At 45.7% G+C, this 47,813-nt stretch carries 53 protein-coding genes (1 of these 53 only partly in view); 20 read left to right on the top strand and 33 right to left on the bottom strand.

Annotated elements, in window-relative coordinates:
• The first annotated feature begins 282 nt into the window (after positions 1-282).
• The 5 genes from DVG78_RS23235 (at position 283) to DVG78_RS23215 (ending at position 6,797) form a co-directional block, all read left to right on the top strand.
• Positions 283-1,110, top strand: a complete 828-nt coding sequence (locus DVG78_RS23235) for a sugar phosphate isomerase/epimerase family protein (RefSeq protein WP_229598300.1) — start codon at positions 283-285, stop codon at positions 1,108-1,110.
• A 32-nt stretch (positions 1,111-1,142) separates the two neighbouring features.
• Positions 1,143-2,264 (top strand): Gfo/Idh/MocA family protein, encoded by a 1,122-nt coding sequence (locus DVG78_RS23230; RefSeq protein ID WP_114463419.1) that lies wholly within the window; start codon positions 1,143-1,145, stop codon positions 2,262-2,264.
• Between the two features lie 28 nt (positions 2,265-2,292).
• Positions 2,293-6,075, top strand: coding sequence for a PVC-type heme-binding CxxCH protein (locus DVG78_RS23225; RefSeq protein WP_114463432.1), 3,783 nt, complete (start codon positions 2,293-2,295; stop codon positions 6,073-6,075).
• Between the two features lie 114 nt (positions 6,076-6,189).
• Entirely contained in the window at positions 6,190-6,402 is a 213-nt protein-coding gene (locus tag DVG78_RS23220; protein WP_114463418.1) for a DUF2281 domain-containing protein, read from the top strand.
• A complete protein-coding gene (locus DVG78_RS23215; protein WP_114463417.1) occupies positions 6,402-6,797 on the top strand; it encodes a type II toxin-antitoxin system VapC family toxin in 396 nt (131 codons plus the stop codon). The genes DVG78_RS23220 and DVG78_RS23215 overlap by 1 nt, the downstream gene beginning before the upstream one ends.
• Before the next feature lie 12 nt (positions 6,798-6,809).
• Here DVG78_RS23215 and DVG78_RS23210 read toward each other — a convergent pair whose 3' ends face one another.
• The 8 genes from DVG78_RS23210 to DVG78_RS23175 form a co-directional block, all read right to left on the bottom strand.
• Entirely contained in the window at positions 6,810-7,901 is a 1,092-nt protein-coding gene (locus DVG78_RS23210; RefSeq protein ID WP_114463416.1) for an acyltransferase family protein, read from the bottom strand.
• A gap of 45 nt (positions 7,902-7,946) precedes the next feature.
• The gene (locus DVG78_RS23205) at positions 7,947-9,131 is read right to left on the bottom strand and encodes a cytochrome-c peroxidase (RefSeq protein WP_114463415.1); all 1,185 of its coding nucleotides are present in this window, start codon (positions 9,129-9,131) and stop codon (positions 7,947-7,949) included.
• Positions 9,132-9,195: 64 nt separating this feature from the next.
• Positions 9,196-10,113 (bottom strand): TolB family protein, encoded by a 918-nt coding sequence (locus tag DVG78_RS23200; protein ID WP_114463414.1) that lies wholly within the window; start codon positions 10,111-10,113, stop codon positions 9,196-9,198.
• Positions 10,114-10,318: 205 nt separating this feature from the next.
• The gene (locus tag DVG78_RS23195) at positions 10,319-10,861 is read right to left on the bottom strand and encodes a dihydrofolate reductase family protein (protein WP_114463413.1); all 543 of its coding nucleotides are present in this window, start codon (positions 10,859-10,861) and stop codon (positions 10,319-10,321) included.
• Positions 10,862-10,881: 20 nt separating this feature from the next.
• The gene (locus tag DVG78_RS23190; RefSeq protein ID WP_114463412.1) at positions 10,882-11,208 is read right to left on the bottom strand and encodes an MmcQ/YjbR family DNA-binding protein; all 327 of its coding nucleotides are present in this window, start codon (positions 11,206-11,208) and stop codon (positions 10,882-10,884) included.
• A gap of 66 nt (positions 11,209-11,274) precedes the next feature.
• The gene (locus tag DVG78_RS23185) at positions 11,275-11,784 is read right to left on the bottom strand and encodes a YdeI/OmpD-associated family protein (RefSeq protein ID WP_114463411.1); all 510 of its coding nucleotides are present in this window, start codon (positions 11,782-11,784) and stop codon (positions 11,275-11,277) included.
• Positions 11,785-11,846: 62 nt separating this feature from the next.
• Positions 11,847-12,275, bottom strand: coding sequence for an SRPBCC family protein (locus DVG78_RS23180; RefSeq protein ID WP_114463410.1), 429 nt, complete (start codon positions 12,273-12,275; stop codon positions 11,847-11,849).
• A 54-nt stretch (positions 12,276-12,329) separates the two neighbouring features.
• Positions 12,330-13,025, bottom strand: coding sequence for a helix-turn-helix transcriptional regulator (locus DVG78_RS23175; RefSeq protein WP_114463409.1), 696 nt, complete (start codon positions 13,023-13,025; stop codon positions 12,330-12,332).
• A gap of 286 nt (positions 13,026-13,311) precedes the next feature.
• Between DVG78_RS23175 and DVG78_RS23170 the strand changes: the two genes are divergently transcribed.
• The 8 genes from DVG78_RS23170 to DVG78_RS23135 all read left to right on the top strand — a co-directional run bounded on the left by DVG78_RS23170 (position 13,312) and on the right by DVG78_RS23135 (position 21,357).
• Positions 13,312-13,665: a YciI family protein gene (locus DVG78_RS23170; protein WP_114463408.1), complete on the top strand. Its 354-nt coding sequence runs from the start codon at positions 13,312-13,314 to the stop codon at positions 13,663-13,665.
• 8 nt (positions 13,666-13,673) lie between these two features.
• A complete protein-coding gene (locus DVG78_RS23165; protein WP_114463407.1) occupies positions 13,674-14,921 on the top strand; it encodes an RNA polymerase sigma factor in 1,248 nt (415 codons plus the stop codon).
• Between the two features lie 334 nt (positions 14,922-15,255).
• On the top strand, positions 15,256-16,263 hold the full coding sequence (locus DVG78_RS23160) for a c-type cytochrome (RefSeq protein WP_114463406.1): 1,008 nt from the start codon (positions 15,256-15,258) through the stop codon (positions 16,261-16,263).
• A 35-nt stretch (positions 16,264-16,298) separates the two neighbouring features.
• Entirely contained in the window at positions 16,299-17,534 is a 1,236-nt protein-coding gene (locus tag DVG78_RS23155; protein WP_114463405.1) for a hypothetical protein, read from the top strand.
• A 24-nt stretch (positions 17,535-17,558) separates the two neighbouring features.
• A complete protein-coding gene (locus tag DVG78_RS23150; RefSeq protein WP_147277159.1) occupies positions 17,559-18,500 on the top strand; it encodes a hypothetical protein in 942 nt (313 codons plus the stop codon).
• A gap of 67 nt (positions 18,501-18,567) precedes the next feature.
• Positions 18,568-19,722, top strand: coding sequence for an FAD-dependent monooxygenase (locus DVG78_RS23145; protein ID WP_158550080.1), 1,155 nt, complete (start codon positions 18,568-18,570; stop codon positions 19,720-19,722).
• Positions 19,723-19,783: 61 nt separating this feature from the next.
• On the top strand, positions 19,784-20,359 hold the full coding sequence (locus DVG78_RS23140) for a hypothetical protein (protein ID WP_229598299.1): 576 nt from the start codon (positions 19,784-19,786) through the stop codon (positions 20,357-20,359).
• Complete coding sequence (locus DVG78_RS23135) at positions 20,356-21,357, top strand: alpha/beta fold hydrolase (RefSeq protein ID WP_114463402.1); 1,002 nt, start codon at positions 20,356-20,358, stop codon at positions 21,355-21,357. The genes DVG78_RS23140 and DVG78_RS23135 overlap by 4 nt, the downstream gene beginning before the upstream one ends.
• A gap of 53 nt (positions 21,358-21,410) precedes the next feature.
• Here DVG78_RS23135 and DVG78_RS23130 read toward each other — a convergent pair whose 3' ends face one another.
• From DVG78_RS23130 to DVG78_RS23120, 3 genes are all read right to left on the bottom strand, one after another.
• On the bottom strand, positions 21,411-22,295 hold the full coding sequence (locus DVG78_RS23130; protein ID WP_114463401.1) for a pirin family protein: 885 nt from the start codon (positions 22,293-22,295) through the stop codon (positions 21,411-21,413).
• Positions 22,295-22,918 carry an alpha/beta hydrolase gene (locus DVG78_RS23125; RefSeq protein WP_114463430.1) on the bottom strand — a complete coding sequence of 208 codons (624 nt, stop codon included), beginning with the start codon at positions 22,916-22,918 and terminating at the stop codon, positions 22,295-22,297. Before DVG78_RS23125 ends, DVG78_RS23130 begins: the two co-directional genes overlap by 1 nt.
• 68 nt (positions 22,919-22,986) lie before the next feature.
• Complete coding sequence (locus tag DVG78_RS23120; RefSeq protein WP_114463400.1) at positions 22,987-23,964, bottom strand: VOC family protein; 978 nt, start codon at positions 23,962-23,964, stop codon at positions 22,987-22,989.
• Positions 23,965-24,377: 413 nt separating this feature from the next.
• Between DVG78_RS23120 and DVG78_RS23115 the strand changes: the two genes are divergently transcribed.
• Positions 24,378-25,331: a bifunctional helix-turn-helix transcriptional regulator/GNAT family N-acetyltransferase gene (locus tag DVG78_RS23115; RefSeq protein WP_114463399.1), complete on the top strand. Its 954-nt coding sequence runs from the start codon at positions 24,378-24,380 to the stop codon at positions 25,329-25,331.
• Positions 25,332-25,361: 30 nt separating this feature from the next.
• Here the strand turns inward: DVG78_RS23115 and DVG78_RS23110 are convergent, their stop codons facing one another.
• The 7 genes from DVG78_RS23110 to DVG78_RS23075 all read right to left on the bottom strand — a co-directional run bounded on the left by DVG78_RS23110 (position 25,362) and on the right by DVG78_RS23075 (position 29,599).
• Positions 25,362-26,318 carry a VOC family protein gene (locus tag DVG78_RS23110; protein ID WP_114463429.1) on the bottom strand — a complete coding sequence of 319 codons (957 nt, stop codon included), beginning with the start codon at positions 26,316-26,318 and terminating at the stop codon, positions 25,362-25,364.
• Positions 26,319-26,404: 86 nt separating this feature from the next.
• Entirely contained in the window at positions 26,405-27,277 is an 873-nt protein-coding gene (locus DVG78_RS23105) for a helix-turn-helix domain-containing protein (RefSeq protein WP_114463398.1), read from the bottom strand.
• 51 nt (positions 27,278-27,328) lie between these two features.
• Complete coding sequence (locus DVG78_RS23100) at positions 27,329-27,631, bottom strand: Dabb family protein (RefSeq protein WP_114463428.1); 303 nt, start codon at positions 27,629-27,631, stop codon at positions 27,329-27,331.
• Between the two features lie 196 nt (positions 27,632-27,827).
• Positions 27,828-28,079 (bottom strand): hypothetical protein, encoded by a 252-nt coding sequence (locus DVG78_RS23095; protein WP_114463397.1) that lies wholly within the window; start codon positions 28,077-28,079, stop codon positions 27,828-27,830.
• 14 nt (positions 28,080-28,093) lie between these two features.
• Positions 28,094-28,276, bottom strand: a complete 183-nt coding sequence (locus DVG78_RS23090; RefSeq protein WP_114463396.1) for a hypothetical protein — start codon at positions 28,274-28,276, stop codon at positions 28,094-28,096.
• 22 nt (positions 28,277-28,298) lie between these two features.
• Positions 28,299-29,009, bottom strand: coding sequence for an OmpA family protein (locus DVG78_RS23085; RefSeq protein ID WP_114463395.1), 711 nt, complete (start codon positions 29,007-29,009; stop codon positions 28,299-28,301).
• A 437-nt stretch (positions 29,010-29,446) separates the two neighbouring features.
• Positions 29,447-29,599 carry a lmo0937 family membrane protein gene (locus DVG78_RS23075; RefSeq protein ID WP_114463393.1) on the bottom strand — a complete coding sequence of 51 codons (153 nt, stop codon included), beginning with the start codon at positions 29,597-29,599 and terminating at the stop codon, positions 29,447-29,449.
• A gap of 201 nt (positions 29,600-29,800) precedes the next feature.
• On the opposite strand from DVG78_RS23075, the gene DVG78_RS23070 reads away from it, so the two are divergent.
• Positions 29,801-30,655, top strand: a complete 855-nt coding sequence (locus tag DVG78_RS23070; protein WP_114463392.1) for a TspO-related membrane protein — start codon at positions 29,801-29,803, stop codon at positions 30,653-30,655.
• 191 nt (positions 30,656-30,846) lie between these two features.
• Here the strand turns inward: DVG78_RS23070 and DVG78_RS23065 are convergent, their stop codons facing one another.
• The 5 genes from DVG78_RS23065 to rpoN form a co-directional block, all read right to left on the bottom strand.
• Positions 30,847-32,280: a hybrid sensor histidine kinase/response regulator gene (locus DVG78_RS23065; protein ID WP_114463391.1), complete on the bottom strand. Its 1,434-nt coding sequence runs from the start codon at positions 32,278-32,280 to the stop codon at positions 30,847-30,849.
• Positions 32,280-32,750 (bottom strand): response regulator, encoded by a 471-nt coding sequence (locus DVG78_RS23060; RefSeq protein ID WP_114463390.1) that lies wholly within the window; start codon positions 32,748-32,750, stop codon positions 32,280-32,282. Before DVG78_RS23060 ends, DVG78_RS23065 begins: the two co-directional genes overlap by 1 nt.
• A gap of 46 nt (positions 32,751-32,796) precedes the next feature.
• A complete protein-coding gene (locus DVG78_RS23055) occupies positions 32,797-34,398 on the bottom strand; it encodes a sensor histidine kinase (protein ID WP_114463389.1) in 1,602 nt (533 codons plus the stop codon).
• Entirely contained in the window at positions 34,398-35,873 is a 1,476-nt protein-coding gene (locus DVG78_RS23050) for a sigma-54-dependent transcriptional regulator (RefSeq protein ID WP_114463388.1), read from the bottom strand. The genes DVG78_RS23055 and DVG78_RS23050 overlap by 1 nt, the downstream gene beginning before the upstream one ends.
• A gap of 150 nt (positions 35,874-36,023) precedes the next feature.
• Positions 36,024-37,445 (bottom strand): RNA polymerase factor sigma-54, encoded by a 1,422-nt coding sequence (gene rpoN / locus DVG78_RS23045; protein WP_229598298.1) that lies wholly within the window; start codon positions 37,443-37,445, stop codon positions 36,024-36,026.
• Between the two features lie 319 nt (positions 37,446-37,764).
• Between rpoN and DVG78_RS23040 the strand changes: the two genes are divergently transcribed.
• Both DVG78_RS23040 and DVG78_RS23035 read left to right on the top strand, forming a co-directional pair.
• The gene (locus DVG78_RS23040) at positions 37,765-39,102 is read left to right on the top strand and encodes a sensor histidine kinase (RefSeq protein WP_229598297.1); all 1,338 of its coding nucleotides are present in this window, start codon (positions 37,765-37,767) and stop codon (positions 39,100-39,102) included.
• Between the two features lie 29 nt (positions 39,103-39,131).
• On the top strand, positions 39,132-39,578 hold the full coding sequence (locus DVG78_RS23035; RefSeq protein ID WP_114463386.1) for a response regulator: 447 nt from the start codon (positions 39,132-39,134) through the stop codon (positions 39,576-39,578).
• Here the strand turns inward: DVG78_RS23035 and DVG78_RS23030 are convergent.
• The 3 genes from DVG78_RS23030 to DVG78_RS23020 all read right to left on the bottom strand — a co-directional run bounded on the left by DVG78_RS23030 (position 39,571) and on the right by DVG78_RS23020 (position 40,807).
• Complete coding sequence (locus DVG78_RS23030) at positions 39,571-40,062, bottom strand: hypothetical protein (RefSeq protein WP_114463385.1); 492 nt, start codon at positions 40,060-40,062, stop codon at positions 39,571-39,573. The two genes, DVG78_RS23035 and DVG78_RS23030, sit on opposite strands and share 8 nt — an antisense overlap.
• The gene (locus tag DVG78_RS23025) at positions 40,052-40,417 is read right to left on the bottom strand and encodes a phage holin family protein (RefSeq protein WP_114463384.1); all 366 of its coding nucleotides are present in this window, start codon (positions 40,415-40,417) and stop codon (positions 40,052-40,054) included. The genes DVG78_RS23030 and DVG78_RS23025 overlap by 11 nt, the downstream gene beginning before the upstream one ends.
• A gap of 78 nt (positions 40,418-40,495) precedes the next feature.
• Positions 40,496-40,807 carry a YtxH domain-containing protein gene (locus DVG78_RS23020; RefSeq protein WP_114067864.1) on the bottom strand — a complete coding sequence of 104 codons (312 nt, stop codon included), beginning with the start codon at positions 40,805-40,807 and terminating at the stop codon, positions 40,496-40,498.
• Between the two features lie 257 nt (positions 40,808-41,064).
• On the opposite strand from DVG78_RS23020, the gene DVG78_RS23015 reads away from it, so the two are divergent.
• Positions 41,065-41,430 carry a response regulator gene (locus tag DVG78_RS23015; protein WP_114067865.1) on the top strand — a complete coding sequence of 122 codons (366 nt, stop codon included), beginning with the start codon at positions 41,065-41,067 and terminating at the stop codon, positions 41,428-41,430.
• Positions 41,431-41,704: 274 nt separating this feature from the next.
• Here DVG78_RS23015 and DVG78_RS23010 read toward each other — a convergent pair whose 3' ends face one another.
• Both DVG78_RS23010 and DVG78_RS23005 read right to left on the bottom strand, forming a co-directional pair.
• Positions 41,705-41,977, bottom strand: a complete 273-nt coding sequence (locus DVG78_RS23010; protein WP_114463383.1) for a YtxH domain-containing protein — start codon at positions 41,975-41,977, stop codon at positions 41,705-41,707.
• Positions 41,978-42,007: 30 nt separating this feature from the next.
• Positions 42,008-42,277, bottom strand: a complete 270-nt coding sequence (locus DVG78_RS23005) for a hypothetical protein (RefSeq protein WP_114463382.1) — start codon at positions 42,275-42,277, stop codon at positions 42,008-42,010.
• A gap of 189 nt (positions 42,278-42,466) precedes the next feature.
• Between DVG78_RS23005 and DVG78_RS23000 the strand changes: the two genes are divergently transcribed.
• Together DVG78_RS23000 and DVG78_RS22995 are read left to right on the top strand one after the other, a co-directional pair.
• Entirely contained in the window at positions 42,467-42,961 is a 495-nt protein-coding gene (locus DVG78_RS23000) for a ferritin-like domain-containing protein (protein WP_114463381.1), read from the top strand.
• A 60-nt stretch (positions 42,962-43,021) separates the two neighbouring features.
• Positions 43,022-43,591 (top strand): RNA polymerase sigma factor, encoded by a 570-nt coding sequence (locus tag DVG78_RS22995; protein ID WP_114463380.1) that lies wholly within the window; start codon positions 43,022-43,024, stop codon positions 43,589-43,591.
• Between the two features lie 14 nt (positions 43,592-43,605).
• Here DVG78_RS22995 and DVG78_RS22990 read toward each other — a convergent pair whose 3' ends face one another.
• The 5 genes from DVG78_RS22990 to DVG78_RS22970 form a co-directional block, all read right to left on the bottom strand.
• Entirely contained in the window at positions 43,606-44,400 is a 795-nt protein-coding gene (locus DVG78_RS22990) for a transglutaminase-like domain-containing protein (RefSeq protein WP_114463379.1), read from the bottom strand.
• Positions 44,401-44,475: 75 nt separating this feature from the next.
• Positions 44,476-44,868: a hypothetical protein gene (locus tag DVG78_RS22985; protein ID WP_114463378.1), complete on the bottom strand. Its 393-nt coding sequence runs from the start codon at positions 44,866-44,868 to the stop codon at positions 44,476-44,478.
• A gap of 101 nt (positions 44,869-44,969) precedes the next feature.
• Complete coding sequence (locus DVG78_RS22980) at positions 44,970-45,428, bottom strand: hypothetical protein (RefSeq protein WP_114463377.1); 459 nt, start codon at positions 45,426-45,428, stop codon at positions 44,970-44,972.
• A gap of 36 nt (positions 45,429-45,464) precedes the next feature.
• Entirely contained in the window at positions 45,465-47,279 is a 1,815-nt protein-coding gene (locus tag DVG78_RS22975; RefSeq protein ID WP_114463376.1) for an alpha-amylase family glycosyl hydrolase, read from the bottom strand.
• 128 nt (positions 47,280-47,407) lie between these two features.
• A protein-coding gene (locus DVG78_RS22970; protein ID WP_114463426.1) for an AI-2E family transporter crosses the window boundary here: on the bottom strand, positions 47,408-47,813 show its final stretch. Its footprint extends 788 nt past the window's final position; only the last 406 of its 1,194 coding nucleotides appear in the window; the start codon falls outside the window, past its right edge; the stop codon is at positions 47,408-47,410.

Here is a 47,813-nt window from a genome sequence, read left to right as displayed (position 1 = left end):
CGAAGGCACTCCAAAGACTATGAAAGAACAGTCAGTTCTGCCGAAGCATGGATATTATGGGCTAATTGCCAAATAATTATTAATCGATTCTGATAATAACAATACTTAATTTTTAAACATGCTCTAACTTAATTTTAACAATAATTATATTCATTCATTTATTTTTGGTCAAAATTCAGTCAAAACAAGCAAAAGGAAGGGAAGTTTTTAGCATTATTTTACTATTATTTTGTACTTGAAATTTTTTGCCCCTGTCCATTCCTTTTCCGTATGAAATTCAGCATGAATCTGCTCCTATGGGGCACCCAAATTGACGAAAGCCTTTTCCCGACGCTTGACCTGATTCAGGAGATTGGGTTTGAAGGCGTAGAAGTTCCGATTTTCAACCCCAACCCCGACGCTTGGCATGGCTGGCGCAAAAAACTCGATGAACTCGGCCTTCATCGCGAATGTGACACCTTTTGCGGTCCCAACGAAAACCTCATCAGCGCCGATGCTTCCATCCGCGCCAATGCCCTTACCAACCTCAAAAGAACCGTCGACTGCGGAGCCGTTTTGGGCGCTACGAAGCTCATGGGGCCGTATCACTCGGCATTGGGTGTTTTTACGGGCCAACCCGCCACGGCCGACGAATGGAAATGGGGCGTTGAAGGTATTCACCAACTGGCCGAATACGCCCAAAATCAAGGCATTTTGCTCGGATTGGAGTACTTAAACCGGTTTGAGTTATACCTCACAAGCTGCGGCGACGAACTCATTCATTTTGTAGACGACGTCAATCATCCCAACTGCAAAATCATGTTTGATACCTTTCACGCCAATATTGAGGAAAAAAACATCGGCGACTGTATCCGTAACATGGGCGACCGCATTGCGTTTATTCAACTTTCCGAAAACGACCGCAGTACCCCGGGCAAAGGCAATGTTGACTGGGCGGGAGCGTTTCAGGCCATCAAAGACATCAATTACGACGGTTGGCTAAGCATTGAAGCTTTTAGTCAGAAGCTTCCCGCAGCTAATATTTGGCGAAAAATGTTTGACTCCGAAGAGCAACTAATGCGCGACGGACTGGCATTTATCCGCAATTCATGCAACCGCATAGGCATATAGAACACATTTTCTGATAAAAATCAAACCATATCATGTCTAAAAAAATCAACATCGCCATCGTAGGACTCGGTTTTGGAGCCGAATTTATCCCCATCTATCAGCGTCACCCAAACGCCAATATGTACGCCATTTGTCAGCGGAATGTTGAGAAACTCAACGCCATCGGTGACGCTTTCAACATTGAGGTACGCTACTCCAATTACGATGAATTATTAAAAGACCCCAATATTGACGCCGTTCACATCAACTCTCCCATCCCCAACCACGCCGAGCAAACCTTAAAGGCATTGCGCGCGGGAAAACACGTGGCCTGTACCGTTCCGATGGCTACCTCGGTAGAAGATTGCATGGAAATTGTAAAAACCTGCAAAGAAACGGGCAAAAAATACATGATGATGGAAACAGTAGTGTACGCCCGTGAGTTTTTGTTTGTGAAAGAGTTGTATGAAAAAGGCGAACTTGGCAAAGTGCAGTTTTTGAAAGCATCTCACCAGCAAGACATGGACGGCTGGCCTGACTACTGGCCCGGCTTGCCTCCTATGCACTACGCCACGCACTGCGTAGGTCCGGTAGCGGGCTTGCTACGGTTGGAAGCAGAATATGTTTCATGTTTCGGTTCGGGCACAATTCGCGAAGAATTGGCTAAAATCCACAACTCACCGTTTGCCGTGGAATCAGCCCATATCAAGTTCAAAGACAGCGATTTGAGCGCGTATGTGTACCGTTCGTTGTTTGACGTAGCTCGCCAATACCGCGAAAGCTTTGAGGTTTACGGCTCTAAAAAATCATTTGAATGGCCGCTCATCGAAGGCGAAGAAGCTGTGATTCATACTGCCAAAAAAGAAGAGCACGAGATTCCAGAACGCGTAGCTACGCCCGATTATGCTCATTTGTTACCCGAAGAAATTCAGGCATTTACCACGAGAGGCGTGTATGACATTGACGAAAACACCCACCTTTCGTTTACCCAAGGAGCAGGGCACGGCGGCTCACACCCGCACTTGGTCCATGAATTTTTGACAGCTTTGGTCGAAGACCGTGCACCATTCCCCAACGCGGCCCAATCGGCCAACTGGACGTCGGTCGGTATTTTGGCGCACGAATCGGCCATGCAGGGTGGCAAGATTATGTATTTGCCTGATTTTAATGCGTAACTTCGAAATCATCTGAATGAACCATACAATGAAACGTCTCCTACCCATTGTTTTACTCGCGATTTTGACGTGGCAATGCGCTACGCAAAAACCCGCACAAACAGCCCAATCCAACCAACCCGTGACTCCACGACGGTTGGAAATTCTGTTTCTGGGCGACAATGGCCACCACCGCCCCATCGAGCGGGTGCCCGCCATCATGTCTGCGCTGGGAAGCAAGGGCATCAACTTTACCTATTCTGACCAATTGGAAGACCTCAATCCGACCAATCTGGCCAAGTATGACGGTGTGTTGCTTTATGCCAACTGGGATACCATCAGCAAACCTCAAGAGCGTGCATTGGTAGATTACATTGCCAGTGGCAAAGGGTTCATTCCGGTTCACTGCGCATCGTATTGTTTCCGCAATTCGGATGAATTGGTCAAAATCATGGGTGGCCAATTCTGGCGGCACACGTGGGATACCATTCGTCCGGTTTGGACCAATCCCAACCACCCCGCCATCATGGGCGTGAAGCAGTTCAAAACACTGGACGAAACGTATCTGCACAGCAAACTCCAACCCGACAATCTGGTATTGACTGAGCGCGAGATTCAGCCCGACCAGTACAAAGATAAGCCCAACGCCAAAACGGAGCCGTACACGTGGGTACGTACCCACGGCAAAGGCCGTATTTTCTACACGGCTTATGGTCACGACGACCGTACGTGGAGTCAGCCCGAGTTTATGAAAATGCTCGAAAAAGGAATTCGTTGGGCCGTGGGTGACCAAGCCGTCAAAAACCTAGATGCGCTCGACCCGCTACCTTTTACGTACAAAGAAGCCAAACTTCCCAACTACGAAAAACGCACTGGCCCACAATTGCAGCAAAATGCCGTCACGCCTGAGCAATCTATGAAACACATTCAGGTACCCGCCGATTTTACCTTGGAGTTGTTTGCAGCAGAGCCTAACGTAATGCACCCCATTGCCATGAGCTGGGACGAGCGCGGTCGTTTATATGTCTTGATTACCAAAGATTATCCCAACGAGCGTAAAGATACAGGTGGCACTGATTATATCCTGATTTGCGAAGACACTGACAAAGACGGTAAAGCTGATAAGTTTACACGTTTTGCTGAAGGATTAAGCATTCCAACGGGCATGGTATTTGCCAATGGCGGGCTCATCGTCAGCCAAGCACCTCACATGATTTTCCTGAAAGATACCAACGGTGACGACAAAGCGGACGAAAAGAAAATCCTTTTCTCTGGCTTTGGTACGGGCGACACCCACGCGGGTCCAAGTAACTTACACTATGGTTTTGACAACTGGATTTGGGGCTCAGTAGGCTATTCTGGATTCGAAGGAAAACTCAAAGACAACACCGACAGTCTGAAATTCGGACAGGCATTTTTCCGTTTCAAACCCGATGGGTCTAAAATGGAATGGATGACAAGTACATCCAACAACACGTGGGGAATGGCTTTCAACGAAGCTGGCGATGTGTTTGGCTCAACGGCCAACAACTCACACGGCTGGTACATGGCCATCCCGCACCGTTATTTTACGGGCAATACAGGCATGGGCCGCGACAACGGTAGCCGAGGTACCGATACCCACAAAGACATGAAGCCTATCACCCCACGGATTCGTCAAGTAGACGTTTTTGGGGGCTTTACCGCCGCTGCAGGACATAATTTTTATACCGCACGGGCCTTCCCTAAGAAATACTGGAACCAAATTGCCTTCGTCGCTGAGCCTACTGGTCACGTACTGCACCAAAACGAAATGGTAAAAAAAGGTACTGATTACGAAGACAAGGAAGCCTTCAACCTGATGGCTGGTGCTGATGAATGGTTTTCTCCCGTTTTTGCTGAAGTTGGACCCGACGGGGCCGTTTGGGTGGCCGACTGGTACAGCTTTATTATCCAACACAACCCTACTCCACAGGGCTTTGGCAACGGTAAAGGAAATGCTTACGACACCGATCTGCGCGATTATACCCACGGACGTATTTACCGAGTAGGCTACAAGCAGGCGCCTGCCTATACCCCGATTTCATTGAGCAAAGACCGCCCAGCAGAATTGGTGGCGGCCCTGAAAAACGCTAATATGTTTTGGCGAAATCACGCCCAACGTATGTTGGTGGAAAGAGGTAACAAAGACGTTGTACCACAACTGATTGCATTGGTCAATGACTCATCCGTTGACGAAATTGGCCTGAACCCTGCCGCAATTCATGCTCTTTGGGCGCTAGAAGGCTTGGGAGCTATGAATGATGAAAGTGTTTTGAAAGCCGTTACTTCTGCTTTAAAACACCCAAGCGCCGCTGTTCGTAAAAATGCGCTGCAAGTTTTGCCTCCAACGGCGGCAACCGCGCAGGCGCTGTTGGCCAATAATACCCTGAACGACAAAGAGCCTCTAGTGGTGCTGAATTCACTTTTGAAGTTTAGCGAAACGCCACTAACTCCCGAAGCTGAAAAGACCATTTTGGCTCGTTTCGAAAGCTCAAATGAAGCCGATGACCGTTGGCTTCCAGATGCATTCTCGATTATCCTGAATGCCCACGGCGGGAAATTAATGAAAGCCTATTTGGCCAAACGTACCGTTGGACTGAAAGCAGAGGTCGGACCGTCGCACGGCAAGGCATCAGCCCCCATGACCCATGACCACAGCGCCATGCACGGCCCCAATGCCGCCTCATCGCAAACATCAACGGCCAATCATGCACATACTGCTGCCACCAAGCCTGACTTTGCGATTACCAACATTACTACCACACCCGCTCAGCCTTTTGTTCGAGAGTATGCCGCTATCGCGATTGAAATAACCAACAAGGGAACTGCCATTCCGAAAGAAACAGTGCCCGTGGTAAAAGTTCAAATCGAAGGCTTAGGACTCAAAATCAATTTGGTAAGTTATCAATTGAAAAATGGTATCGGCGCGGGTGAAACCATTCAATTGGTTGAAAGTAACAACGGCCCTTGGGTTGGACGGATGGGATTTACGGCCGAACAAGCTGGTAAATTGCGCATCAGCGCCAGCATCGACCCCGACAACCTGATTTCTGAAGAAGATGACGTTAAGAACAACTCGTTTGCCAAAACCTTTGAAGTAAAACGCCCCGCCAAACTTTCTGACTTTGCGTTGGAGCGCGCCGCCCGGAGCTATGCTTCCTCTACGGTAAGCCCAGATTCGGTTATTGCGTTGATTGTCAAAGCCAATACGCTCGACAGCGAAGCTCGTTATGCGGTGTTGAAAGGAATCGTAAATGGTTGGAATCCACGTCGTAAAGTGACAACCAACGATGCCAACAAAATGCTGCTGGTTAGCACCAAAGAAACCATTTCGGAAGATTTGAAAGCCAAATTCACCGGAATTGTAGAGTCTTTTGGGGCAAATGCCTTGGTTCCGGTTGACCCGAACTTGCAGGTTATCAAAATCAAATCCATCAAGGAAGCGATGAAGTTTGATATCAAAGAATTTACAGTCATTGCGGGCAAACCCGTTGAGTTGGTTTTTGAAAACCCCGATGCTATGCAGCACAACTTGGTGATTATCAAGCCTAAATCAACGGATATTGTAGGAAATGCCGCCGACAAGATGATTACGCAAAAAGATGCGGCCGAGAAAAACTACGTTCCCAATCTGCCACAAGTAATCGCGTTCACGCCGTTGGTCAACCCTGACCAAACCTATCGCCTTACCTTCACGGCACCCACTGAACCAGGCAATTACCCTTACATCTGTACGTTCCCTGGCCACTGGCGCCTGATGAGCGGGGTGATGAAAGTGGTGAAAGAGGAAGTGAAGACAAGCGCTAAATAAAAAATGAAGCCTGCCCAAAACGGCAGGCTTCATTTTTTATAGATTTACTAAAATTGCGTATTACCGTTTGATGAAAAAAATGTATAATTTTGAGTAAAACAAACATACATTATTATGTTAACAGCAGTTCGGGGTATTTATGAAAACGGGCAGGTAATACTAGACGAACCACTACCTACACAACATGCCAAAGTAATTGTGACTATTATTGAAGAAATTGATGATAAGCCTCTTTTAAAAAAACGTCCATTCGGTACAATGAAAGGTACTATTTGGATGGCAGATGATTTTAATGAACCGCTTGACGACTTAAAAGAATATATGTAGTGGGTTTTTTATTAGATACTCACGTTCTTCTTTGGATGCTGGAGAATGACTCCCGCCTATCTTTGACTGCCCAAAACATACTTTCTGACATTTCAATTGATTGCTTCGCCAGCGTCATTTCTTTGTTTGAAATGGCAATTAAGAAAAAAACAGGCAAACTTTCTCTTTCCAAGGACATTGAGGAATATGCAAAAGAGCTTAAAAGGATTGGTATAGTTATGTTGCCCATAACAACAAGTCACTTAGATGCCTACGAACACATTCCCCTAATCCAAGACCATAGAGACCCTTTTGACAGATTACTCATCGCCACTGCACAGCATGAAAGACTGGCCATTATTACCGTAGATGAAAAATTCAGTCTTTATAGCAATCAAGTGACTATCATTTGGTAGACTTCAATAGCTCTACACTTTTATAATGATTCCTTTTTTATACATCACGTACAGAATCACAAACCAAATCGTGATAAACGTAAGCGCTCCTGCCAAGGAGGCGTTGTAAGGGTTGTTGAACCAAACGCTTATCAGATTTTTCTGCATCCAAACCTGCGAACCTAGGGGCCCTTCTGGTGTATTGATTTTAAAAAGCGGTAAGGTACGAGGAATAACCCCTGACAGAAAAAAGACCGTAATGGCATTGACGCCAAAGGCCACGAAAGGAGTCGTCCAGCGGCGATACCCCTGCACATCAATCAACCAATAGCAGATTGCTAAAGCGACCATGGCCCAGCCCCCTGCATAAAGCACAAAAGAACTCGTCCAGAGAGATTTATTAATGGGGAAAAACTCGTTCCAAATCAGCCCGCCAATGATGAGCGCATTGCCCGAAAGAAATAGCCACGCCATTTTTTCGGCATCGGTTCGTTGGCTTCGCAACCATTGCCCCGTCAACACACCCAACATGCCAGTGCCAATGGCGGGGAGGGTGCTGAAAATCCCCTCGGGGTCCCATACTTTTGCCGACCGCCACAAATGCGCAGTGGTCAGCAGATTGCGGTCTACCCACGCGCCCAAGTTGGTGGTAGGCTCCAAATTGGCGTATCCTATCCCCGGCACGGGCACCAACGTCATCAATAACCAGTAGGCGGTAAGCAGTATAACAGTGGTAATAATTTGCGTGTTGCGAGAGGTTTTGATAAAAATCAACGAGCAAACCAAATACACAAGGGCAATCCTCTGCAAAACGCCGGGGATACGAACGTTGGCAAAATCAAACTTTGGATACAAATTCAGGAACAGCCCCAAGCCAAATAAAATCGCACTGCGCTTGATGATTTTAGGGATAGATGGCGTGGTCTTGGCCATGGCGAAGGAAATAGACACCCCCACAATAAACAGAAAAAAAGGAAAAATGAGATCGGTGGGCGTGCATCCGTGCCAATGAGCGTGGAGTAAAGGCGCATAGACGTGCTCCCAATCGCCGGGGTTATTGACCAAAATCATGGCCGCGACGGTCATGCCACGAAATACGTCCAAAGAAAGTAAGCGGTTTTGCATAGCTTGATGACTGAGTGGGTTTACTATGCAAGTTAAGCAAAATTATCAGTTGAGATTGCCGCCGGGCTTTAAGCCACTGGGCACGCGTTGGGGCACCGAACGGTCAAATTGGTCGTCATTGAGGGTATTCAGAAATTCTACAATCAACGAAATGTCTTTGAAATCCACTTTGAGATTTTCAACAATCGGGTCGAGTTGCTCTTTTTTTACCTTCGGATTACGGATTTTATCCCCCGCCAAATCTTCGTAAAATTCGAGCACGTGTTCCAGCGTCTTGAGCGTACCGCTGTGCATATACGGTGCCGTATAGCGCAAATTTCGCAAGCTTGGCGTCCTGAATTTGTATTGATTGTCCACTCCAGCATCCGACTGTGGTAGCTTTTCGTTATCAGCCACGCCCAAAGCGTGCAATTGATAATCCGAAAGCATCGGGCCATTGTGACACTTGGCACATCCCGATTTCAGAAATGCCTGCATTCCGTCCACTTCATTGATAGAAAGCGCATTTTTATCGCCCCGCAGATATTGGTCAAAACGAGAATTTCCACCCACCAGCGTACGCTCGTAAGCGGCAATGGCTTTGGCCATATTTTCTACCGTGATGGGTGATTCCATCGGAAAAGCCGCCCGAAAAAGGGCTCGGTATTCTTTGTTTTTTCTCAATCGGTTCACAACACTGTCAAGCGCTACTTCTACGGCATACTGATGCCCACGCATTTCTTCCAAGGCTTTGATAGGCTCCAATGCTTGATTTTCAAGGCTTTTGACCCGTACATCCCAAAACATGGGCGCGTTGGAGGGATTAGTGGCGGTAGTGAGCGTAACCCCGTTAAAGGCCGCATTCAGAATGGTTTGAGAATTTCGTTTGACGAAAGGAATATCATTTGGAACATTAAACGTCCGCTTACTGCCCATACCGCGCCCATTTGCCCCAATGGAAAGTTCAAGACTTTCGGCAAACCCAAACTCAGGATGGTGACAGGTAGCACAGGCAACGTCTCTATGGCCCGATAAAATGGGATCAAAAAACAGCAGACGCCCAAGGGCAACTTTCTCGTCTGAAGGAGCATTATCGGCGGGAAAAGGCACTTCGGTGGGCAAGGCAGCCAATTTGCTTATATCGTCTTGCTCCACCATTTTCTTTTGAGTCTGTTCTTCTCCACAGCCCCACACCGTCACCGTCATCCATAAAGCCACTGCCGTCAATGGACGCAAAGCCCGTTTATTCATACATTTATACCTGATTTTGGAAGGCAAGAGTACAAAGATGCTGAATATCAGGCAATGACTTGTGTCACTCTACCTTGTAGGTTACAAAAATAATCTTTTTCCCATCTGGCGACCAGCATGGCACATTCAGCGTGCCTTGTCCACCCACAAAAGTCTCCGTTAGGTCTTTGACCTGTTTTGTTTTAAGGTTCAACAAACGCAATTTTACTTCTTTTCCCAACGGATGTGTTCCTTTTTGGTCTTCCAAATAAGACATATACACTAGCCATTTACCATCAGGGCTTGGGTGCGCAAACCAGTTATCAAATTCATCGTCGGTGAGTCGTTCTTGGTCAGTTCCGTCGGGCTTCATCCGAAAGAGTTGCATTCGGCCCGTGCGATTGGAGTTAAAATAAATAAACTTGGAATCATGCCCGTATTCGGGGCCCTCGTCCAATCCAGTGGTGCTGGTCAGCCGAATTTCATCGCCTCCCGCCGTGGGTAGTTTATAAATATCCCATTCGCCATTGCGCTGGGCCGAGTACAGTATATTTTTCCCCGAACGGCTCACGCTGTGCCAAAAAGAAGGGGCTTTTTCGGTCAATAAAAGGGGTGTTCCACCTTCGATAGGAACTTTAAAAATGCGGGAGTTATTGTTGATACCCGCCCGAACGTCGTTGTAACTAAAGAAAATACTTTTGCCGTCGTAGCTAATGCCGTGCGCGTTGTTGCAACGGTTGGCAAAGTCAGTATCAACCACCCCCAGCGACTCACCTTTTAGGGATATTTTTTCCAGCAAACCTTTACTGTTAATGATAAAATACTTCCCATCCCGCGACCAATTGGGCGATTCCAACAGGTAACCAGCGGTCAAAATTACCTGTCTTTTGCCACTCCTAACCTCCATTACCTCGACGTTACTTTTTATTTTTCCAGTAACGGGCGCTTGAGAAAAAGCGAGTTGCACACTTAAAAGGCTTATTAAAACAATGTATTTTTTCATAGAGGGCGATATTAAACAGCGTATATCCCGAACAGTAGCATAAACTTTGCCAAAAGCAAAAAAACTCAGATTTTAGCTCATCATTAACCACAAAAAATGAGAGAATTTAAGTAATCAAATCTACTTAAACTCTCTCATTTTTTATACTCTTCGGGCTTTAATTAAAGCATAGAAAGGATTTTCTCCGCAAACATCCCTTTTTCCCTTATGTGGTCTCTGCCGTATCCCATTTGCAGTCGTATTTCAAAGATACCAATCCAGTTTCATACACTTTTGAATCGGTCAGTGTCAGCCATCTTCGTTCTTTTAAACTACTAAAAAGTGGCTTTCCCGCCCCCAAAATAATGGGGTGAATCGACAGCCAAATCTCATCTACCAGACCAAGATTCATGAGAGTATTAGTGAGTTCTGCACCTCCAAAAAGCCAAATATCCTTGCCTTTTTGGTTTTTGATGGCTTTAACTCTCGCTTCAATATCTCCGCTGATGAGTGTTTTTTTGGGGCTTATATCGGCCTCGGTGAGGGTTGTGGAAAAAATATATTCTCTCATTTTGGGAAGCCAGCTCTCCTGCCCATCCCCTGCCAAGGCCATTTCGTAGGTTTTGCGGCCTACAAAAATACTATCTATCCGCGTAAAAAACTCATTTAATCCATAATCCTGATCGGTAAAGCACCAGTCGTATTCGCCATTGGGGCCTTCAATGTAGCCGTCTAAGCTTACAGCCAGGCCTAAAACAATTTTTCTCATAATTATCGGATTGTTTCTACTTACCTTTTTCGCTTTGGTTTTTCCGCAATGATATTGTTGTACGCAGTTTCGATGGCTTCGATAAAAGCACTCTTCTTGACTCGGTTGAGGTCAACGTGCGTCCAACCGTATACTCCCCATTTGTTGGGGACGGGATAAAATGACGTATCTTCGCAGTAAATCACCTGTTGTTCAGGCGTTAGTTTCAAGGTTACCCACTTGTTTTCGATGTTGAATGTCGCAAAAATTTTGCCGTTGATTTTGTAAGCAGGTTTATCAAAGTGAGGTACCTCCACTGCGTTGGGCATTGAAGATAAAATCTCATGGGCTTGTTCTAAATCAACCATAGCATAAAAAAACAATAAGCTGTCAAAAGGAATGGGGAGCAACGAAATTACTTCATAGGTCGAGATTTACTTCTCTAAGTCGCGAAAATACCGCAAGGTCTCGCCATAATTCAACCCCATCATCATGCCCTTGATCATCATCGAAATGCGCTTGGTTTTGGTTTCTATCGTCTTGGCCGATTCAATCCATTTGCTGTAATAATTTTGGTGACTGGTAGGCAAACTATTGAAATACGTCAATGCTTTGGGTTCATCTTCCAAACACGCTAGCAAGTCGTCGGACTGTGGCAACGGGTCGGTATCTATTTCAAGCTCGACCTCAATGGTTGCGCCTTCTTTTTTTCGGATGCCGCGCCGCATGTCGGCATTGACAGGAATGATAAAACCGCCCTCGCCCATGGGCAAAAGAGCCACGAGTTTGATAGAATACCCATCTAACCTACCCTTTACCCGGTACGACGTTCTAACGCCAGGATTGAGTTCTTTGGCAATATGGGATGGAATCTCAAAATAAGTCCAGCCCGTTTTTTCGCCTTTTTTATCAAATTTTAGCAGCAATGCTTTGAAAGAAACCATTCGTTTTCAGCAGTTGTCGGCGGCCAATTTAACCCTTATTCGGATTATTATCGATGCAGACTTTATTTTTCCACCAACTTTTGCATTTCTGCCAAAAGAGCCTGCCAGTTACTTTCAGAGTGGGCAAGGGCCTCATCGTCTTTCAGATTGTCCTGCGTAATTGTCAATCGTGTTCCACCCTCGGCGGCTTCCAAGATGTATTCAATGTTGGCGTAATTTTCAGGAACATCATCCGTGCCACTGAATGAACTCCAATAGTTGTACGACAGATAACGCTCAGGTTCAAAGGCCAATACCGTTCCTTTGTCTTCGTAGGCCACACCATCCCACTCGCCGGTAAAGCGGACGGGCCCACCCACTTTCCAATCGGTAATCAAAGTAGTACCAAAAAAATATTCCTTTACAACGGCAGGATTTGTAAGGGCATCCCAAACGGCAGTAGCTGGGGCATGAAGGAGTATTGATGTTTTCAGGGCTAATTTTGTGTTCATAAAAGTGCTGTTTTTTTGTTTTGGTAGCAAAGAAAACACCCTCCACTGACAACCCTATGTCAGTACCATTCGCATTTCTTGCTGTTTTATATAATCGTTGAGGTGTTGATGGTCGGCTTTACGAAAAGGTTTATACGTATTCTGTAATTTCAAGATGCGGGCCACTTTAAAGTCACGGTATTCATTTCGCAGCCAACACCACCCAATTACGTGCCACGCCATAGAATAAAAAATCATCCCAATCGGTTCGATTTCACGCAGACTTCCCTCTTGACCAGCATTTTGGTAGTGTAGCTGTAAAATGGTCTGATTCGTAATTGATGTTTGAATTTCGGCCAAGTATTCAAAATTATGATTGGGGCAAGACGCACTCGTCACCACCTTATCTTCCAGATGTTCAACGTGTTCTTTCTGCTGATGTTTAAGCACGGCCTTCACTTTATTGAGCGCCGAATGATAATGACGGCGGATAGACTTATCGGTAAAACGCTCCACAATCGACTCCACCAACACCAGCGCATTGGCTTCTTCGGTGCTAAACATAACGGGGGGCAAGAAATAGCCCTGCATAACATAATATCCCTTGTTTGACTCAAACCCAATCGGAATCCCAATTTCATCCAATGCCTTTAAATCACGGTAAACGGTACGAACACTCATACCAAAGCGCTCAGACAATACCTCGGCAGTGGTATATTTTCGAGATTGCAGCGTAATGGCAATGGCTAATAAACGATCAATGCGGTTCATGGAATAACAGAAAAATGATAAACAGAAAAACGCAAAATGTAAAACTATTGGCTCGCGGCTTCAAATCGGTTAGCGTAGCGGCAATGAACAACAGAAAAATGTAAAACGAATAACCGCAAAATGTAAAAGTATATGCCCACCGCTTACATTCAGTTGAGGCGCATGGGGGTCGAATGATTTATTTTTAAAATTAGAAAAAAAAATCTTCTTAGCTGTCCAGTTTTGATTGAGTCGTTCGTCATTCGTACAAATTCAATAAATTCGTTCACAAAAAACACAACTTACCATGAACAAGTACATGCTCGCCTTCTGGAATGCCATTCCTTCTGAAGAGTCTTTTGCCCAATTGTCGCCCGAAGCGATTCAGGTCGAAATCGAAAAATGGAATAATTGGATTGGAGGAATTGCGGCCCAAGGCAAAATGGTCGCCACTGAAGCACTGCACAATACGGGAAAAACGGTCTCTGGCTCCGCCAACATTGTTACAGACGGTCCTTTTACGGAAGGCAAGGAAATCATCGGCGGCTTTATGATTCTCACGGCCGACAGCCTAGAAGAAGCCGTAGAATTATCCAAAGGCTGCCCTATTTATGATTCGGAGGGCCGGGTAGAGGTACGTCAAATTCAGTTCTTTAATTAATCTTCAGGATGACGGAAGTCAATCGGATGGCGGAGCATCTTTTTCGGCATGAGTCGGGAAAGATGCTCGCTGTACTCACGCGGGTATTTGGTTTTTCCAACTACGACACCGCCCGCGATGTGGTTCAGGATACTTTATTGGCCGCTCTGGAACAGTGGAAACTGAACGGCATCCCCGAAAACCCAGCGGGATGGCTCTATACTTCGGCCAAAAACCGAGTGCTCGACCAGCTCCGCAGGGAGAAAAAAATGGCCGAAATAAGCCCCGACATTGCCTACGAATTCCAATCAGAACAGCAAATGCAGCAGCACATTGACCAATTGTTTCTGGAACATGAAATGGAAGACAGCCAGCTCCGGATGATGTTTGCGTGCTGCCACCCAAGTTTACCTCCCGAAGCCCAAATAACGCTTATTCTACGAACACTCTGCGGGCTAAGCATTACCGAAATCGCCAACGCTTTTTTATCCAACGACGAAAACATTACCAAACGCCTCTACCGGGCCAAAGACAAAATCCGCAGCACGCCCATTGAGTTGGAAGTGCCCTACGGCAATGAACTTCCAACGCGACTAGATACGGTTTTAAAGGCCATTTATCTGCTTTTCAACGAGGGTTATAATTCGCAGCACCCCGACTGGCTTATCAGGCAAGACCTGTGCGAAGAAGCCCTCCGACTAGGCACACTATTGAGTCAGCATCGGTATACCGCCCTCCCAAAAACCGCCGCGCTGCTATCGTTGATGTATTTTCAAGCATCAAGGTTTGATGCCCGACAGGATGAAGAAGGAAATATTATTCTGTTAGCCAATCAAGACCGCCAAAAATGGAATCGGGTGCGGATAGACGCAGGAATTGCCTTTTTAAATAGAGCCTCTCAAGGACCCGACATCAGCAGCTACCACCTCGAAGCCGCCATTGCCGCTTATCACGCCAGGGCCGAGCGTTTTGAAAGCACTAACTGGCAGGCCATTATGTATCTTTATCGGCTGTTGGAACAAATCAATCCGTGCGTAATGGTACAATTCAACAAAGCCATTGCCACGGGGTTCGCAGAAGGGCCACAACGAGGCACGGAGGCTTTACTGAACATAAAAGGGCTTGAAAACAATGCTTATTATCACACCGCACTGGGCGATTTTTTTGCGCAATTAAAAGACCCTAATAACGCAAAAACACACTATGAAACCGCCATTCAGTTGACAAAGTCAAAGGCAGAATGGCAGTTGATATGGAAGAAAATAGAGATGCTCTAATTGAGACTTTCTGAGCATAATCAAAATCTCGGCACCACCAGCACGCCAATTATTCATATACTGCTTCCTATAAAACCTACCGAAAACAAGCCCGACGTTGTACAACGACTGAACGGGCGGTTGTTCCGTTACAGCTCCTTCAAATGACGTTTCATCAGGGACGCTATTGAAAATCACCCTTCCCATTGCTCAATTTTGTATCGTCAATCGGCCAAACAAAGGCCCCTTGGCGCAATGCAGCCATAAAACATACCGCAAAAACCCTCCGTTGGAAACGCCGCCGTTTGCCGCTGCACTGCTATAATTCAGCCATTTTTTCGAACAATTTAAAGTCATGAAAACCATTTTTCGTTTCATTTTTATCGGTTTGGCCGTGGTGGTCACGGGCGTTAGTCTTGTTCTGGTTTATGTTAAATTTGGGTTACCCGATGTAGGTACCGCTCCCGAATTAAAAATCAATACTACCGCCGCCCAGATTGAACGGGGGCGCTACCTAGCCAATCACGTCAGTGTATGTATGGATTGCCACAGCACCCGCGACTGGAACTTTTTTGCAGGCCCACCCAAGGCGGGCACCGAGGGCAAGGGGGGTGAGCGCTTCGGCCCCGAGATGGGATTTCCGGGCACTATTTATTCGCGCAATATCACCCCCGCTGGCGTGGGTCACTGGACAGATGGCGAGTTGTTCCGCGCTATTACATCAGGCGTAACCCGCGATGGCAAAGCCCTGTTTCCATTGATGCCTCACCCTTCTTACGGCCGTATGGATCAGGAGGATATCAAATCCATCATTGCCTACCTCCGCTCTCTCAAGCCCATTTCAAACGAGGTGCCCGATGCAGAATTAGAATTTCCAATGAATTTTATTGTTAATACCATTCCGCAAAAACCCAATTTTCAAACTCGCCCCGACACAACCGACCAGATAGCCTATGGCCGTTACATGGTCAATGCCGCTGGCTGTGCCGATTGCCACACCAAAAGAGAAAAAGGAGAACACGTAGCAGGAATGGAATTTGCGGGAAGTGCAGAATTTGCCTTACCAGGAGGCATCGTACGTTCGGCCAACCTTACGCCCGATGCCGAAACGGGGCTAGGACGCTGGACCAAAGCCGCCTTTATAGCCCGTTTCAAAGCCCTCGACCCCGCCACCGGCTATAAACCACATCCCGTAAAATCCGGCGACCGGCAAACGATTATGCCTTGGCCAATGTACGCAGGGATGAGCGAGCACGATTTGGGGGCCATTTATACCTATTTACAAACACTTAAACCTATCCCAAACAGGGTGGTAACCTTTACCCCTACCACTTCTGAAAAGGAGACCATTGCATCAAAATAATCAACTAAGAGCAAAACAATCAATTTCTTACAGCCATGAAAAACATTACAAATACACTACTGGGCCTCGCGCTCATCACCCTCTCGGTTTCGTGTACAGAACCCGACCCCGCTCCCACCAATTTGCCAGAACCCACTGGACACGTTACGGCACAGGGCACCCCAGACGGTACGGCCATAACGGCCGCAATAGGGCCCGCAGGAGGGACTATTGAGTCGACCGACAAGCGTATCCGGGTCGAAATCCCTGCGGGTGCATTGACCTCCACTCAGACCATTACCTTACAACCCATTACCAATAAAGCTCCTAACGGCCAAGGACAGGCCTTCCGGCTTACCCCCCACGGATTGCAGTTTGCCAAACCAACCACTATTTCTTTTAAATATACCGATGAAGACCTAAATGGTACTTTTGCCGAAGCATTGGGGATTGCTTACCAAGATGATAAAGGGATTTGGAAAGTACCAAAGGGACTTACGCTCACGAAAGAAACCAAAACCGTGAGCGTCCCAACTACCCACTTCAGCGACTGGGGCTTTTTTGAATCGGTTTCGCTTGAGCCTAGCTATAAAGCTCTTGACCTCGGCGAAAAAACGACTTTGGCCGTTAAACACGTATTAAAAGATATTATTCCTCTTGTACCTCTAACCAGTGAAGATCAAGAACTCGAACTCCTTAACCCCGAATATCTACTTGATGCCCAATACATTGACAAATGGGAATTGAAAGGTGACGGTGACTTGAAAGTAACTAACAGCACCGCCGTTTATCAGGCCCCCAACTACATTCCAGGCCAAAATCCAGTCCGCGTAGAGGTTAGTATTAAGTCAAAAGAAAAGGCAATAGGGCTACTCATCAGCCGTATGTACGTAATGCCAGAAGGTGTTTCTCTTCAAATTGACGGCGGAGATTGGGTAACACTGCCCGGAGGAGCCAATATCAACAGTGCTCACAATGTGATTGAAGGACAATTGGCTGGCACTTATGTGGTGTTGGGCTGGGTCGGCAGCCCTCGCGGTCAGTTTCATTGGACACTCGGCACCAATGTAAGTTTCGTTTATTATACTGGCCTAAAGTCTTACCAAAACCGATATGGTACCGAGCCCTCCCTCAGCGGTGGCACTTTAAACGTAGATGACGCCGGCAATCAATCGTCTTACGTACTCGGGACTTTTACGCTCACACCCGCGGGCTGGTATCAGGCAGACCCTTACAATCCCATGGGTACGGCGCAAATTCGGGGGATGTTCCGCGTAAAAAAAGTGAATTAATTTCATTATCAACGACTTATAACCATGAAATACATACCTATTCTTTGCACAATCCTCTTTTTGGCGGCATTGATGGCCATGAAGCCGCTCGATGCCTTGACCGATACGGGAGTCACTCTCCAAAATGTGCGTCAGGGAGTATTGGACAATTTGGCCGAAGAAAATTACTTTTTATTTAACAGCACATCGGCCATGCGTAAAATCGCCAAAGGGATTCCCCAAAACGCGCAGGCTACGACCGTAAGAGCTTTAGGCAAATGGGTTCGTTCGTATGTTGAGTCTGATAATTTCAAACAGGAATATCGGCAATGGCTCAAACAAAAATACCCCGTTGACGAAACTTACAGCGACGCGGTTGTAGCACAACGCGAACAGGAAGTAGGTGGAATGGATGCGGCTATTAGCCAACAAATGGCGCTGATTCAGCAAACGTATGCGCAACTCGACCCGGCCATGTTGCAAATGAGCATTAAAGCACAACTTTCTCAACAGGAAGCCCAATTGGCTACTCTTGCAGGTGACGAACGCGCCGCAAAAGCCCGCGAGTTGGCGGAACTCAAAAAGATTTTGGCCGCTACAGAAGGGAAACCCGCTGAATTTAAGAAGCAGTTCATTGCTTACCACAGCAAATTGCTGAAACAGGGAAGCGACCAAAGCAAGAGTCAACAACAAAAGGATTTGGCCAACGCCCAAGAGCGCAATGTAGAATACAAAAAACAGACAGCTATTTTGGATGCCCACAGCGATTTTCGGCCGCTGTTGCGGCAACGCCTCAAAAACTTTATTGCCCTCTGCGACGATGTCGATTTCAATGCCCAACTGCGGCCTGCAGGCAGAAAACAGGAATTTATCCAGCCCGCGTACCAACGCAAACCCGCCGAATGGAAGTTTTTGTACCGTCTTGGCAAAACACCCGTGATGGAAGCCCGAGCGTTTGCTCAGGAATGGTTAACCGACTTAAAATAGAAGGAATCCATTAAAAACCACGTACTTTTTATCTTTACAATGTATGCTCAGCAAACAACCCAGTTTTATGAAAATCGCTATCATTGGGGGAGGAATTGCAGGTCTGACAACCGCGATTGCTCTCCGGCAAATTGGAATCAATGTAAGCATTTACGAAGCCAATCAGGAACTTCGCCCCGCAGGAGCAGGTATTGCCTTGGCTGCCAATGCGGTAAAAGCCTTTGAATTGCTCGGTCTCCGCGATAAAATATTGGCGCACGGAAACCCCTTCGAGCTCTTTTCTATCTTAAATAAACAGGGGAAAATCATTACCGAATCCAATCACTTTGCAGCCGTCGAGAAATACAAAGTAATAGGCAGTTTTTCCATCCATCGTTCTGATTTACAAAAGACGCTTTTAGAAGCAATCGAGGATATTCCTCTGTACTTAGGGCATCAATTTCTTACGCTCACCCAAAACAATGAAGGAGTCACCTTGGTGTTTCGTAATGGACATACTGCTACTTTCGATTATGTCTTGGCGGCCGATGGTATTCATTCTGCTGTTCGTCAGCAATTGGTACCAGACACCAAAATAAGATACGCTGGGTACACCTGTTGGCGAGGAGTAACAGACACTGCTCCGTCAGGCCTAAACCCCAAACAAGCCACCGAAACGTGGGCGTCAGAAGGAAGATTCGGCATTGTGCCGCTTCAGGGAGGGCGTATTTACTGGTTTGCCTGCGTCAATGCGCCAACAGGCGATGAACCCCGTTTCCGAAATTTTAGCAAAACTGATTTGTTGCGTCATTTTGGTCAACTGCACGCTCCGGTAGCCCAAATCATTGGCCTTACGCCCGAAAAACGGATTTTGCACAATGATATTATTGATTTAAAACCGCTTCGTCAACTGGCCTACGGCAAGGTATTATTGATAGGCGATGCCGCTCATGCCATGACCCCCAACATGGGGCAAGGTGCATGTCAGGGAATTGAAGATGCGGTGGTACTTCAACGGCTGATTAGGCAATACCCAACCGACTTGTCGGAAGTCTTTCAGAAGTTTGAAGCAGTACGTTTACCTCGAACAACAACCATTGTGAACCGCTCTTTTACACTTGGTAAAATTGCACAGGCGAGTCAGCCCGGGCTTATTGCTTTACGCAATGCACTTTTCAGGCTGATGCCTGCTAGTATGAACAATCGACAGTTAGATTTTATAATGGATATGAATGCCGCCTAAACCGGTACACTCAACCCATTGAGTTATCGGAGAAACATTGGCAAAATCAGAAAACTAAGCCATGAAAAACATTCATTTAAGCCTGTATTTGATGCTGGGGCTACTTATCCTCACACCAAAAAATACACAGGCGCAATCGCTCAGAATCAGTTATTACGGCGAAACCATTACGCATTATGGCCTCAAAACAGCGTATGAATACCCGATTTTCAGTAAAATAAAAGAGCGCAATCAATCGCGTAAAATGCTTTTGATTGCGCCAAGTGCGGCACTTTACCGCCATCCGCGTAACCATTTCGGTATCATCATAGCCCCCGAGTTGATATATAGGCGGATAGGAAAACGAGGTACGCTGCTTGAGGCAGGAATTGCCCCCGCGTACTTTCGTTATTTTTTGGAGGGTTCTACCTACCAAGTGACTGCTAACGGTGAATTGGAACGCGTACGCTATGCTGGAGGAAATGCTTTCTTGCCTACTGTGTTCGTAGGAGTTGGACGAGAGCTTTCTGTTCGCCATAGCATTCCTTTTGCATGGCACACTCGACTGAATATCAGCCAACAACACCCCTATAACACATCCGCTCTTACCCGATTCAGTCTGGAAATAGGGGCTATTTTTCCCTTCAAAAAGCAATGAAAACAATCCATAAGTTATTTACGAACCTCGCAATTATCCTAATTTTGGTTTCCTGCAAAGACCAAGATGTAGAGCCAACGGAGCAAAAAACACTTTTTCTCCGTCATAAAGGAGCCGATATGCCCGTTTGGGTACACGGAAATACCCAATCAAACAAAATTGTGCTGTATTTGCACGGTGGACCGGGCGATTGTGCGATGTGTTATCGGTATTATTTTAAAGAACTGGAAAACGACATGATGGTGGCCTATTGGGACCAACGGGTAGCGGGAGCATCGTCTGGCAAAGTAGATTCGGGAACATTACGCTATGCTCAATTCAGTGAAGATGCTTTTTATGTTGTCAAACTACTCAAACAACAGTACCCCAACGCTCAGATTTATTTGTTAGCGCATAGTTTTGGCGTTGAGCTGGCTTGGCAGTTTTTGACCACAAACAATAATCAGCAAATGATTTCTGGATTAATGGCCGTCAATGGGATGTTTTCTTATTATCGTTGGCTGTACCATGTTCGGGAATGGGCATTGCGTGAGGCAAAAAAGCAAAATAATACCGAAGCTGAACGTGAATTATTGGCTAATCCGGTAACTCCAGAAAACACTACAACCGTTAATTGGGAGCTTATTTATCGGTGGATGTACAAACTGGGCGGTAATCCAGTGTCCCTGTATGACGATAAAAAATACCTGGCAAATTACGCCTTTGCTTCACCCAACACCGCTTTAGCGCAGTTTACTCATTCCAAAGCCTACAGTTATTACGGTGAGGTCGAAAGTCGTCTTTTTGAAAAAGGAGCTTTATTGAAGAATATTCGGATTCCAGTCAAGCTGTTTTGGGGGGTAAAAGACGGGATAGTACCCGTAGAAGTAGGACGTGAAACAAAACAATTGCTGACCAATACTTCTGTATCAACGGTTGAGTTCAGTCAATCATGGCACGAACCTTTTATCACTGAAACTCAAGAATTTAATAATGCCGTGCGGAGTTTTGTGAAATAATCATTTTCAACCATCGCATCGCGGGGCCGATGCGATGGTTGAAAAAAGAAGGTTTACTCAGAATATTCCACTGGCTCCAAAAAGCCCATTTTGCCCGATTGATAATCTTGAAGCGTTTGCATGATTTCGGCTTGGGTATTCATCACAAACGGGCCATAACTTACAATCGGCTCATTGATAGGCTCTCCACCCAAAATCAATAACCGCGCCCCTTTTGTGCCAGTTGACACCGAAATCCATTCTCCTTGCTGACTGAGTTTGGCAATGCGCTTGGCAGCGGCTTTTTCGGTATTGTTCAAAACCACTTCTCCCTGCGCTACATGAATCGCCACGTTGAATCCTTCGGGCAGTTGCAGCTCAAATTGACTTTCACCCAACACAATCACCTCCGCTAAAAGTACTGGCGTATAAGTGAGCGCGGGCCCTTTGATTCCGTTCAATTCGCCCGATATAACCCTTATCTGCGTGTTTTCATTGATTGTAACCGCTGGAATTTGGGCGGAGGTAAGTTCTTGATAACGCGGCTTCTCCATTTTATGCGCTCGCGGTAAATTCACCCACAACTGCACAAAATCCAATATTCCTCCCTGACGTGAGAAGTTGGCCTCGTGTTTTTCTTCGTGAACCAAGCCCGATGCTGCCGACATCCATTGCACATCGCCCGCAAAAATAACACCTTTATTACCTGCCGAATCGCGGTGCTGAAGAGCGCCTTCAAACACTACTGTGACGGTTTCGATACCTCGGTGCGGGTGTTCATCTACTCCTTTCGGAATCCGTGACGGTTTTACCTGCATCGGGCCGTGGTGGTCGAGCATCAGAAAAGGGCTAAAATCTTGAAATCGTTGGGAAGGAATCATGCTTTGTCCCACAAATCCATCGCCCACCTGCTGCGGACGGCCTTCCCATACGTACGAAATGGTTTTGAATGTTTTCATTATGCTTGGTTTAACACCTGATTAATGTGATTGATTTCGTCCTGAAAAACACTGTGCGGGGCGTTGGGATAGATTCGTTCCGTTACGTTAGCCCCTAAATTTTTGAATACTTCGGTACTGTCCTGAACGCGGTGCAAAGGCACGTGCGAATCTACATCTGAACACCCCAAAAAGATGGGCGTTCCTTCAAAATCGCCCGAGTAACGCTCCGTCTTGATGGAATCGCCAATGACGCCACCACTTAAAATAAACACTCCCCCCAACGGCTGAGCATTCCGCGCTGCAAACTCTGCCGTCAAACACGCGCCCTGCGAGAAGCCCAACAAGTAAATCTGCCGCGAATCAAACCCTTGTCGCTTGATATCTTCCACCAATTGGCTCAACACCTGCAACCCTGCCGATAGGCCCGGTTCATTTTGATTTTCGGGTGCCAAAAAACTGTACGGATACCAAGTGTTGCCCGTAGCTTGAGGCGCTGCCAGCGCGGTGTTTTCTACGTCGAGTTCGGCGGCCAAACTCAGAATGCTTTGCGCACTCGCACCCCGTCCATGGGTCATGATGAGTACGCGTTTGGCTTGGGCAAGCGGCTGGCCCGCCCAAACGGTATTTTTTATGTTGTGCATGTTTAACCTCCCCGGCATCGGCCGTCCGACCCTACCCCTCTCCAAATTGGAGAGGGGTAAAGAGTTGTTTAGTGGTTGATATTATATTTTTGATAAACAGCTTCCAGCGAAATTGGTTGCAACAATTGCTCAATTTGCGCACGATTGCGTTCTTGCCAAGGCGGCAATTTGAGGGCTTCACCCAATTTTGCTTTTTCTTCGTCCAATAAAAAGCCAGGAGGCGTAGTGGCTACCTCAAACAGCACCCCACCCGGTTCGCGGAAATAAATGGAATGAAAATACTGACGGTCAAGTACGTGCGTTGGCATAAAACCCGCCGAAAGTACCGCTTCTCGCACTTCCAGTTGAGAATTGTCGGTCGGAGTATCAAAGGCCACGTGGTGTACGGTTCCCGCGCCGTTCATTCCCCAACGGTTGTTGCTGTCCCAAACAATATCCACAAACTGACCTGCGTGACCGCCTTTGGGAGCATAACGACGACGAGCGCCTGCTTCGGCAATAAACTCATAATTGAGTGAATTGGCCAGCAACACTTCCGTGCGTTCGTAGGTGGTTTCCCACAATTCGATATTCCAAAAACCACGAATCGAATACTCCAACGGAATATGACCGTAAGTAAAACCCGGGCGCGTATCCACGTCGTTGGCGACCAATTCCAAGCCTAATCCATCGGGGTCTTCAAAGTAGATAAACACTTCGTTGAACCGTTGCTGAGGATTTTTGTACAAAATGCCGTATTGATCAAAACGTTTGGTCCAGAAGTCGATGGCCGACGTAGGGATGGAGAAAGAAGTGGTAGCCGCCTGTCCTTTGCCGTGGCGTCCTTTTTGGCTGCCTTGTCCAAACGGAAAGAAGGTCAAAATACTGCCTGCATTGCCCGTTTCGTCGCCATAATAAAGGTGGTATACGTCGGGGGCGTCAAAATTGACGGTTTTTTTAACCAGCCTCAATCCGAGTAAACCTACGTAAAAATCCACGTTTTGTTGAGGGTCAGCGGCGATGGCCGTTACGTGGTGTATGCCTGTGATTAAATTGTTCGTTTCCATTGTCTTGGTTGTTATTGCTTAAATAGCGGTTGTTTCTTTCTGTTGGTCAACTTTTTTGTTTTATTGACTCTGCAAAGGTCATGCAATAATATAGGTTGAACAATGGCGAAAAGAAGGAATGCGTTGTCAAAATCATGGAACGCAGAGCGCGGTCACTCAGCTCTGACGAGTGATAGCCATCAGTAGGCCTGTGGCCTTTGTATATTTTAGTGGCCGGAGGCCTTGTAATAATCGTCACTCGGCAGAGTCGAGCGACTGCAAGAGTGTGCTGGCGGATTCTCAAATCTGCCAGTGAGGTTTCTCAAAACCGAATGCCCATTCATTGTCCGTTTCCTAAAAATTTATTCAGGTTATTGGTTTTTACATAACAATTATTTTTATTTACGTAATTAATTACGTAAATTATTTTATTCATGGAATTATATCGAACATTAGGCTACGTAGCCTTGGGAAGTTATATGCGCCGACTGGGTGAAATCAGCCAGCAAGCCTCCGCACAGGTGTATCAGATGTATGGAATGGATTTTGAGGTAAAGTGGTTTCCAGTATTTTTGGCTATAGCACAAAAAGAGGCCGAAACGGTCTCGAAAATCGCCGAATACATCGGGCAGTCGCACGTGGGCGTTAGTTTGATGGTCAAAGAAATGGTAAAAGCAGGCTTTTTGGAAAGTCAGAAAGGATTGATCGACAAGCGCGAAACCACCGTCCGGCTGACCGAAAAAGGGGACCAAATGCACGCCCGCATGAAAGAACTGCTGGAGGATTTGGAAGACACCATGAACGAAGTAAAAAATGAATGTGAAACCGACGTGCTACGCGCCCTGATGGAATACGAGCAGGTGATTTTGCGCAAAAGCCTGCCCGAGCGTATCAAAAGCAGATTGAAAACGCGCGAACGGAACAAGGTCAACATCATTTCTCTGGACCCTCAAAACGAAATCCACCGCGCAGGATTCAAACGCATCAACTACGAATGGATTGAGCGCTACTTCAAGGTCGAACTCCTCGACATGGAATCGCTCGAAAATCCTGACAAATTCTACATCAACAAAGGTGGGCTGGTGTTATTGGCTGAATATCAAGGAAAAATTGTAGGCACTTCGGCGCTCAAACCCATGACCGAAGACAGCATGGAGCTGTCGAAAATGGGCGTCGACAGCAACGCCAAAGGACTGGGAATCGGTGAGTTGCTGGGACAATCCATCATTGACGAAGCCCGAAAAATGGGCTTGAAACGTTTGTATTTAGAAACAAATTCGCGTTTATTGCCCGCGTTAAATCTGTACCAAAAACTGGGTTTTAAAACCGTCAAAGATTTCAGCTCGCCCTATTCCCGGGCCGATGTTGCTATGGAGTTATTTTTGTAAATCCCGCACGGTCTCCATTTTCCGTCCCGTTTACAATTGAATCTCCGGCAATCCAGATTCAATAGCAGCGCGGTTGTGTTCTTTGTCGTTTGGCAGCATGAGGTGGGTGCCCAATTCTTCGACCGTCTCATCGACGTCAAAGCCCGGACCGCTCGTGGCAACTTCAAACAATTGGTGCGAAGGCAAACGGAAATAAATGGAACGAAAATACTTACGGTCTTTGATTTCGGTCACTTCCATGCCCAACTCATCGACCAATCGGTGACGCAGCGCCTGCTGCGCTTCTTCGTTATCAATTTTCCACGCTACGTGGTGCACGGTACCGATGCCGTTTTTGCCGCGTGGGGTGTCGGCGGCGGCCCGGAGCAGTTCTAGGGCGTTTCCTGATTGACCACCTTTTACTTCCAGACGAATCCGGTCGCCGTCTTGCGCCACTTCGGTCATGTTCATTTCGGAGGCCAAAAAGTGCCTTACGGGCTCCCAATCATTCTGCGCTACCCACAATGTGACGTGGTGAATGCCCCGAATGGCCACTTCTTCGTTGACTTCATCGGTGATGAAAGGCGTACGGGTGTCGTTATCGTCGGCAATTAATTCAATTTGAAGTTCGGCAGGGTCACGAAACCACAACACCTGCTGCCCAAAACGAACTGATGAAACCACGGTAATACCAGCATTTTCTAAACGGCTTTTCCAAAAACCCAGCGCCGTCGAAGGAATCGAAAATGTGGTGGAAATAATCATCCCCGTTCCTTCCACACCTTTACGAACCCCCTGATTTTGATACGGAAATGTGGTAAAAATCGTACCGGGCGTGCCTCTCTTATCGCCGTAATACATGTGATATACGGCATTGTTATCAAAATTCACCGTTTTTTTAACCAGCCGAAGGGCTAACAATTTGGTGTAAAAATCGTAATCTGCCTGCGCTTCGTTGACGGTGGCGGTCACGTGGTGAAGTCCTTTGATGAATGGCTTAGTTTCCATGGGGGGTAAAGGTTTTTTTTTGATTGCAAAATTGACGCAAAGAATCACCTCTATCAACGTAAAAACCACGGAAGTTGTTGGCGTTTTTACGGTTCGGCGTTTTCGCGGAACTCACTAAACGCCATTCCTTCGCTTTTTTTGAAGAATTTGCTAAAATGGGCAATGTCATCATAGCCCAATTGGTAGGCAATTTCTTTGGCGTTGAGTTCCGAATAACGCGCCAATCGCTTGGCTTCCAGCGCCAGTCGGTTCTGAATAAATTCTTTGGCCGACGTGCCCGTTTCACTCTTAATGACGTCGTTGAGGTGATTGGCGGTCAGGTGTTGGCGGTCGGCGTATTCATTGACTTTATGGTATTTCCGAAAAAAAAGCTCAACATCATTTTTAAACTGTTTTACAATCTCCGCCTGACGATTGTCCCAGGTTTTGTTCAAGACTTTTTTGTCAGATTTGAAACGTTTGCATTGTAGTAAAAACAACTTTAGCCACGCGCCTACCGCTTCCCATTTTTGAGAGCGTTCCGACCGCGTCTCTTCTGCAATGCCCCTGACCAACGGCAACAATTCATTTATTTCGTCGGGGGTCAGTTCCAACGGAAGCGACTCATCACAGTTGAAAAACAGGTCCATATCGTACAACTGCGAAGGCGAAAAACTGTATTGCTGCAAAAAATCGGGTCGAAAAAGAATAACGTGCCCGCGCGGATTGGGCTCCGTCACCGTCAGGTGGTGGATTTGTTCGGGAGAGACAAAATAAACCGTATTTTCCCGCAACGTATATTCTTTAAAGTCAATCTGGTGGACTCCTTGGGCACGCTCAACCACAATGACGGTGAAGTAATCGTGCCGATGTGGCAAATCGGGGGTTTGAGAGCGTCGTTCCTCCACCTCTAGCATGCTGCGATATGCAAACGGAGTAGGAAGATGCGCCTGCCGAATATGGGTTTCAGGTTTTTGCATGGGGGGATCAAAACAAAAACGGCATGACTTACGCCATGCCGCAGGTATCCATTAAATATCGTCTGAATCGTACACAATGACCTTTTCCCACAAATGCGCGCAGTTTTCCACAAATTTATGGTGAATGGGGTGGTCTTGGTACACATCCTGCTCGGCTTTGGTTTCAAACAGCATCAGCCACGACACCGAATATGAACGGTCAATAACTCCCCGGTGCGTATCGGCTACTTTGCCGATGTGGGCAAGTTTTACACCCTCAAGCTCGGTTAAGGTTTGAAGGCCTGCTACCAATTGGTCGCGGTCGGCGGCGCTGTCGGGATTTTTCAAAAAAAAGAAAACGTGATGTACAAACATGGTTTTGGAAGGGGGTTTTATAATGAGAAGCAATTCTACCCAAAATCTAACCATCTAAAATCACCTAAAAGTTCATCGTCACGCCTATTTCAGCCCAAAATACCACAGTCTATTTTGTACAAAAAAGAGCCGGGGGACAAAATCTCCCGGCTCTCACCCATTCCTAAACCCTTTACCTTATGAAAAATCTACTACACTATTTTTTGATTGGAACCGTGTTTGGTACTTCATTGTATCCACGATTACCGCTCATGTTTTTGCTCTTTGAATAGTCGATGCTTTCCTCTTCGGAGGTGTGCGCAACATCAGACTTGATTTTACTTTCTTCTGGCGTTTTTTCTGGCACAATTGCGTCCGAAAACAGCGCATCGCTTGAGTTTTCTGTATTTCCGGATATCATTTTTGTTTTATCCGCAATTATTATGTCTTCAATCAATGTCTTTTTCATGGCTCTTGTCTTTTCTAACCGCCCGTGTATTTTTCGGCTTCTTCGGCCTTTTTCTTTATCTCTTTATACAACTTGATGTCTACTTTTTCAGGGTCTACGTCGGTTGTTTTTGGCAACGTTTCTTCCTCTTTTTTGCGGATTTCGCCCGTTTTGGGGTTCTTTTCAAAATCCTGAGGTGTGATGAGGCTCTCTGGCATATCGTTCTGTTTTTAGGACTTATTAGCCATTTTTCTTACTAATCTTATCTTGTTCTGCTTGGCGCTTGGCGTCTTTTTTCAAGGTTTGATTGGCCACAATCGCTATCTCAACCCGCTGATTCATACGGCGTCCTTCATCGGTGCCATTGGATACTTTGGGGGTTTGTTCACCAAAGCCTTGTGTCACCATTCGTAACTGCGGCACATTGTGAGCCAGCAAAAAATCTGCCAATGATTCGGCCCTTTTTTCGGATAGCACTTGGTTTTGCTTGGCATCTCCTACTCCATCCGTATGACCCGCAATCAACAACTCCGTATCTTTGTAGATAATCAGTGTTTCGGCCATTTTCTTTAGTTGTTCCTGAGGGGTATTAGAGAGGGCATAACTATCACTTTCAAACAACACAACTGAACTCACTGTAATCTTTATGCCCTCTCCGATACGCTCTACTACGGCTATTCCGCTCAAATCTCGGCTCAGGGCCGTAGCCTGTTTTTCCATGTATTTTTCAATAACAGCGCCCGCTGCCCCGCCGATTGTTGATGCCACGATGGCAAAATTGGCGGGATTTTTAGACCTGCTAATTGTCTGTTTGGATGCTCCCGAGGTATCGTTCCCCGATTTTCTAACGTTTGGTGTGGATGTACAGTCGGAAAGCCCTGCGATAAGCGAAAGGCTTATCGAAAAAATGAATAATCTATGAATCGGTATATTGATATCTATTGTTTTCATGGCCTGTTTTCTCAATTAGACAACATACCTTGCGGCTTCGTCACTCAGCTTAGTGATTATTTTAGTATGTTCAATATTTATCCTAAAAAGTCGTGCCAGACATCAATTTTTAAAAGGGGTTACATTGGTATTTTTATAACAAAATATGCTGTCCGTAGTTATTTAATCCGATGGGCATTCAGTTTAACCTTTCGAAAAAAATCATCTCGTTTTTGTTGACTAACTCTGCTACCCGAACTAGCAGAGTGCGTAGTGGGTGAATGCGATAGATACAACATGCCTACCGAAGTGGCCAAACCCACAAATCCGGTGATAGTAATTAACAAAGCAATTTCCATAACATGATGTAAATTAAAGTTTTACGATGTCATATCTACGCACTAACCACTTTTATATACAACGCTGAGTAAAGTAATTTTCGGTATTATATCTACGCACTATACAGTCCCCCGGCGAATAAAACCGATTAGTAACGAAATAACAGCCAGTACCAAAAGGATGTGAATAAGCCCCCCCGCACTGTAAGCAAAAGCTCCAATGAGCCAGCCAATAACTAGGATAACAGCGATGATATATAATAGAGAACGCATGGCTTTAAAGATTAAAAGGTTTCATTTCGTTTAGACGATTATATACCTTAAAACACTTGTGCCACAAGGCTATTCGAGCAAAAAATGTAGAAAATCGGGTTGTATATAGCCTATTATGAGTAATATCTTCCCCACTCCCGCAGTAGATAAGCGCGTGGAATAATTGTTGACTTCAGTCAATTAACCTTAACTATCACCTATATGACAACGCTTTGGAATAAATCTGCCGTAAAAACCTATCAAATTTTGAATTGGGTATTCTTCTTAGCGATGGTTTTTGTGAATTACCTGGCAAATGCCTTGCCGATTAATGACAAAACCACTGGGCAACTCTCTAATCAGTACCCCAACTTGTTTGTTCCCGCCCCCGTCACTTTTTCGATTTGGGGCTTAATTTATCTGTTGTTGTTGGTCTTTTGTATCAAACAAAGCAAATCACTCTTTAGCACACACGCCGACCCCGCCACGGCCGAAACGGTCACCGTCATTGGGCCTCGTTTTATCTTTACCTGTATCTTGAATATGGTTTGGATTTTGGTCTGGCATTATGAATACGTGGCTTTTTCGGTGTTTATAATGATATTGTTTCTGGCCCAGTTAATCAATATCAACGCCCGAATTGACTCCCTAACACCTTATTTAGCCAAAAACTCCCGTTTTTCCGTCAAAGCACCTTTTGGGCTTTATTTGGGGTGGTTATGCATTGCAACAGTCGCCAACGCGACCACCTTGTTAGTGATTTTAAACTGGAACGGCTGGGGACAAAGTGAAGTATTCTGGGCCTCCGCCATGGTGCTGGTCGGGGCGGTTATCGGCAGTTTTGCCTTGCTGAAATTAAGAAATGCCTACATCGGCTTGTCGGTTATTTGGGCGCTTATCGGAGTCATTATCGCCCGGCTCGACGCAGACGTGTACCACCGTTTTGTGGTGTGGTCTTCGGTATTCGGCATTATCGTTGTTAGCGCGGCGGTCATTGCAGAAATCACAGGCTCTTTGTTCAGAACCAAAAAAGTAAAAGTCGTAGAAACAACTCAAACCATTATTAGCTCCAATTAATGTGAATAAAATACAGTTTTTCTAACTTCTCAGATACAAAAAGAGGCTGCCAAAAAAGTATTTGGCAGCCTCTTTTTGTTGGAAATGACCGTTCAGGTCTTTCAAAAAAACGAGGGGACTCACAATCTAATTCTCCAATTGCGTTTAATACACCCTACTTTTGTTTTCAGCCTTCCAAAATCCTCCTTTTATTAACCCAAAGGAAACGTAACGGTAAAAGTTGTTCCTTTTCCTTCCTCCGACTCGACCTCAACCGAAGCCCGGTGAGATTGCAAAATGGTCAGCGTGGCCGCGAGCCCCAGTCCCAACCCGTTTGATTTGGACGTAAAATAAGGCTCAAACAGGCGGTTAATGTTTTCTGGACTTATTCCAGAGCCGTTGTCCTGTACTTTTACACAGCAGGAAGTTTTAGATATTTCCGTCGACAATGTCAACACACCTTTGTTTTCTTCCATGGCCTCAATCGCGTTGATAATCAAATTGAGTAACGCGATTTTAATTTTGGGCTCGTCCAATAGCAACAAACAGTCTTTTCTATAAACTTTATTGAGTATAATTTTTTTTAGACTCAGTCTATCTTCGGCCTCGTTGATGGTTTGATCCAATAATTCATGAATAGAAATTCGCTTCAATACGGCTTCATGCGGCTTAAAAGAATTGAGAAGCTCCGTGATAAGGGTATTGATACGTTTACCGTTTCGGCGAATAATATCCACAAATAACCGTTGGTCATCGTCCTGTAAATCAGTCTCCAGCTGGTCGAGCGATAAGTGAATATTAGTGAGCGGATTACGGACTTCATGCGCCAACGTACGCACTAAGCGCGCCGTAGATGCTGATTTTTCGGCCAATAGCCTGTCGCGCTCTACTTTTTTTCGCTCAGTAATATCCTGAATAACAAGTAGATAGTAAGCCTTTCCTTCGCTATCGTTTTGTTTGCTGGCGTGCAGCGAACAAAGCACGCGCTCACCGCTTTTGCGCACCAGCCACATCTCCAGATTTTCGACCAAGCCCTTTTCTTCCAGCGCCTGTACATACATGGAGTGCTGCGCTGGAATCGCAAACAAATCCTGCGAATGCAATTGCAGGATTTCTGCTTCCGTATACCCCAATAGGTCAAGGGCAGTATCGTTGTGATAAAAAACGAGTCCTTTGGGCCATTTGAGCAAAACGGCATCTTTCAGCTGGCCAAAAATTCCCCTGAGACGCGTTTCACTTTCGCGCAGGCGCTGCAACACCGCCGAGCGTTCAAGCGCGTAGCGGATACAGCGTTCAAGCTTTTCGGAATCCAACTCACTCTTTACGAGATAGTCCATGGCGCCCAATCGCATGGCCTCCACATCCACTCGCTTATCACCTTTGCCCGTCAGGAGCACAATCGGACAGCTTACGCCGCTCTGAATCGCCGCTTTCAAAAGGTCAATTCCAGTTTTGGCACCAAGCAAAAAATCAAAGAAGCATAAATCAAATTTGGCGTGGGTCAGTTGTTCAATTCCTGCGGAAAACGAACCCGCCCACGTAATGATAAATTTTTTGTTGCGAATATCTTTGAGATAATCTGACGTAAGGAAAAAATCATCTTCATCATCATCTACAATGAGTAGTCTAATGGTGTCGTTCTGCATCAGTCGAGGGAGTTGGGAAGTTGAACAATATCAAACCAATAATGCCCGACAGTACGGGCTACTTCTATAAATTCCCCAAAAGACACGGGCTTTGTAATGAAACAGTTGACGCCTAAATCGTAGGTTTGCAACACATCTTGCTCGGCCTTCGAAGTAGTGAGTACCACAACGGGAATAGCCCGGAGGTCAGGGTCAGATTTGATTGCCTTCAACGCCTCCCGCCCGTCCATTTTGGGCATATTGAGGTCCAACAAGATAATTCCTGGGCGGGGGCTATCGTCAGGATTAATGTATTTATTTCGGCGTTTCAGGTAGTCCAACAATTCCACACCATCACTTACAAAGCGAATTTCGTTCAGCAGATAGTTCTCCTCAAAAGCCTCCTTCGTAAACATCCGATCATCCTCATCATCGTCGGCAATCAGAATCATAACACTTTTTCGCGCTTCACGAATCTCTGTGGTGTCCATAGTACGTCAGATTAGTTATAAGCAGGGTTGTTTTTCACAGGCCAGCTCAGCGTGCCTCATGCTGTCTGTGCGGTAAATAAAAAATAAATTCGGCTCCACCACCTACTTTTCCGTGCGCCTCAATGTACCCGTGATTGGATTCTACTATTTTACGGCAAATGGCAAGTCCCAAGCCTGTACCTTCGTACTCGGAGCGGCCGTGTAAACGTTGAAAAATGGTAAAAATCCGCTCAGCATATTCTGGTTCAAAACCAATTCCGTTGTCAGAAACACTTACTCTGTAGTAGGTTTCGTGGGGGTTAAGCTGCATGACTCCCTTGATTTCCTGAATGTTGGCCTTACGCGCTTTCACTGTTACCACTGGGGCCACCGATGGCTTGGTAAACTTCAGGGCGTTCTCTATTAAATTAAGAAACAGTTGATGCATTTGTACTGGTTGTGCCTCAATAGTAGGGAGTTTGTCGATACTGATCGTGGCATTTTTGTCTTGAATTTTTACTTCCAAATCTTCAATTACGTTCTTGACGACTTCTTCAAGCGAAATAAAAGTAAGCGACTCCGTTTGCCGCGACACCCGCGAATAAGTAAGTAAATCTTCAATCAGGCCATTCATACGATAGGCTGCATTGGTCATTCTTTCCACAAAAAACTGCCCTTCGGTACCAAGTTCTTCTTTGTATTTTTTATCGAGCCGTTCGCCAAAAGCAATGATTTTACGCAGTGGTTCCTGCAAATCGTGCGAGGCTACATACGCAAATTGTTCCAAGTCTTGGTTGCTTTTTTTGAGGGCTACCAGCCGGCGTTCTAGCTCTTTTTGGTAAGTTTCAATTTCGGTGCGGTCGGCAGCTACACCTATTACGCGTTCCAATCGCCCATCTTCTCCAAAATGGCAGCGCGCCCGCAACGTGAGGTATTTGAGGTTTCCAGCGGCATCAATGATGCGGTGCTCTATTTGAAAAGTATCTCTTTTTTCGGCCAATACCGCTTTGGAATAATTTTGGACGCGGGCCAAATCTTCGGGCACAATAAAGCTTTCAAAAAAAGCCCTCGTCACGCATTTGTCTGGATAGGCCTCTGGCGCAAGCCCCATCAGTCTAAACAGCCCCTCAGACCACCGAATCCCCTTTTCATTCTTTTGCCACTCCCAGCTTCCACATTTAAAAATAACCTCAGTTTCGTTGATTTGGTACTGCTTTTTTTGCAAATCCATCTCGTGGACAAGCGCATCCGTAACATCTTCAGCCACGTTCATGATGAGGTGGTTTTTGCCTTGCTCATCGTACGTCAATACCGTTGCTCGGCTGCGAATACTGCGAATACTGCCGTTTTTATGGCGTATTTCAAACGTAAATTTAGCCGTTTCTCCTTCTTTCAGGGCCGCAAAGCGTTGGTAGGTTTCTGCCACAAAACGGTTTAAATCAGGATGTACCAACACCGAAATCAACGACCCGCCCATTTGCTGAATGTCGTCGTAAGTATAGCCCAGTATGTCTTGTACGCGATTGCTGATAAACACCATTTGCCGCAGGTTCAGGTCAATGATGTACACCAAATCGGGAGAAATCTGAAACAGCCTTTCCACTTGTTTCCCAGCCAGGTCAAGTCGAAAGGGGTTTGGGGCAGCAACGGGGACTTCGGCAAGCGGCATCAGTTACTTAAGTTTATATTTTTCATTTTATTGTAAAGCGTTTTTCGATCAATGCCCAAGGCCTGAGCCGCTTTACTCTTATTAAAATTTACCTGTTTAAGTACGTTCAAAATCATTTCATATTCGGCTTCCAACGCCGCCGATTTCAAATCAACCTTTGAAGTAGCGTATGGCTTGGGAGCGGTGGGCGCTTCGTAAGTAGGTTGAGGAGAGGGCAAATCCTGAACGGAAGAGGTGGTTACCGTACCCGAATCAAAAAACAACAGTTTTTCATAATTTAACAATTCAAATGGTAACGTCCGGGCATCTACGTAGTCACCTTCGGTGAGGAGCGTAGAGCGCTTGATGACGTTGCGCAATTCGCGTAGGTTGCCCGGCCACGGGTATTCCCGGAAAGCCCTTTCAACTTCGGGCGTAAAGCCTTTTACCTGCTTTCCAAGTTCAGTATTTGTTTTATCCAGAAAGAATTGGGCAAAAATCATCAGGTCAGACCGACGCTCACGCAGGGGCGGCACATCAATGCTAAATTCATTGAAACGGTAATATAAATCTTCGCGGAATCGGCCACGGCGGGCGGCGTCCATCAATCGCTCATTGGAAGCCACAATCAAACGCACATCTACGTCAATTTCGCGGTTGCCGCCAATGCGCCTAAGCTTTCGTTCCTGCACCACCCGCAAAAGTGACACTTGAACATCGTAGGGAAGATTTCCTACTTCATCCAAAAAAAGTGTCCCTCCGTTGGCCATTTCAAAGTGGCCGATTTTCTGGGCGAGGGCTCCCGTAAACGAGCCTTTTTCGTGCCCGAAAAGCTCACTTGCCGCCAGCTCTCGCGAGATGGCCCCGCAGTCCATCGCCACAAACGGCCCAGAGGCGCGTTTGCTTCGCTTGTGGATTTCGAGCGCAACGGCTTCTTTTCCAGAGCCGCTTTCGCCGTAAATAAGCACGCTATAATTGGTCGGAGCTACCAAATCAACCTGCTTGTAGAGATAGGTTGATTCGGGGCCTTCCCCAAAAATATAATGCGCTTGGGCACTTTTTCGGCGCGTTGCGCCGCCGGGCGTCGCAGGTGCTATTTCTTCGGCAAACTGTCCGCCCTGCTCATGGGTCTGTGAGTGATTGAGCGCTTTCCGAATCGTAAGTAAAATTTCATCTGGAAAGAGCGGTTTAGTGATATAGTCATACGCCCCCTGCTTCATGACATTAATGGCTGTTTTGATGTCAGAATAGCCCGTAATAATCAATACGGGCAGGTGAGGGAATTTTTCCTTGATGCGCGTCAAAATCGTGGCTCCGTCCATGTCGCCGAGTTTGAAATCGGTGAGGACCAACTCTGGATGAAATTCTTCCAAAATTGCCAAGCCCGTGACACCGTTGTGGGCCACCGCCACCTCAAAACCGTGTTTACTCAAAAAACGACGTAATAGTAAGCAAATGTCGGTGTCGTCGTCTATAACCAAAATTTTCTGTGCCATCTAACTTAAACGTTCAAGAGGTTGTTTCGCTTTTATTGATAAAGGCTCGCTGGTTTGAACAACGAAGGCCATTTATATAGCTGCGATTTGATTTATTTTCAACTCTATTTTTCTCATCTGCTCAACGTATACGCGGTGGGCCGATTCGGGTTATAAAACTCTCCGCAACGAAGCGGCTTGAATATCCATTTGTTCGCGGTATTTGGCCACTGTCCGGCGGGCCACGGGATAACCGCGCTCGGCCAACATTTCAGCCAATTGAAAATCATTAAAAGGATGCTGCTTGTCTTCTTTAGACACCAATTCGGCCAACACCAACTGTATCTGACGATTGGAAACTTCTTCGCCACTTTGGGTCAGAACTCCCTCCGTAAAGAGGTCTTTGAGGTGAATAACGCCAAACGGTGTTTGGGCGTATTTGCCACTGGTAACCCTCGAAATCGTCGATACATCCATGTTGATACGCTCGGCTACATCACGCAGTACCATGGGTTTCAGTAATCTCACATTGCCCGTCTTAAAATAGTCTTCCTGAAGTTTTACGATGGTTCGCATCGACTTCAGCATGGTATTTTCGCGCTGCTGAATGGCTTCAATGAGCCAATTGGCGGCGTTTAGTTTTGAATTTACGTACGTATTGGCGGCCCGAGTTCCTCCCACTTCTTTGGCGTACGACTTGTTGATTTTCAAGGGGGGAATCCGCCGGTTGTTGAGTTCTACATCAATCAAATCTCCGTCAACGGTGATGATGTAGTCAGGCACGATATTGTCTTTGATGACCAAACTATCCGTTTGGCTACCAATTACGGGTTGTGGGTTAAGCGTACCAATCAGCGCTACAATGGATTTGAGTTGGTCGGAGGTGATGTTGTTGGATTTCATCAGTTTCTCGTAATTACGAGCCGCAAAATCCTCAAAATTATTTTTAATCAACTTCGTTGAGATGGCCACTTCGGGGCCTTGTAAGCGTTCCAACTGCAACAACAAACAATCCTGCAAATCGTGCGCACCCAGCCCAGGCGGGTCCATTTTACGAAGCAACTGAATGATTTCCTGCACTTCCTCCTCTTCCACAAACATGCCGCTGGTAAACGACACATCGTCGGCAATGGCACCAGCGCTGTAGTTGAGGTAGCCGCTGTCGGTCAATGAATCCACCACAAAATCAGACAATAACCGCTGACGTTCGTTGAGCGCCAAGAGGTGAAATTGCTCTTTGAGTTCGTCGCGCCAAGTGGTGATTTCTGCCATCATGGGCGTATACTCGTTATCGTCATCCGAAAAATTATTGATTCGGGTGCGATAATCCGGGGTATCATCATCCCTAAACTCGTCCCAGTCCATATAGTCTTGGGTTCGGTCTTCGGCTTTTGTGATTAATACGCCCTCATCAGACGCATCAAATTCCTCAATCGAATCCTCTGGCCCTTCTTCCAGAATAGGATTGTCTTCGAGTTCATTTTTTATATGTTGCTCAAGTTCGAGCGTATTGAGTTGCAGAAAATTCAGCAGTTGTATTTGCGCAGGAGATATCTTCAGCGTTTGTTTCTGCGATTGAATAAGGTTTAGCATGGGAGCCGCCATGGTTGGACAACATTTTTTGGTAGTTAAGTACCAAATCGGATGCCTCAGAGATTCAATGAATTACGTAAAAGCCTTCTTTCTTTTTGTAACTTTCAACAAAATACTTCTAATCAGGCATTTATACTTAAAAACTTTTTTATTAAAACAACGTTACTAATTTTATAGTTTTCCGTCATTGCTATTTTTTACCCAAAATGGGTATTTTTTTCCACAAAAACATGTGGATAAAACACCTCAATTACATTTTCTTATGATTTTACGAAATGCTCTTTTAGGAATATTTTTAGCCATGGGGGTTAGTTTAGCCATGCTTGTTTTCTTAAGTTGGTTGGCTTATGATCGTAGTGTAGAGTCAAACAATCGTACTCAATCCGTTAATCACACCTACCGAGTTAGACTTAAAAACAAAGATATACTTGCCACAATCAATACAATCGAAACGGGCGAGCGCGGCTATTTATTGACCAAAGATGAAAAGTATCTGCAACCTTATGGCGAAGGACGAAGCAGTATGAAAGGCATTTTGAGGTCGATGGAGCTGCTAGTAAGGGACAGCCCTCGCCAACAAAAAAGGGTAGACAGTATCAAAAAAGAAATAAGCCGACGGATTACCCTGATTGAATTTAATATTGAAAGAACACGCAACGGATACGGGATTGACACGGTGAAATTGAGCGATGGCAAAAATCACATGGAAAATATCAGAAGCTTATGTAAAGAACTCGACAACGAAGAGCGGGAGCTTTTGACCTACCGGAGCATCCTACAAAAAGAAGCCGATGAGAATACTAACTTTTTTCTGCTGCTGCTCTCGGCGGTTTCACTGGCGTTTTTATTGGTATTTTTTCGACTCCTATACATTGAGCTGCGTCGCCGAATTGCTTTTCAGAAAACCCTCGAAGAAAAACTGACCGATTTGGAACGAGCCAACGCCGAATTGGAACAGTTTGCGTACGTGGCTTCGCACGATTTGCAAGAACCGCTGCGCAAGATAAGGGCCTTTGGCGAACGCCTGAAAATGAAACAAAACGACCTGCTGACGGAAGATGGAAAAACCACTCTTCTTAAAATCAATCAATCGGCGATTAGAATGCAGCAACTTATTGATGACTTGCTGATGTTTTCACGAACGGCTAATTTGCGCGAACGTATATTTGAAGAGGTAAACCTGAATTCTGTTTTTAGGGATGTAAAAGGCGAACTAAACGATTTGATTGAACAAAAAAAGGTGACAATTATTTCAGAAGTTTTGCCTACCGTACAAGGCATAGAATTTCAGCTGTTTCAACTATTTAACAACCTGATTTCCAATGCTATTAAATACAGCAAAGCCAACACGCCACCCATCATTGAAATCGACTGCCAAAAAGTGAATGGCAGTGAGTTACCCAATCTAGGAGATATCCAAAAGGATAACATTTACCACCGTATTTCGTTTATGGATAATGGGATTGGATTTGACCCCATTTATTCTGAAAAGATTTTTATCATTTTTCAACGTTTGCACAACCGAAGCGAATACGAAGGAACAGGCATTGGCCTTGCACTTTGTCGTCGGATTGCTACCAATCACAACGGATTTATTGTTGCCGAAGCAAAACCAAATCAGGAAGGTTCAATTTTTCATGTATATTTACCTACCTGAAACTCTGGCGATAACCCCGTCAATACTTTATGAACAAACAAGCCACTATTTTAATAGCTGACGATGACGCCGATGACCGTTTTTTGCTCCAATCGGTGTTTGATGATTGCGGATTGGTTAATCCTACCGTCTATGTAAAGGATGGGCTTGAACTCATTGAATATATTCGCCAGAGTAATAACGAATATTCGGTAGGTCTGATTTTACTGGATTTGAATATGCCCCGAATGGACGGGCGAGAAGTGTTGAGAATCCTAAAATCAGAACCTCATTTAAGAAAAATACCGGTGGTAGTACTGACAACCTCCAAATCTGAGCAAGACATCAACGACTGTTATGAATTGGGGGCCAACTGTTACATAGCCAAGCCTTCGTCTTTTGATGTTTTTAACGATACCATCTCTACCCTCATTAAATTTTGGGTAAAGGTCAGCCAACTTCCCGTGGTTCCAGAAGCCGCTCGGTTTCTTAATTGACGCTAACAACTGGGGGAACAACGTGATTTCCAGCACTTGATGTATGTCCGTTGACCACAACATCTTTGGCAGGCGGCAATAATTTTTGCTGACCATCTGTATTTATTTCGGGTCTCTTTTGGGTCTTCTTTTTCACCCACATCAGGGCGTTTTCAAGGAGGGAAGTCCGATTTTTATAGATAAGATTGGTAGCCACATTGCGCGCAATAAAAGGAACAACCAATCTCGGTAGCCAGCCAGCACGCGCCAAGAGGCCCCTTTTAAGTAAAATATCCACTCCGATACCTACCCCAACGCTGAGCAATCCTTTTTTGGGGGTTATCAACAAATCACGTAATGCCCCCACCGCCTGACGCGCCGGGTTTATTTCGGTCTTAATGGCCGTGATGTCTTTCCGCATTTTGACCTGAGAGAGGGCGAGTTGGTTTTTCAAACGGGCCCGTTCGGCGCGTACATCGTCCAAGGATTCGAGCTTAGTTTTCATAGTAAAATCTTTTTATAAAAGCATTCACGACAGGCACTTTGATTAAACTGTCTTTCACCAAAAACAGAATAATGCATACAAGTGCATAAAAGCCCCCTACAATCAAATACCCAAAGGCGGGGCTATTGAGGCGCTCACCAATGAGCCAAGCCACTCCCAAACTCACAAAAAGTAACGCAATGGTCCCGACAGTACCTATAATAAGCACTGAAGCAAGGCTTGATACAGCACCTGCCGTTTTTTCGGACATATCCAAAACGCCCAGGTTCCAACGGGCTTCAAAATAATCGGAAGCGCTGTCAAACCAATCGGTTGCACGCTCTTTAATCTCATTCGCAGAATCTATTACTTGCATAGCTCAACAGGGGTTTTAATTTTTATGGGATGGCCAAAATAAAGGCCATCCCGCAGAAACTAATGGGTATCTAATTCACTAAGCGTAACGTTGCGCTTTATTTTTGACGTTATCGACTTCATCGCTTACCCGGTCTTTTACTTCCGAGATTCTATCCTCTGCCTTCGATTTTAGTTCTTTTGCGGTGTCTTCAACATTGTCTTTCATTTCAGTATACTGTTGGCGACCGCGTTGAAGTGCATCTAGCAAATCTGACGCAAATCCATTGGCGGTTTCACGTACTTTGTCACGGATTTCTGTTCCTTTTTCAGGAGCAAACAATAGCCCAATCACTGCGCCCGCCGCCGCCGCGGTAACGAGCCCTAATACTATTTTTGAATTACTTGTCATGGCAATGTGCGTTTAAAGGATTTTATAAAAATTAAACAATTTGACATAAACAGTAATAAAAACTTTATTCCACCCCTGACTTTGCCGCATTATGCAGGTACTAAAAAAAATCTGTAGATACTTTTCCCCAAATTGGGATATATTGAGCAGCTTCTATCTTACTCCTTTGCTAGTCTGGCACGGTTTTTTTGGTTACAGAATCACAGTAAACTTAAAATCTATAATGTATTTATTAACCACCTAATTAATTAACTGAAATGAGTAACAAGGCCTTTTCCAGTTCTAATCAAAAGGCTGTAATTATTGACGACGAAATAGATACTTGTCTTTTGTTGGGAATGGTATTAAAACGTTTTGGGATTGTCTCCCTACGGGCGCATACCCTCGCCGAGGGACTTCAAAAAGCAACCGAAGAACAACCCGCTATCATTTTTCTAGACAACAACCTTCCCGACGGGATTGGTATTGAACAAATAAAAGAATTTCGTAAAAAAGCCCCTGCTTCTAAATTAGTCATGATTACTGCCATGAGTGGCCTGCGAGATCGGGCACTGCTTTCGGGCGCAGACGGTTTTGTAGAGAAACCGCTAGATATGACCAAAATTGAAAAAATAATTATCTAGATAAATACATTTTATCTACACGGCTACCGCTGTTTCCCACACCTTCCTCTCTTTCGTTCAAATTCAACGACTTTCACGGATTTTCTATACTTCCTAGCCCACTGCCGAGGTGCTTGTATTAGTTGCAGCTTAATAAGCAAGACGAAAACTGGGCAATTGTGCCCGCAAATCCCCGTCATTATGTCCAATGGTTTGGCCATAAAAATGCTCCAGTACAATACTTAAAAGTACCGTCTGGAGCATCGTTCTATTGCCGTGAGATTTCGAGCCGCTTTTAACTCAAATCTTCTTTCATTTCTTTCTTTTTAGCCGCCGCACGTTCAGCAATTTCTTCGGCTTTGTCTTTGGTATCTTCCCAGACATCCTCTGCCTTATCTTTGAGGTTTTCCCATTTTTCTTTTGCTTTTTCAGCCAACTCAACGGCTCCTATTTTCACGTCGTCTACTTTTTCCTTAAATTCTGATTTTAGAACTTCCGCTTTCTTTTCGGCAGTTTCGGCTTTGTGTTTTGCCGCCTCTTCGAGCAATTCTTCTTTGGTCGTTTTCATGTAGTTTGAATTTATGGTGTATTGAAATAGTTAATTTCCAATGATGGTATCACTTTTGTTGACCATCGCTGAATCTTGCGCATTAACGGGCCCCATTCTTCGGTCTCCTTGGGGGCCTCCAGCCGTGAAATAGCCACTCATGTACCCAAATATCATCAACCCGATACCGATGATTATTACAAACAAAAAGATTGTTTGAGCCGATATTTTTTGGGATTTCTTGTCATCGCTCACGCTCTCTTTTTCCAGCTCTTTCCTTTCACTTTCTTTTTTGAGACCGCTATTTTCCAATTCGTCCATGATGTTGCTGCGTTAGGTAAATACTCTTGTTGAACGAATAACCAATAAGAAAATCAAGTGCCAGCGCTCACTTTACGAAAATCAGGGGTAAAAACGCCTCATTATCAACGGGCATTTCCTCAATATTACCCTAATCTGGGTGGGTATTGATTTTTATAATGCAAAACATCACACCCAGCATCAAATCCCATGAATCCCAATCAACAAGATATAATCGGCATCCTTAATGGACTCGTCCAAATCAATAATGATCGGATTGCAGGCTATCATCAGGCCTCTCTTGAAACAAAGGATGTCGATTTGGAACAGCTCTTTACGAGCCGCCTCAACGAGAGTATTAATTTTTCAGAAACCTTGAGTGCATACATTAAGGAGATGGGCGGCGAGCCCGCATTGGGCGGCACAACCGCGGGTATAATTCACCGAACATGGTTGAAGTTTAAAGCTGCCCTCCAACAGCATGACCGAATCGCTCTGCTGGAATCGTGCGAGTTTGGGGACAAATCGGCCATTGAGGCGTACGAAAAAGCCCTCAACGACGAATCTATTAAAGCTGAAGATGAGCTTAAAGGAGTGTTGCTTCGCCAACAGGCTGACATTGAAAGTTCTCTCAAAATTATTCAGACACTTACTCCCCGCACCAACAGTACCCAAGCGGAGCAAGATGCCTTAAAAATACGTTAATGACGGGTTTATTTGACTTTATGGTTTACTCAACACTACCTATTTATAAAGAACCGACCTATGAAAAACAACGTACTTATCTATACAGAAAGTGAGCTAATCAGGAGGCTACTCACGCAAGACCGCCACGCGTTCAACTATCTGTACACAAATTATTCAGACGCGCTGCACGGAATCGTCCTCAAAATTGTGGTAAAAGAAGAACCTGCCCAAGATTTGCTTCAGGAAATCTTTATCAAAATCTGGGCAAATATCAACCGATACGATTCTGATAAAGGGCGTTTTTTTACGTGGATGCTCAACATTGCTCGCAACAGCTCGATTGATTATCTGCGAGGTCAACGCAATGATATTCAAGACCTTGACTCCTCCATCCATTGGATTGAGAGCAATCAGACAGTATTTGGTGAGATAGAGCACAACGAACTGCGTGAGTTGGTCTCACGCCTCAGTGATGAGCAAAAAACAATCATTGAGATGGTTTATTGGGGCGGCTATACGCAAATCGAAGCCGCCAACCGCCTCAAACTACCGCTGGGAACCGTCAAAACCCGTCTACGTCTCGCCATCAAAAACCTGCGGCTTCATTTGGTCCGTTCTTCTTCTTATTCGTCTTCAATGGCAAGTTAGCGTCTCAACACTCTTCAGTCCATTATTTCTTCAGTGGTCACTTCCAGCGATTGAAGTTGCGCATTTCCAAATTGCGTAATCATCGCCACATCAGCCGCGTCGCGACCGTATCCTATCACAATTCTGCTTCCGTGTGTTTGGGCTTGCACAGCATCAAATGTGTACCATTTTCCGCCCACAAAGGCATCAAACCACGCGTGTAAATCCATGTATTCCAGCTTGTCCAAATACCCCACCGTCATGCGTGCCGGAATCGAAAGACTACGGGTCAGGGCAAGGCCCAGATGGGTGAAATCACGACACACACCCACGCGCTGATAAATAGTATCCAAGGCCGTAGTTACGGAGCTGGAGGTGTTGTATTGGTAGCTAATATTTTGATGAATCCAGTTTCTGATGGCTTCTACTTGTGCGTAGCCCGGGTCAAGATTTCCGACAATTTCAAAGGCCAAATTGTTGATTTCGTACAAATCTGATTGGCAATAACGGCTGGGCAATAAAAACATCATGACGTCATCGGGAAGTTCTTCTACGGGTACATACGCGGGCAACGGTTGCGGCGGAACCAAGCCGGGCTCAACGAGTGCTTCCGCTTCCATGGTGATGGTGACCTCACCAACGGGCAAAACGGCTCGTTGGCACTGATTCCCGAACTGATCGATAAATTCTACAAAAGGTATGACAGGGTCAATGCTGAATTCTTCTCTGATGATTGATTGCCCTTCTTGCCGCCTCGACCGGAGCAGCATTTGTACGGGCGTAGGATTATTGACAGTGTATTTAAACACACTTTTTCCCTTGAGTTTCATGACGGTGGGTGATGCGTAAAATGAATAAAATTTAGAGAAGATAAAGGTAATGCAAAATGTTGAGTATCGTTTTGTTTACAATGCTGAAGTGTTCAAATAACGCAGTAATCGAAGTGAAGCCCTTATTCGGCTCAAATTACGCAGTAAAAAACGGGCCAATTCTGGGTATTCCATCTCCCATGAGGCATCTGCTTGTAAGCCCGTGTAGGTCTTGAGCAGCTGCCTATCGGTATCCTGCAAACTTTTACAACCCTCGACAATTGGCAGGCACATATTGCCCCTTACCCAATCAAACTGGCTAACTTCCTTCAAAAAAAGATCGGTTTCATTGTAAAAATGCCGTACAAATGCCTGCCTATCATCAGAAAACACTTCCTTTTCGAGCTGCTTGCACAAGTGCCGGCGGCACAGGTACAGCGACCACAGTTTTCTAAACTGCATCTTTATCGACTCTTTCACACTTTCCATTCTCCGCTATCGATTTAATATTTACATTCTCAACGTTGAGTATTCTGCATTAAACAACGCCAAGCCGTGAGTGTCACGGCTTGGCGTTGGACAGGTACGCATTACTTTTCGATGTCTTCCTGAATCTTGTCAATTTTGGCGTTTACATCCCGCTTAAACTGTTTCCAGTCGCGTTTTACATCTTTTTTCACTTCCGCCAATTGCGAATCCAATTCGTTCATATCTTCTTTCAAGTCGTCGCGGCGCGCTTGCCATTTTTCTTTTTCTTTGGCCGAAGCCGTTTTAATTTTTCCGTCAATCCGGTCCATTTCATTCTTAAGAGCCGCTCTGCGCTCTTCTATTTTTGCCGATATTTCCTTGCGTTCGGCTTCTATTTCAGCGGCCGTTTCATTGCCTGCTTCTTTGACATCTTCGGCTACGTTATCGGCCGCGTTTTCTACTTTTTCCTGAGCATCCTGTACGCTGTCGGCGGCTTCGCGCTTATCGTCACGCGAGCAACCAGCCATCATCAGTACCCCAGAAACCATCATTGATATTGTGAGCGTTTTTACCGTTTTCATACTTTTTTGTTTGGTTGGTTTTAAGTTAAATATACATTATTCTTTTGAATAAATAATTGTACTATACGGCCCAATGGCCACTGTTGCCACAAATAGGGCGTTCTCGTGATGGCCTACGGCTTCGGTATCGAAGCTGAAATAATTTTCAAAGTCACTGTCATAACCCTCCCAGTCGCTGTTGAATCTGATTTTCCAGACTCCCTCTTCAGGAAACGTTAAGGAATAATTGTCAATGGCCTGGTGCGAGAAGTTCATCACAACCACTGTGGTATCTCCTGCGCCGCCGTCTTTCCAACGCTGGAAAGCAATCAGCTTGCGATCGTTATCTATTTGTAACACCTGCACATGTTGCCCCGAAAGGCCTCGCGTATAGCCCCGCTTATTGAGCCGTAAATGAATCAGGTCGCGGTGCAGTTTTGTAATCCCTTTAAATTCTGAAAAACGATTCCAATCAATTGGGTCTTGGTCGTCAAACCACCGATTGGCCAAAATTGTCTGCCCCTGAAACAACATCGGAATTCCAGGGGCGGTCATCATCAGTGCCACTCCGAGCGTAGCGCGTTTTTTGGCATACCATGTGTTGACATCGTCCTGACCCGCTATTTCCTGTACCACCCGGGCCTGCCCATTGGATACTTCATCGTGCGACTCCGTATAAATCACGCGTTGAAATGCGTCATTGTTGTAACGATGCATAATAGACGCCGCCACCGCATTCATGTCGCGGCCTTCATCGTGTATGTCAATAATTGCTTTCCGAATCGGGTGGACAAACCCACCATCCCACTGACTGCTATATCCCAATCCGCCGTGTTCGACGGGAGCAGTGATAAAATCCAAACAATGGAGGTCTTCTGCTACCGTAAAACGCCCTGGAAACCGATTGTGAATTTCTGAATTAATCCACTGAATCAGACTGTATCCTTCTTTCAAATCGTTGGCAGGATTTTCATCTGCGTTCACATTCCGAATGTAAGGCACCATGTCCATTCGTAATCCATCCATGTGGTAGTCTTCTAGCCACATCAAGGCATTATCTCGAATGTATTGGCGCACTTCCGCACGGCCATAATCGGGCCGGGTATCTCCCCACGGAGTTTTGGCGCGCCAGTCGTTGTAAAAATAAATACCGCCCATTCCATTTTCCTGCCAGCCGTCAAACTGCCACAAGTCCATATCGGTTGGGCCAAAATGGTTATAAACCACGTCAAGTATCACCGCGATTCCAGCGGCATGAGCGGCCTTCACGAGCGCTTTAATCCCTGTTGGGCCGCCGTATTCTGATTCAACCGCAAACGGATGGGCTGGGTTGTAGCCCCACGAATGCCCCCCCGGAAACTCTGCCACCGGCATAATTTCGATGGCATTGACGCCCAGCGCTTTCAAATAATCGAGGCGCTCGATGACTCCATAAAAATCTCCGGGCTTTCCTTTTTCCTTGACATTGAAGGTGCCGACGTGGAGTTCATAGATTACCATCTCATTCCAAGCAGGAAGTTGGAACGCTTCCCCTTCCCAGTCAAAAGCAGGGTCATGAATGATACTGTTACCGATTGAATTGGTCAATTCCCTGGCATAAGGGTCATTTTTTATCAATTCTCCCACTTTTGTTTTCAACACATACTTGTATTGCTGTCCAGTAGTGGCTTCGGGTACTTCTACCGACCAATAGCCGTTTTCTTCCCGCACCAGTGGCGTGGAATTTCGGTGCCAGTCATTGAAGTCTCCCATGACAAATACTTTTTTGGCATTGGGTGCCCAAACCCTAAACGATACTCCTTTTTCCGTGGCAATTGCCCCCATACCGTCAACTTCGCTTTTAGGATATTTTGCTACAGATTCGATTTCCATGGTTGTGTAGTATTAAACATAAGGTTTTGATAATTATGCCCTAGAAATCAAAAATTTCATACCAAATAAGTCCCGTTCCGAAAGTGGGGAAACTACCTCGACAATGGGCAACAATTTCCCCAACTTTACTAAACAGTCGATTTCCCAGTACGTTTTTTCTTAAAAAGTGACTTTACTTCGTTGGTTGTATCGGTAATGGTATCCACAACCTCGCGTTCGATTTGTTGCACTTTCCGACTTTTTACGGCGCGTTCTTTCGAGATTTCTGGCTCTCCCATCAAGTATCCATAGGGTTTTAAATAATCTACGGCATCAAAAACCACCTTAATAATGGCCGTAAGCGGCAGCGCCAACGCCAGCCCCGCAATACCCCAAAGAGAGCCGCCTAAAAACAAGCCAACGATGGCCACCAAAGGATTAACACTTATCTTTGAACCTACAATGTAAGGAGTGATGACGTTTCCTTCGAGCATTTGTACAAAAAAGAAAATACCCGCCACACCCAACGCATACATGGGTGAGTCCTTGGTAACT

The organism is Runella aurantiaca (genome assembly GCF_003339505.1).
GTDB classification, from domain to species: Bacteria; Bacteroidota; Bacteroidia; order Cytophagales; family Spirosomataceae; genus Runella; species Runella aurantiaca.
Note: the sequence above shows the minus strand (reverse complement) of the source record. Positions and strands in the feature narration are given on the sequence as shown.

Coding starts and splice junctions, on each gene's coding strand:
- DVG78_RS23235 (WP_229598300.1), top strand. CDS start 283: ATGAATCTGCTCCTATGGGGCACCCAAATTGACGAAAGCCTTTTCCCG.
- DVG78_RS23230 (WP_114463419.1), top strand. CDS start 1,143: ATGTCTAAAAAAATCAACATCGCCATCGTAGGACTCGGTTTTGGAGCC.
- DVG78_RS23225 (WP_114463432.1), top strand. CDS start 2,293: ATGAAACGTCTCCTACCCATTGTTTTACTCGCGATTTTGACGTGGCAA.
- DVG78_RS23220 (WP_114463418.1), top strand. CDS start 6,190: ATGTTAACAGCAGTTCGGGGTATTTATGAAAACGGGCAGGTAATACTA.
- DVG78_RS23210 (WP_114463416.1), bottom strand. CDS start 7,901: ATGCAAAACCGCTTACTTTCTTTGGACGTATTTCGTGGCATGACCGTC.
- DVG78_RS23205 (WP_114463415.1), bottom strand. CDS start 9,131: ATGAATAAACGGGCTTTGCGTCCATTGACGGCAGTGGCTTTATGGATG.
- DVG78_RS23200 (WP_114463414.1), bottom strand. CDS start 10,113: ATGAAAAAATACATTGTTTTAATAAGCCTTTTAAGTGTGCAACTCGCT.
- DVG78_RS23195 (WP_114463413.1), bottom strand. CDS start 10,861: ATGAGAAAAATTGTTTTAGGCCTGGCTGTAAGCTTAGACGGCTACATT.
- DVG78_RS23190 (WP_114463412.1), bottom strand. CDS start 11,208: ATGGTTGATTTAGAACAAGCCCATGAGATTTTATCTTCAATGCCCAAC.
- DVG78_RS23185 (WP_114463411.1), bottom strand. CDS start 11,784: ATGGTTTCTTTCAAAGCATTGCTGCTAAAATTTGATAAAAAAGGCGAA.
- DVG78_RS23180 (WP_114463410.1), bottom strand. CDS start 12,275: ATGAACACAAAATTAGCCCTGAAAACATCAATACTCCTTCATGCCCCA.
- DVG78_RS23175 (WP_114463409.1), bottom strand. CDS start 13,025: ATGAACCGCATTGATCGTTTATTAGCCATTGCCATTACGCTGCAATCT.
- DVG78_RS23170 (WP_114463408.1), top strand. CDS start 13,312: ATGAACAAGTACATGCTCGCCTTCTGGAATGCCATTCCTTCTGAAGAG.
- DVG78_RS23165 (WP_114463407.1), top strand. CDS start 13,674: ATGACGGAAGTCAATCGGATGGCGGAGCATCTTTTTCGGCATGAGTCG.
- DVG78_RS23160 (WP_114463406.1), top strand. CDS start 15,256: ATGAAAACCATTTTTCGTTTCATTTTTATCGGTTTGGCCGTGGTGGTC.
- DVG78_RS23155 (WP_114463405.1), top strand. CDS start 16,299: ATGAAAAACATTACAAATACACTACTGGGCCTCGCGCTCATCACCCTC.
- DVG78_RS23150 (WP_147277159.1), top strand. CDS start 17,559: ATGAAATACATACCTATTCTTTGCACAATCCTCTTTTTGGCGGCATTG.
- DVG78_RS23145 (WP_158550080.1), top strand. CDS start 18,568: ATGAAAATCGCTATCATTGGGGGAGGAATTGCAGGTCTGACAACCGCG.
- DVG78_RS23140 (WP_229598299.1), top strand. CDS start 19,784: ATGAAAAACATTCATTTAAGCCTGTATTTGATGCTGGGGCTACTTATC.
- DVG78_RS23135 (WP_114463402.1), top strand. CDS start 20,356: ATGAAAACAATCCATAAGTTATTTACGAACCTCGCAATTATCCTAATT.
- DVG78_RS23130 (WP_114463401.1), bottom strand. CDS start 22,295: ATGAAAACATTCAAAACCATTTCGTACGTATGGGAAGGCCGTCCGCAG.
- DVG78_RS23125 (WP_114463430.1), bottom strand. CDS start 22,918: ATGCACAACATAAAAAATACCGTTTGGGCGGGCCAGCCGCTTGCCCAA.
- DVG78_RS23120 (WP_114463400.1), bottom strand. CDS start 23,964: ATGGAAACGAACAATTTAATCACAGGCATACACCACGTAACGGCCATC.
- DVG78_RS23115 (WP_114463399.1), top strand. CDS start 24,378: ATGGAATTATATCGAACATTAGGCTACGTAGCCTTGGGAAGTTATATG.
- DVG78_RS23110 (WP_114463429.1), bottom strand. CDS start 26,318: ATGGAAACTAAGCCATTCATCAAAGGACTTCACCACGTGACCGCCACC.
- DVG78_RS23105 (WP_114463398.1), bottom strand. CDS start 27,277: ATGCAAAAACCTGAAACCCATATTCGGCAGGCGCATCTTCCTACTCCG.
- DVG78_RS23100 (WP_114463428.1), bottom strand. CDS start 27,631: ATGTTTGTACATCACGTTTTCTTTTTTTTGAAAAATCCCGACAGCGCC.
- DVG78_RS23095 (WP_114463397.1), bottom strand. CDS start 28,079: ATGAAAAAGACATTGATTGAAGACATAATAATTGCGGATAAAACAAAA.
- DVG78_RS23090 (WP_114463396.1), bottom strand. CDS start 28,276: ATGCCAGAGAGCCTCATCACACCTCAGGATTTTGAAAAGAACCCCAAA.
- DVG78_RS23085 (WP_114463395.1), bottom strand. CDS start 29,009: ATGAAAACAATAGATATCAATATACCGATTCATAGATTATTCATTTTT.
- DVG78_RS23075 (WP_114463393.1), bottom strand. CDS start 29,599: ATGCGTTCTCTATTATATATCATCGCTGTTATCCTAGTTATTGGCTGG.
- DVG78_RS23070 (WP_114463392.1), top strand. CDS start 29,801: ATGACAACGCTTTGGAATAAATCTGCCGTAAAAACCTATCAAATTTTG.
- DVG78_RS23065 (WP_114463391.1), bottom strand. CDS start 32,280: ATGCAGAACGACACCATTAGACTACTCATTGTAGATGATGATGAAGAT.
- DVG78_RS23060 (WP_114463390.1), bottom strand. CDS start 32,750: ATGGACACCACAGAGATTCGTGAAGCGCGAAAAAGTGTTATGATTCTG.
- DVG78_RS23055 (WP_114463389.1), bottom strand. CDS start 34,398: ATGCCGCTTGCCGAAGTCCCCGTTGCTGCCCCAAACCCCTTTCGACTT.
- DVG78_RS23050 (WP_114463388.1), bottom strand. CDS start 35,873: ATGGCACAGAAAATTTTGGTTATAGACGACGACACCGACATTTGCTTA.
- rpoN (WP_229598298.1), bottom strand. CDS start 37,445: ATGCTAAACCTTATTCAATCGCAGAAACAAACGCTGAAGATATCTCCT.
- DVG78_RS23040 (WP_229598297.1), top strand. CDS start 37,765: ATGCTTGTTTTCTTAAGTTGGTTGGCTTATGATCGTAGTGTAGAGTCA.
- DVG78_RS23035 (WP_114463386.1), top strand. CDS start 39,132: ATGAACAAACAAGCCACTATTTTAATAGCTGACGATGACGCCGATGAC.
- DVG78_RS23030 (WP_114463385.1), bottom strand. CDS start 40,062: ATGAAAACTAAGCTCGAATCCTTGGACGATGTACGCGCCGAACGGGCC.
- DVG78_RS23025 (WP_114463384.1), bottom strand. CDS start 40,417: ATGCAAGTAATAGATTCTGCGAATGAGATTAAAGAGCGTGCAACCGAT.
- DVG78_RS23020 (WP_114067864.1), bottom strand. CDS start 40,807: ATGACAAGTAATTCAAAAATAGTATTAGGGCTCGTTACCGCGGCGGCG.
- DVG78_RS23015 (WP_114067865.1), top strand. CDS start 41,065: ATGAGTAACAAGGCCTTTTCCAGTTCTAATCAAAAGGCTGTAATTATT.
- DVG78_RS23010 (WP_114463383.1), bottom strand. CDS start 41,977: ATGAAAACGACCAAAGAAGAATTGCTCGAAGAGGCGGCAAAACACAAA.
- DVG78_RS23005 (WP_114463382.1), bottom strand. CDS start 42,277: ATGGACGAATTGGAAAATAGCGGTCTCAAAAAAGAAAGTGAAAGGAAA.
- DVG78_RS23000 (WP_114463381.1), top strand. CDS start 42,467: ATGAATCCCAATCAACAAGATATAATCGGCATCCTTAATGGACTCGTC.
- DVG78_RS22995 (WP_114463380.1), top strand. CDS start 43,022: ATGAAAAACAACGTACTTATCTATACAGAAAGTGAGCTAATCAGGAGG.
- DVG78_RS22990 (WP_114463379.1), bottom strand. CDS start 44,400: ATGAAACTCAAGGGAAAAAGTGTGTTTAAATACACTGTCAATAATCCT.
- DVG78_RS22985 (WP_114463378.1), bottom strand. CDS start 44,868: ATGGAAAGTGTGAAAGAGTCGATAAAGATGCAGTTTAGAAAACTGTGG.
- DVG78_RS22980 (WP_114463377.1), bottom strand. CDS start 45,428: ATGAAAACGGTAAAAACGCTCACAATATCAATGATGGTTTCTGGGGTA.
- DVG78_RS22975 (WP_114463376.1), bottom strand. CDS start 47,279: ATGGAAATCGAATCTGTAGCAAAATATCCTAAAAGCGAAGTTGACGGT.